This window comes from Natrinema salsiterrestre, assembly GCF_029502005.1.
In the GTDB taxonomy this organism is placed as follows: Archaea; Halobacteriota; Halobacteria; order Halobacteriales; family Natrialbaceae; genus Natrinema; species Natrinema salsiterrestre.
Genome location: NZ_JAMQOT010000013.1, coordinates 57365 through 102002 on the forward strand (window position 1 = coordinate 57365; position 44638 = coordinate 102002).

General features: G+C 57.9%; 46 protein-coding genes and 3 pseudogenes (1 of these 49 only partly in view). 29 read left to right on the forward strand and 20 right to left on the reverse strand.

The features are described from left to right. Positions 1-33: the 3' portion of an ABC transporter substrate-binding protein gene (locus NDI89_RS22180; protein WP_277524820.1), read on the forward strand. 1152 nt of this gene lie to the left of the window's left edge; 33 of the gene's 1185 nt are visible here — the last part of the coding sequence; its start codon lies off the left edge, out of view; the stop codon is at positions 31-33. 241 nt (positions 34-274) lie between these two features. Here the strand turns inward: NDI89_RS22180 and NDI89_RS22185 are convergent, their stop codons facing one another. From NDI89_RS22185 to NDI89_RS22190, 3 genes and pseudogenes are all read right to left on the reverse strand, one after another. Beyond that, positions 275-865, reverse strand: coding sequence for a primase-associated protein (locus NDI89_RS22185; RefSeq protein ID WP_277524821.1), 591 nt, complete (start codon positions 863-865; stop codon positions 275-277). A 28-nt stretch (positions 866-893) separates the two neighbouring features. Further along, positions 894-1314: pseudogene (locus NDI89_RS23895) on the reverse strand (DUF7985 family protein). Positions 1315-1320: 6 nt separating this feature from the next. Then, positions 1321-1599: a hypothetical protein gene (locus NDI89_RS22190; protein WP_277524822.1), complete on the reverse strand. Its 279-nt coding sequence runs from the start codon at positions 1597-1599 to the stop codon at positions 1321-1323. 203 nt (positions 1600-1802) lie between these two features. Here NDI89_RS22190 and NDI89_RS22195 point away from each other — a divergent pair, with 203 nt between their 5' ends. From NDI89_RS22195 to NDI89_RS24170, 6 genes are all read left to right on the forward strand, one after another. Further along, on the forward strand, positions 1803-2921 hold the full coding sequence (locus NDI89_RS22195; RefSeq protein ID WP_277524823.1) for a M48 family metalloprotease: 1119 nt from the start codon (positions 1803-1805) through the stop codon (positions 2919-2921). A gap of 213 nt (positions 2922-3134) precedes the next feature. Then, the gene (locus NDI89_RS22200) at positions 3135-4016 is read left to right on the forward strand and encodes a DUF8172 family protein (protein ID WP_277524824.1); all 882 of its coding nucleotides are present in this window, start codon (positions 3135-3137) and stop codon (positions 4014-4016) included. 695 nt (positions 4017-4711) lie between these two features. Continuing rightward, complete coding sequence (locus NDI89_RS22205; RefSeq protein WP_277524825.1) at positions 4712-5182, forward strand: hypothetical protein; 471 nt, start codon at positions 4712-4714, stop codon at positions 5180-5182. 245 nt (positions 5183-5427) lie between these two features. Beyond that, the gene (locus tag NDI89_RS22210; protein ID WP_277524826.1) at positions 5428-6867 is read left to right on the forward strand and encodes a lamin tail domain-containing protein; all 1440 of its coding nucleotides are present in this window, start codon (positions 5428-5430) and stop codon (positions 6865-6867) included. A 2-nt stretch (positions 6868-6869) separates the two neighbouring features. Continuing rightward, complete coding sequence (locus tag NDI89_RS22215; RefSeq protein ID WP_277524827.1) at positions 6870-7163, forward strand: DUF3006 domain-containing protein; 294 nt, start codon at positions 6870-6872, stop codon at positions 7161-7163. A 261-nt stretch (positions 7164-7424) separates the two neighbouring features. Then, on the forward strand, positions 7425-7739 hold the full coding sequence (locus NDI89_RS24170) for a DUF7845 domain-containing protein (protein WP_486641880.1): 315 nt from the start codon (positions 7425-7427) through the stop codon (positions 7737-7739). Here the strand turns inward: NDI89_RS24170 and NDI89_RS22220 are convergent. After that, complete coding sequence (locus NDI89_RS22220; RefSeq protein ID WP_277524828.1) at positions 7646-8032, reverse strand: FAS1-like dehydratase domain-containing protein; 387 nt, start codon at positions 8030-8032, stop codon at positions 7646-7648. The two genes, NDI89_RS24170 and NDI89_RS22220, sit on opposite strands and share 94 nt — an antisense overlap. Positions 8033-8768: 736 nt before the next feature. Between NDI89_RS22220 and NDI89_RS22225 the strand changes: the two genes are divergently transcribed. Both NDI89_RS22225 and NDI89_RS24125 read left to right on the forward strand, forming a co-directional pair. After that, on the forward strand, positions 8769-9257 hold the full coding sequence (locus NDI89_RS22225) for an Lrp/AsnC family transcriptional regulator (protein ID WP_277524829.1): 489 nt from the start codon (positions 8769-8771) through the stop codon (positions 9255-9257). 146 nt (positions 9258-9403) lie between these two features. Further along, positions 9404-9757 (forward strand): DUF7344 domain-containing protein, encoded by a 354-nt coding sequence (locus NDI89_RS24125; RefSeq protein WP_425607776.1) that lies wholly within the window; start codon positions 9404-9406, stop codon positions 9755-9757. A 131-nt stretch (positions 9758-9888) separates the two neighbouring features. On the opposite strand, the gene NDI89_RS22230 is transcribed toward NDI89_RS24125, so the two are convergent. Both NDI89_RS22230 and NDI89_RS22235 read right to left on the reverse strand, forming a co-directional pair. Continuing rightward, positions 9889-10140, reverse strand: a complete 252-nt coding sequence (locus tag NDI89_RS22230) for a hypothetical protein (protein WP_277524830.1) — start codon at positions 10138-10140, stop codon at positions 9889-9891. A 155-nt stretch (positions 10141-10295) separates the two neighbouring features. Beyond that, positions 10296-10460, reverse strand: a complete 165-nt coding sequence (locus tag NDI89_RS22235) for a hypothetical protein (protein WP_277524831.1) — start codon at positions 10458-10460, stop codon at positions 10296-10298. A 455-nt stretch (positions 10461-10915) separates the two neighbouring features. On the opposite strand from NDI89_RS22235, the gene NDI89_RS22240 reads away from it, so the two are divergent. Both NDI89_RS22240 and NDI89_RS22245 read left to right on the forward strand, forming a co-directional pair. Beyond that, complete coding sequence (locus NDI89_RS22240; protein WP_277524832.1) at positions 10916-12094, forward strand: Fic family protein; 1179 nt, start codon at positions 10916-10918, stop codon at positions 12092-12094. Positions 12095-12576: 482 nt separating this feature from the next. After that, entirely contained in the window at positions 12577-13179 is a 603-nt protein-coding gene (locus tag NDI89_RS22245) for an LURP-one-related/scramblase family protein (RefSeq protein WP_277524833.1), read from the forward strand. Between the two features lie 406 nt (positions 13180-13585). On the opposite strand, the gene NDI89_RS22250 is transcribed toward NDI89_RS22245, so the two are convergent. Beyond that, entirely contained in the window at positions 13586-14131 is a 546-nt protein-coding gene (locus tag NDI89_RS22250; protein ID WP_277524834.1) for a hypothetical protein, read from the reverse strand. Between the two features lie 434 nt (positions 14132-14565). Beyond that, positions 14566-15819, reverse strand: a complete 1254-nt coding sequence (locus NDI89_RS22255) for an RNA-guided endonuclease InsQ/TnpB family protein (protein ID WP_277524835.1) — start codon at positions 15817-15819, stop codon at positions 14566-14568. Between the two features lie 246 nt (positions 15820-16065). On the opposite strand from NDI89_RS22255, the gene NDI89_RS22260 reads away from it, so the two are divergent. Further along, complete coding sequence (locus tag NDI89_RS22260; RefSeq protein WP_277524836.1) at positions 16066-16920, forward strand: hypothetical protein; 855 nt, start codon at positions 16066-16068, stop codon at positions 16918-16920. A gap of 484 nt (positions 16921-17404) precedes the next feature. On the opposite strand, the gene NDI89_RS22265 is transcribed toward NDI89_RS22260, so the two are convergent. Further along, positions 17405-17677 (reverse strand): PadR family transcriptional regulator, encoded by a 273-nt coding sequence (locus NDI89_RS22265; RefSeq protein WP_277524837.1) that lies wholly within the window; start codon positions 17675-17677, stop codon positions 17405-17407. A gap of 272 nt (positions 17678-17949) precedes the next feature. Continuing rightward, positions 17950-18243, reverse strand: coding sequence for a PadR family transcriptional regulator (locus NDI89_RS22270; RefSeq protein ID WP_277524838.1), 294 nt, complete (start codon positions 18241-18243; stop codon positions 17950-17952). Between the two features lie 255 nt (positions 18244-18498). Here NDI89_RS22270 and NDI89_RS22275 point away from each other — a divergent pair, with 255 nt between their 5' ends. Beyond that, positions 18499-19734 carry a serine hydrolase domain-containing protein gene (locus NDI89_RS22275; RefSeq protein WP_277524839.1) on the forward strand — a complete coding sequence of 412 codons (1236 nt, stop codon included), beginning with the start codon at positions 18499-18501 and terminating at the stop codon, positions 19732-19734. A gap of 69 nt (positions 19735-19803) precedes the next feature. On the opposite strand, the gene NDI89_RS22280 is transcribed toward NDI89_RS22275, so the two are convergent. Then, the gene (locus tag NDI89_RS22280; RefSeq protein ID WP_277524840.1) at positions 19804-21393 is read right to left on the reverse strand and encodes an acetolactate synthase large subunit; all 1590 of its coding nucleotides are present in this window, start codon (positions 21391-21393) and stop codon (positions 19804-19806) included. A gap of 1 nt (position 21394) precedes the next feature. Next, positions 21395-22756, reverse strand: a complete 1362-nt coding sequence (locus NDI89_RS22285) for an NAD-dependent succinate-semialdehyde dehydrogenase (protein WP_277524841.1) — start codon at positions 22754-22756, stop codon at positions 21395-21397. A gap of 519 nt (positions 22757-23275) precedes the next feature. Here NDI89_RS22285 and NDI89_RS22290 point away from each other — a divergent pair. From NDI89_RS22290 to NDI89_RS22300, 3 genes are all read left to right on the forward strand, one after another. After that, a complete protein-coding gene (locus NDI89_RS22290; RefSeq protein WP_277524842.1) occupies positions 23276-23638 on the forward strand; it encodes a helix-turn-helix domain-containing protein in 363 nt (120 codons plus the stop codon). 141 nt (positions 23639-23779) lie between these two features. Further along, entirely contained in the window at positions 23780-24130 is a 351-nt protein-coding gene (locus tag NDI89_RS22295) for a hypothetical protein (RefSeq protein ID WP_277524843.1), read from the forward strand. A gap of 189 nt (positions 24131-24319) precedes the next feature. Further along, positions 24320-24532, forward strand: coding sequence for a CbaC protein (locus NDI89_RS22300; RefSeq protein WP_277524844.1), 213 nt, complete (start codon positions 24320-24322; stop codon positions 24530-24532). Here NDI89_RS22300 and NDI89_RS22305 read toward each other — a convergent pair. After that, on the reverse strand, positions 24522-25424 hold the full coding sequence (locus NDI89_RS22305; RefSeq protein WP_277524845.1) for a hypothetical protein: 903 nt from the start codon (positions 25422-25424) through the stop codon (positions 24522-24524). The genes NDI89_RS22300 and NDI89_RS22305 overlap by 11 nt on opposite strands. 15 nt (positions 25425-25439) lie before the next feature. Beyond that, entirely contained in the window at positions 25440-26033 is a 594-nt protein-coding gene (locus tag NDI89_RS22310) for a DUF7998 family protein (protein WP_277524847.1), read from the reverse strand. A gap of 218 nt (positions 26034-26251) precedes the next feature. On the opposite strand from NDI89_RS22310, the gene NDI89_RS22315 reads away from it, so the two are divergent. After that, on the forward strand, positions 26252-27259 hold the full coding sequence (locus NDI89_RS22315) for a hypothetical protein (protein WP_277524848.1): 1008 nt from the start codon (positions 26252-26254) through the stop codon (positions 27257-27259). Continuing rightward, on the forward strand, positions 27252-27536 hold the full coding sequence (locus tag NDI89_RS22320) for a sulfurtransferase TusA family protein (RefSeq protein ID WP_277524849.1): 285 nt from the start codon (positions 27252-27254) through the stop codon (positions 27534-27536). The genes NDI89_RS22315 and NDI89_RS22320 overlap by 8 nt, the downstream gene beginning before the upstream one ends. Positions 27537-27659: 123 nt before the next feature. Here the strand turns inward: NDI89_RS22320 and NDI89_RS22325 are convergent, their stop codons facing one another. The 3 genes from NDI89_RS22325 to NDI89_RS22335 all read right to left on the reverse strand — a co-directional run bounded on the left by NDI89_RS22325 (position 27660) and on the right by NDI89_RS22335 (position 29590). Continuing rightward, positions 27660-28133 (reverse strand): redoxin domain-containing protein, encoded by a 474-nt coding sequence (locus tag NDI89_RS22325; RefSeq protein WP_277524851.1) that lies wholly within the window; start codon positions 28131-28133, stop codon positions 27660-27662. A gap of 93 nt (positions 28134-28226) precedes the next feature. Beyond that, a complete protein-coding gene (locus tag NDI89_RS22330) occupies positions 28227-28520 on the reverse strand; it encodes a hypothetical protein (protein WP_277524853.1) in 294 nt (97 codons plus the stop codon). Between the two features lie 8 nt (positions 28521-28528). Beyond that, positions 28529-29590 carry a DUF2249 domain-containing protein gene (locus NDI89_RS22335; RefSeq protein ID WP_277524855.1) on the reverse strand — a complete coding sequence of 354 codons (1062 nt, stop codon included), beginning with the start codon at positions 29588-29590 and terminating at the stop codon, positions 28529-28531. Between the two features lie 426 nt (positions 29591-30016). Between NDI89_RS22335 and NDI89_RS22340 the strand changes: the two genes are divergently transcribed. The 8 genes from NDI89_RS22340 to NDI89_RS22375 all read left to right on the forward strand — a co-directional run bounded on the left by NDI89_RS22340 (position 30017) and on the right by NDI89_RS22375 (position 40060). Continuing rightward, positions 30017-30670, forward strand: a complete 654-nt coding sequence (locus tag NDI89_RS22340) for an SRPBCC family protein (protein ID WP_277524857.1) — start codon at positions 30017-30019, stop codon at positions 30668-30670. Between the two features lie 3 nt (positions 30671-30673). Beyond that, positions 30674-31258, forward strand: coding sequence for a (2Fe-2S)-binding protein (locus NDI89_RS22345; RefSeq protein ID WP_277524859.1), 585 nt, complete (start codon positions 30674-30676; stop codon positions 31256-31258). Further along, positions 31255-33741, forward strand: coding sequence for a xanthine dehydrogenase family protein molybdopterin-binding subunit (locus NDI89_RS22350; RefSeq protein ID WP_277524860.1), 2487 nt, complete (start codon positions 31255-31257; stop codon positions 33739-33741). Before NDI89_RS22345 ends, NDI89_RS22350 begins: the two co-directional genes overlap by 4 nt. Further along, positions 33741-34631 (forward strand): FAD binding domain-containing protein, encoded by an 891-nt coding sequence (locus NDI89_RS22355; RefSeq protein WP_277524865.1) that lies wholly within the window; start codon positions 33741-33743, stop codon positions 34629-34631. Before NDI89_RS22350 ends, NDI89_RS22355 begins: the two co-directional genes overlap by 1 nt. A gap of 77 nt (positions 34632-34708) precedes the next feature. After that, positions 34709-35623, forward strand: a complete 915-nt coding sequence (locus NDI89_RS22360; RefSeq protein WP_277524867.1) for an AAA family ATPase — start codon at positions 34709-34711, stop codon at positions 35621-35623. Continuing rightward, a complete protein-coding gene (locus NDI89_RS23965) occupies positions 35620-36930 on the forward strand; it encodes a VWA domain-containing protein (RefSeq protein ID WP_277524869.1) in 1311 nt (436 codons plus the stop codon). Before NDI89_RS22360 ends, NDI89_RS23965 begins: the two co-directional genes overlap by 4 nt. Further along, a complete protein-coding gene (locus NDI89_RS22370) occupies positions 36927-38078 on the forward strand; it encodes an XdhC family protein (RefSeq protein ID WP_277524871.1) in 1152 nt (383 codons plus the stop codon). The genes NDI89_RS23965 and NDI89_RS22370 overlap by 4 nt, the downstream gene beginning before the upstream one ends. A 533-nt stretch (positions 38079-38611) precedes the next feature. After that, positions 38612-40060 (forward strand): aldehyde dehydrogenase family protein, encoded by a 1449-nt coding sequence (locus NDI89_RS22375; protein ID WP_277524874.1) that lies wholly within the window; start codon positions 38612-38614, stop codon positions 40058-40060. A 238-nt stretch (positions 40061-40298) separates the two neighbouring features. Here the strand turns inward: NDI89_RS22375 and NDI89_RS22380 are convergent, their stop codons facing one another. Further along, positions 40299-42110 (reverse strand): serine hydrolase domain-containing protein, encoded by a 1812-nt coding sequence (locus NDI89_RS22380; protein ID WP_277524876.1) that lies wholly within the window; start codon positions 42108-42110, stop codon positions 40299-40301. A 284-nt stretch (positions 42111-42394) separates the two neighbouring features. Continuing rightward, a pseudogene (locus tag NDI89_RS22385) lies at positions 42395-43072 on the reverse strand (IS6 family transposase). Positions 43073-43441: 369 nt separating this feature from the next. On the opposite strand from NDI89_RS22385, the pseudogene NDI89_RS22390 reads away from it, so the two are divergent. From NDI89_RS22390 to NDI89_RS22400, 3 genes and pseudogenes are all read left to right on the forward strand, one after another. Next, positions 43442-43696, forward strand: a pseudogene (locus NDI89_RS22390) (DUF7692 domain-containing protein). Between the two features lie 171 nt (positions 43697-43867). Beyond that, entirely contained in the window at positions 43868-44041 is a 174-nt protein-coding gene (locus NDI89_RS22395) for a DUF7331 family protein (RefSeq protein ID WP_277524878.1), read from the forward strand. A 34-nt stretch (positions 44042-44075) separates the two neighbouring features. Then, positions 44076-44324 carry a hypothetical protein gene (locus NDI89_RS22400; RefSeq protein WP_277524880.1) on the forward strand — a complete coding sequence of 83 codons (249 nt, stop codon included), beginning with the start codon at positions 44076-44078 and terminating at the stop codon, positions 44322-44324. A 197-nt stretch (positions 44325-44521) separates the two neighbouring features. On the opposite strand, the gene NDI89_RS22405 is transcribed toward NDI89_RS22400, so the two are convergent. Next, a partial coding sequence (locus NDI89_RS22405) for an integrase core domain-containing protein (RefSeq protein ID WP_277523737.1) occupies positions 44522-44638 on the reverse strand: 117 nt, incomplete at its 5' end.

A 44638-nucleotide genomic window follows, 5' to 3' on the forward strand; every position in this document is an offset into this window, starting at 1 on the left:
GCGCTTGCTGAGATCATCACAGGGGACAACTGACCGCCAGACCGCTACGCGCGTATTTAGTATAACTCTTTGAAGAGATACGCTGATTGGTGGGAATCGCACCGGTCAATACGCATATCTACGGAACGGCTGATCCAGTAGATTGGGCATGAAACAAACGAGATTATCGTGCTGAACTTATCCTCTGTATTCAGCACGCTGTTTATATCTGATTTGAGGATTGCCACGAAACCCCTTCAGCTCAATACTCGAAAACTGAGGCAAAATCGGTCACTCAGAATTGCTCAGTAAGACCAGCGGACTCCTCCTCAACCTGCTCGTACATCTCATCAGGGAACGGGAGGCTTCCCCAGATCGAGTAGGGACACTGGTCTTGGCCGATACAGTAGCGCTGCAGATCATCGTTATCACAGTTCATCGGCAACGGCGTGTCGCCGTCTATCGTGTTCGAGAACTCGTAGCGGACTTGGTACTCGGTCTCCTGCTCGTCGTACCATGGCCACCGGGAGAAGACGTCCTCGAGGTCCGCGAGTGGCGGATGCACGGAGGTGTCTGCTCCACCAGCGTCGAGGTCCTCGAAGTCGTTTCGCGTCCACGTTGTAGCGGTCGCGGGCGGCCGTTTGAACGTAATATCTGTTCCATTGGCGACTTGGTGAGCGGCGGAACGATTCTCGCCGTATCGCTGGCGGTACTCCTCCTGGGAGATGTAGGTGTCCGCATCGTGTGACCACAGCGATGCAGACTCGTTTTCAGTGAGCCCGTTCCCCTCCGTGCCGGGCCGCGGTGGATCAGCTGCGACGATACCCGTTACTATGCTTGTCACGAGTACAGCGGCCACGAACACGGAGAGTTTTCGGTGGAACATGGGACTCACGATGGGGGGAGCAGAGTGACTACCAAGGGACGAGGTCGACACACTCCGCCAGCGGAAGGCTCATCATCGACCCGGCGACGGTGTACAGTGGGCCAAGAACGACGAGGATGACTGCGGACTTCATCGCCGAGCGCTTGTGACGTTTGAGTCCCCCTCTTCTGCTCCGGATTGAGGGTAAACATCTCGATAAGGGAGTCTGCCTGCCAGACGATGGCGAGGCCGACGATTCCCAGTGCAGTGGTTAGCTGAAAGAAGCCCTCGATCATACTGGGAAGGTTGTCCGCACTACAGACTGCGTTACTCTGTGCCGCGACAGGCTGTACGACAAACAGACTTAGGAGGACGATGGTGAATGCAGCCTGTTTTGGGATTCTACTGGTCCTCGATGGCTCCGTTTCGGTGCTAGGTTCGGGTTCGGAGGAGTTGATATCCTGGGACATAGCGAGTTACTCATCAGTGGCATCTCCAGCCGTAGGCTGGCGTTGCTGGTCCTCCACGAGCGACTGGAGATCGGCGAATCGATTAGTGTTTTCAGCGATCTCCTCGAGTGTGTAGCCCTGCTCACGGGCCCGCTCGAAGAGGTCACGAAGTTCATCAGGATCGACACCTCGAACGTCCATCTCCTCGCGGAGTGCGCGGCGATAGAGGGCAGAGGCGTTGATATGGTCGTTCCATATCAGGAACAAGTCATCGATCTCTTCGATAGTGACTGACCGTGTAATCATACATGCGAATCTGGATATGCACCGGCTCAGTCCCGGTACATACTGTCCCATCCATGAGATAGCAGATATATTTTTGATTAGACTAATATAAAATAATATAATAATGGTTACAATAGAACAAATTATACTGGCCTTTTAGATGGTAATTATTGAGCTGCGAGGAAACGAACATGTTAAAGTACCTGATTTTATGAGCGTTACATATGCTCCTCGCTCTTCAGATTAGTCTGGTACTTGCGTTTCTTTTCGTGACGCTGCCCACATACTGGGTACTTTCCCGCTTAGCGCTCCGAACATCTGCCCCGACCGTGTGGATTCGTCGGCTGTTGATCACTCTCGTTCCATTCGCTGGAGGCGCATATCTTCTATTCATGTTTGCTTCCGTCGACGACCTCGCTCGGGGTCTCGTCGCCACCCTCCTCTCAGGATTTGTTCCACGATCGGTGCGATCAATGGCCGCTGACGTTGCAGCACAGGTCACGCTCTTTTTCTTCACGGGCGGTGTGATACTGGCCGCATACGCTGTAGTTGTTCCCGCAATCCGAGACGCGAGAGAAATCGAGGTGTCGACGTGGACTGCCGTTCGTCGAATGGGCAGGTACATCGCCGTCTTAGCGGTCCTTTTGACTATCTTTTTCGTTCCGTTCGTCCGCGTTGTGACGGGTGAAGATCTGGGGTTGGCTCCACTGACACTCATACTAATCCTGCTTGTGCTTCCGTTCGTAAGCCCAGTTCTCCCGCGTCTCTTCCGATCAGTCCGTGACCCTGGGAAGAACGACCATGACAGGTTCGACTCCCTGTGTGAACGAGCCGGGCTCCAAATAGATGACATCTGGATACTCACCGATGCTGATGAGACGGTCGAGATCTATATTCGCGGACTGCCCGGGCGGCGATATCTGTATATTTCCGAGTTCGCATTGAAGAAATTCGATGACGAGACACTAGGTGCGCTACTGGCTGCGAATGCTGGTAGCATTAAGTATCACTACAGAGCGATCAAGACCTATCCGTTATTCACATTCCTTATCGCTGGCGTGGCGACGCTCGCGTGGGGATCTCCACTGGGGTATACAGTCTTGATCGCACTTGCACTGCTGTTACCACTACCGATACTGTGGGCTGCGCGACGAGCGGTTCATCGCGCGGACGACTATGCGGCCGCTCAAGTCGGATATGAAACAGTTGCGGACGCATTGGAGGAGATGGCGACCGAACAGAATCTCGATATGCCATCGAAAGGGATGACGACGATTGTAAAGAGTCGCCCACCGTTACAAGAGCGAATCAACCGACTCCGGGACGGAAATCGACTTCGGTAACTCCAGTTTCGGACCTGTCGACGGTCACTAAGCGATGACTAAACCAGCACTACCAATATCTTCCCAACAAACACCCAGTCTACCGATGGTCCCCGATTTTAATCCGAGAGGTAGTCCGCAGCACTTCTCTACTCTCGTTTTCTCTTCAGACGATTGGCAGCGAAGACATATCGGTGTGATTACTATGAATGGGGGTGTACAGCCGAGAACGAGATGGTAAACCGGGTTCCCTACCACCACGAACTGGACAAGCAGTTCTCGGTGGACTTTGTCAGCCCTGAGCTGGAGGACGTAGGGGAGCGCATTGTCGGTTACGAAAGCCACAAATCGGTCAAGGTCGAGTCCTTCGAGTTGGACCGAACCGTCTACGTCGTCTATACAATGTCCGGAGCGAGCGGGGCCGCAGACGATATCGACTACGACCTCGTCGAATATATCGACTCAATGGAGCCAGCGAACGGCGTCATCGCGACCAGATTAGTCGACGTCTTCAACAGTATTCTTGAAGAGAACTACGAGGAGGAAGGGAAGCGAGTCCAGGCGTACAAGGACATCGCGGCCGAAGAGATCGAACCCGCGCTCAATCAGATCGACTGGAACGGAACAGCGGTCGAGGTGGCGGGTCGCCTGGTCTCGAACTTGATCCTTAAGCACGCGCTTCCCAACGCGAACCATCGAACGGCTATCGGGATGTGCCAGCTCTATCTCAGACGAGTGAATCCAGATTTCTCGATGCCAGAGACGGCGACACAGTTCGATGAGGCCGACGAGTATGATTGGATGGAGTGGGTCAACGACTACATCAACGAGTCAAAGAGACTACTGACAGTTCGACGAAAAGGTGGCCGGTTCAAGTATCTCGAGGAGTTCGGATGCGACGTGCTCGTGCGAAAGCACGATATCGAGATCGCGCTCGAGGAGTACGAGCTAGATCTGCAGCGAAGTGAGCGGTGGAGACGGTACGCAGAACGGCACGAAGAGTTGTGGATCGAATTTATTGAGGAGGCCGTTCGACGTGCGGGAATGACCGAGTTGCTCGATACTGGCGGACTCACAAAGCACGAATTCGCGGACGAACTCAAAGAGCTCGAGTGAGAATTAGTCCTGAAGACGAGCGACGGTCCGGCCGGCCTCTTCCACTTCTTCGCTCCGGCTCATTCCGAGACGTTCCTCTAATTCTCGGATGTTGTCCTCTAGGGTCATATCTCTAGGTCGCTCACTAGGAGGCATAAATCCACCGGTGAAAACAGGGTCTGAAATAGCAGAAAGGACGGGTGTGTTGGAGAGTCAATTTTCGGACGAATTTTCACCAAACCACAGGATTCAGATCCTTCGTTATAGAGACTGCAAGGTGAATACACCCGACTTTAGGCGGGTGATGAAACCGATAGGGTGTTGACTTTCACCAATAGTTACACGGCTGAGTTTCCATTACATACTTTCAAGTACGAAGAACCGCTATACAGTGGTAATTGATTATGACAATTAATTTATAGATGAGTGAAATCTCGAGAGATACCCAGCCTTGTTCTCTCGCCATCAGAACTCGCGGAGTTCTGGTTGGCTCGAAAATCGAGACACGGTTTTCGAACGCAACCAGACTGGGGGCGACGGAGGCGAACCTTGGGCGTGCGCTTGAAAAGTGAGACGCTGAACGTGAACGGAGATTCTCTCGCTCATCTGGTGCCAGAACGGGACTCCACACTGAATTCCACCGCTTTAGCGGTAGGTATCTCGATGTCCGTGAGAAGATCCAAAAGAGGTTTCCTAATAGGTTAGAATTTTGTTGTATGCCCTCCAGACGAAGATTGCTAGCCACCGTCGGCAGTGCGGCCATTACTGGCTTGGCCGGCTGCAGCGGATCAGAGTCGGGTGGTTCCGATACAGTCGATTGTCAAACGAGCGCGTCCGATCACGGTGACGGGGATATTCTAAACACCGGCGCACGCGGGATAGTCGAAGACGGCGACGTGCGGCTCACAGTTCCACTATCCGTCGAGGACGTTCGAGAAAGCGACATCGACAGACTCGAAGTGTATGACTCAGCAGACACGCTGACGTATACGATTCCAGTGTCAGCGGACGACGCCGAACTGATGGCGAACAAGGGAGGCGTCAACGAGGGACAGCTTCTGTACGAGCAATCTCTGGGCCACCGACCGTTCCACGGTCGGTACCGGGTCGTCGCAGTGAACACAGGCGGGGAAGCCGTCGACTTCGTCACCGTTGAGCTCAACTGCTTCCCAGACGTGACCGACTGACTGGTCGGTCCCGTGCATCGCGGTATGCCATCCCTCCGCGATAGATGCACTGAGAAATTCACAGTTCGTGACGCCGATATCGACTCTTCTTACTGGAAGACGGTCACGGACCTGATCGAAGAAATTAATTGGTTATTTTATGTTTCGACTTCCGGCTTAGAGCAACATACTAGGGCCTATAAACAACGAACTTGGCATATCGAAAGACAGTATCTCTATGTGCCTACATATCGTTAGTGGCCGTAATGCGGAGTCAGATCCTCAGTGTACTTGCCGTGGTCGTCCTCGTCACCCTCGCAGGGTGTGGCGGTGCTATTACTGACGAAACGACCACTTCGAACGGAACGAACGAACCGACACCCGAATCTCCGGGTGACACGCCAGACGAACCAACGGCGAGTTCGAATGGGACGCTGTCGGTCAATTTCATCAACGTTGGCCAGGGCTCGAGCACGTTGATCGTCGGGCCGACGAACGAGACGATGCTCATCGATACGGGAGACTGGTCCGACGATGGTGAAGACGTCCTCGCCTATCTCGACGAACACGACATCGATCGAATCGACTACCTCGTGACGACACACGCCGATGCGGATCATATCGGTGGCCACGACGCCGTCATCGACTACCTCGAGACAGAAGGCGACGGGGTTGGTGCAGTGTACGACCCTGGAGTCACGTCGACGTCCCAGACCTATCAGGGATATCTGGATGCGATCGAGGAACACGACGTGACGTTGTACGAGACGCGAGCCGGTGACCAGATTCCGTTCGAGGATGTTGAAACGCAAGTGCTTGCGCCACCCGAGGGCTATCTCGCGAACGGCGATCGAAACGAGAACAGTATCGTCCTTCATCTCGGCTTCGGTCAATCGACCTTTCTCCTTCCAGGGGATGGCGAGACGGCCAGTGAACAGTACCTCGTCGACGAATACGAGGCCGGTCTCAATGCGACTGTCTTGAGTGCTGGCCATCATGGAAGCCAATCGAGTTCAGGGGACGAGTTCCTCGACGTCACTGATCCACGCATCGCTGTCATCTCGAGTGGATACGACTCCCAGTACGGGCATCCACACGAAGAGGTCCTCGAGCGGTTTTCCCAGCGGTCCATTCGGACCTACTGGACGGCAACGCATGGGAACATACAGTTGACGAGCAACGGCTCTGCGATCACGGTCGCAACGCAACAGGACGCACCGACTGCGCCGCTTGAACTTCGAGATGGAGACCCGGTCGAACCTGGTTCTGACACCGGACTTCAGAAGCGTCTGGTCGTTCCAATAGATGGGTCGGCAGCATCGCCGATCATGACTGACGGTGGAACGAACGAATCACCAGAACCGACGGACCAGGAGGGAACGATATCGATTGCGACGATCCACGAGGAGGCCTCGGGTGATGAACGGGACAATCTGAATGACGAGTATATCGTCTTCGAGAACACGGGCGACCAACCGCTCGATCTCACTGGCTGGTCCGTTGCGGATGCTGCAGATCACACGTACACCTTCCCGAGTGGATTTACGCTCGATCCGGGCACACAGGTTACCCTTCACACCGGCAGCGGAACGGATTCCTCGAGTGATCTCTACTGGGGATCTGGCAGCCCAATCTGGAACAATGCCGGTGATACTGTTATCGTGCGAAACGACAGCGGGACTACCGTGCTTCAGGAGGACTACTGATCATGCTTGATGGACGATACACGGCGGTCGTAGACCGGTTCGAGGAGGACCTTGCTGTGGTACTGCTCGAGGACGACGGCGAAACAGTCGATGAAACAGTCCTCGATCGCGAGAGACTCCCCGAAGACGGTCGTCACGCCGGTGCGGTACTGACGCTCGAGCTATCGGACGAGGAAGTAGTCGACATCACGTACGATGAGGGTGAGACTGTGGACCGATCAGAGCGGGCTCAACGACGTTTTGACGAGCTTTCCCAGCGGCCACCATCGAGAGAGGACGATTCGGATACGTCCTAACTGTCGGCAGAATGTGATAGCTACTTGAAATCCAGATCGATATTGAATCTGGGAGTTTTTGTTCTCGTTCCCTTCTATCTCCTATTCGTATGACTATTCTTCGACCGGAACGGGCTTATCGCCAGCGCTGCTACGTGCTATTGGTATCACTAGGATCGTGATACCACGAAGGCGCTTATTCAGCGTCTTCTTCCGAGACTAACACACTTCCAGCCGTGGCTGTGCGCAACGACTGACTCATACCGTCTGTGCGCTCTCGCGATCCCGACTAGAACCGAGTTCCGACTTGAGGAGATGTACGAATTCGGACACAGCATGGAGAGTGGTAACGATGTCGTCGGTGAGCGATCGTTCCATACTCATATCGCTCCGCGTTGGCAGGGAATGCGGAGCAAGGGTGGCAGGAAGATTTCCATGCCCGACGATCTCGAGGAAGGGGTGAATCTCCACGTCCAGGTCTCGAATATCGAATTCGGTCGGTATTACTCATCTTTCCAAATAATACCCTCAGTCGCTGAGGTCAACACAGTCTCACCGTCTGCATTCTCACAAACGACATCCGACACGAACTCGTAGCGGTCATCTCGTTCTACGACTGTGTCATACGTTGATCGACACGTGATCGGTTCGCCAGTGTAGACCGGCTGATGGAAGTTAAATTCCATCGTACTGGCCAACACTTCGTTATCGCCACCCAGTTTCGTCGGGAGAGTCGCGGTCAACAACCCCTGTACCATCACTCGTCCATCTTCATCCGGCTCAGTATGACGAGGTTGGTCGTCACCAGAGAGTTCCGCAAACTGCTGCACATCTTCAACCGTAAATGTTCGCTCAAAAGTGCTCGTCTCGCCTTCGATCGGCTTTGTCATCAGAATCGATTTTTACAGTGAGTATACAACAACATTGCGGTGACGGGACAGCCGTGTGATTTGTACTGGACACTACTCCATGGTTGCTTGTCCGATGTTGCCCCCATTCTCGGACACTATTTTGACCGGGGATTGCTCGAAAGCACCGTTCAATATAGGGAACTTCATTATCACTCTACCTTCGTACGTCACGCCATTCTCCGCCTGATCTGGCGGATAATTACAACTCCAATTCCTGCAATGATAGCCGTATAGATGGGGAGTACGACCATAACCCACGAGATACAATGCCAACCATTGCAGCCCAAGACAGCTATTGTTCGAAGTGAAAGGATCCATAGGAGTCTACCTTCGGCTAATAATCCATTCCGTGATACGAATGCAAAACCGACTGAATACATCAGTAGGAGACCGGACAGTATCACAAATGTCCCTATATCAACAATAGAGATATTAAAGGGCCTCTTTTGATCCATGAGAAGAACCGATTGTATAGAAGTAAATGTCTTCTGGTAATCGTGTTCGATGCGCACTCTGTACTTAGCAGACCAGAGTGTCCTCTGTCTGCATATTCATCCCTACAGAACGTGAAGAATCGCGCTATCAGCACGAAAATCAGCTTGAATCTCTGCTCACACGTCCTCGAGGACCAGCTTCGCGGACACGGTACTCGCGGTAAGTACGTATGCCAACTGAACGGACAACACTCTTTGATGAACCAGCACTACGACGGACGATGGTTGGAATTGACCTTGATGAGGTTGATCGGACAATCCTTCACGAACTCCAAGAGGAAGCACGCAGAACGACTGCTGAGGAGATGAGTGAAGCGGCAGGCGTCTCTGCCAGCACTGTCCGAAACAGGATTGAAAGATTAGAGGAAGAAGGGGTGATTGAGGGATACTACCCACACATAGACTACGAACAAGGGGGCTATCAACTCCACCTGTTCATTATTTGCCGAGCACCACCAGCCGAGCGTGCAGAACTCGCTGAACAAGCATTGGGTATCGTCGGTACAGTAACTGTCCGAGAGATGCTCAGTGGAGCAAACAACCTTCATATCGAAGCTATTGCTGAGAATTCCGATGCGGTCGATACTGTTACGGGGCAAATAGATGATCTTGGGCTTGAAATCGTGAGTACCGAGATTGTAAAGGAAGAGCATATTCAGCCCTTCAATCATTTTGGGCCTGCTCCAAGTACCGATACAGACGAGAAGTAATTCCGCTCCGTCTGAAATGCTGTCTCAAACGGGTGCTGGCTAAACTGTTGAAACCCCCTCGATTTTCCGTATCGCCTGCGGAATCCTCAGCATATGAGGTGACGGTATCCCCAATACGCTTGTCCATATGAGCCGTTAGTATATATGTGACTACGAATTCCCCAACTGAATCTCAACAATCGGGGGCCGAGTTAGAAGATCTGTCGCACGACACGGTCTTCACTTTACTCTCCGATCACCGTCGTCGGAGAGTCTTGGAGTTACTCCTCAGTCACGACCGTCCGTTAACCATCACTGATCTTCGGAACGAAGTCGTAGAACAAGAGCAGAACAGAGAAATCACAAACATCCCCAGGGAAGATGTGAAAGAGGTTCATGCTGCACTCCACCACAACCATATCCCAAAACTGGCCGAGGCCGGAGTCGTTATATATGACCAAGAAAGGAGCATTGTGGAACCAACAGGGAAAATCAGCCAAGTCGATCCATTTCTTCCATAGGAACCCAGGAACTGCTGGCGAACAGTGTATCACCTGTACTTCTCCCTGTCCTCGAGGACCGGCTTCGCGGACACAGTACTCGCGGTAAGTACGTATGCAGATTGGTCGCTACTCCAAAGGAATGGTGAGAGTCAGACGGTGTTATGCCAGTAATCGGTGGCGCGGTACAGGAGATACAGGACAGCGTTAAGCACACCAGTTACAGCAAAGACCTGCCCGAGTTGGAGCCAGAGTTGCTCGAAGGGCAGTCCAAGATCACTTACTCCGTATGTGAACACCGCAGAGATAACTCCCCAAATGATCAGGATTGCCGCAATACGCGCGCCGTCTTCGATATATGACGATACCGCTTGTGGCTGAGGAATGGAGGCCTTATCAGACATATTGGCACGATTCTAACTTCACTGGCAAATATTTCACGGATTTGATAGACTAGTACGGTGCCTGTTCCCCGTCGATAAGTGCTCCTCCTGTACTTATCCCTGTCCTCGAGGACCGGTTCACGGACACGGTACTCGCGATAAGTAGGTGTATCCACCTATCGATGCTCGAGTGCTTCTCGCAAAGCCTGTACGGGATCGTCATCAGCTAAATGAGCAGCGACCCTTTCTTCAACAGATTCAGAAACCATTCCTTTGTCGATAAGCTTCAGTACTAATTCTTCTGCCTCTTTTGCATACGGCTCACTGTTGGGCCCAACCATTGTCAAATATTTTAAATTATGGCACGTATTTAGTTTTGCTGGCTATTCACTGATGGAGAACTGGAGTATAGTGGGGAAGTGAACGCCCCTCTGCATAACAATTTAGTGACTATACTCGGACCCCAACGATATGGAACCAAAGGAGTACACGATTCTGTTCGCACTGGATGTGATTGCAACCGTCGTTGGAATCTTTGTCTACATTGGTATTGGCGGCTCGTTCTGACGAGCAGCTCACCCGTCCTCGAGGACCGGATTCGCGGACACGGCATACTGCAAGGATCCACACTAGATCGTGGCTGCATACAATCCACTGCTACACAACAAGACCCTCTTCTAAGACCATTGTGTGCATTCGGTGGCGTTAGATTCACTCGTGACAGATTAGCTGGGTTATTGTTTGCATTTAGTGCCGCCAGATTCAACTTTACTGGCTCAATAGAGCAAGTACGTGCATGAAGGGGATCGAAATTCAAGACACGGCACCTGGCGAACTCATTTCCTACGGGAAGAAGTCGTACTACAAGCCGGATCCACTACCGCCCTCACGCGACCTCGCGTTAGATTCGGACTTTTACGACCTGCTCGCCGACGCCACGTTTTGGCTCGGCAAACTCAGCGGTGTCAGTCTCGAGCTCGACTTACCGCCCGTCCTCTACACGTCGCTTCTACGGAAAGAAGCGATGGAATCGGCCGAGATCGAGGGAGCGGATGTCGACTATAACGCTCTCTATAGCCTCGAGACGCGAAGTTTCGAGGAAGCTGAGGACGAATATTCTATCGAATCAACGAGTAAAGCAGATACCAAGGACACCCAAGAAGTCCTCAACTACGAGCAGGCTGTCGAAGACGGTATCGAGATACTCGACAGCGAGGGAGAGATTTCTGTTTCGCTTCTTCACGATCTTCACGAAACGCTACTCACGGACGTTCCGGACGACCGCGTCGATACCGACACGATTGGCGACTACAAGGCGATACCAAACCATCTCGGAGACTTTCTGCCACCAGTTCCGGGCGAAGTCGACGGGCTGATGGACGCCCTGGTGACGTACTACCGAACCGGCGGTAGCTATCACACGCTCGTCGACATCGCGCTCTTCCACTACCAGTTCGAAACGATCCATCCGTATGGTGACGGGAATGGACGGCTCGGTCGTCTGCTCATCACACTCCAACTGTACGATAGCGGTCTTCTCGAGCGTCCGAACCTCTATCTCAGCGAATACTTCAATCGGAACAAAGCCCCGTATGTCGACCGCATGGACGCTGTCCGATCCCGCGGCGACTGGGAAGCATGGATCTCGTTTTTCGTGAAAGGGGTTGCCCAGCAGGCAGAGGAATCCGTTACTCGAACGGTGGCACTAGACGAACTACGACGCAGTTACGAGGAGGAGTACGGTGGCGTCCAGTACGCGAAGAATCGCTTAGCGTGCAGTCTCTTCGAACAGCCGTACGTAACGACCAAAACAGTCGCGAAGAGGCTCGATATTGAGCGATCGACTGCGTACCGTGCGATTGACACCCTGGAAGACGAAGGCGTCTTAGAGGAAGTGACGGGCAAAGATCGCAACAAGGAGTACCGGGCGAAGGAAATATTCGAAATCCTCGAGCGGCCGCCCCAAACGTACTGAGCTTTCAGCGGACAAATCGGGAACCGCTATCGCTCGAAGCTCTCGTCGTCGCGTTTGAGGCGATTGAGTTTCGTTGTGTCTCGTCCGAGACGCGAATGAACGCGCTCATTCGTCTGTCTCATACCTCCGCTTTCGGGTAATCGTTCGGGTTGATCACTGACACTTCCCACGTCCTGGCTGACGTGCATCGTGGACCGAGGCAGTTCCGGCTCGTCCGTGATCTTCTCCCACCGTTGCTCGAGGAGTTGCAGTTCCTCAGCGACGTCGGTATTCGATTCCATCGATTTCGGATAGTACTGTCATTCTCCTCGAGGATGTTAGTGACTTCGTCCCTAACGGATGGCTTGACTCAACAGAGAACTCCGATCCGGTCGTTTTCAACATCGGTATCGCTATCTTCCTCGGCAAGGCGTTCTTCTCTATCCAGTGCTCGACTAGAGACAACCGAAGTTTTTTCGTGGAACATGATCTATTCTGTACATATGGTTGAGCCCTCCGCATTTGATTCACCGTCGGATAACTACGACATCTCCACAGTTGATCTCGATGACAACCGCTACGAGGTCAAGCAGTCAGCGATCAGAAACAAGTATGTAGTTCGTGACAGCACTGGCGAGGTCGTCCTGCGCGGGAAACAGAAGATGTTCAAGATGAAAGAGGAGTTCCCGTTCGTCACCGGTGACGATGAGGACGCGTTCACTGTGAAGGCTGGCGGTATCATGGACGTTGCAGGGAACTACACCATCACGGACGCAGGCACCGGCGAGGAAGTCGTCGTCCTCGACGAGGATTACTCGTTGTTCGTGGAGAACTGGACGATTCGAGACCCCGACACGGGGGAGGCGTTGGCGACTATTCAATCGAAGAGCAAGCCTCTCTCCGCACTTCGTCACCTCGTCTCCGTTGCGAACTTCATCCCGAACAAGTACGAGATATTCGATGCCGGCGGCGACCATGTCGGCGACATCGAAGGGAAATTCTCACTGCGAGATTCCTACACAGTCAGTATCGACGACGCCAGCGACATTCCGAAAGAGGCTGTGATCGCTTCCGCGTGTATCCTTGACGCTCTCGAAAACCAGTAATCTTGAATCAGCCGGAGTCAGTGAGAGAGAACAGGCCACTATCAGACTATAGTTGCATACGACCTATTAATACACAACGATACTACCCATTACAGATCGTTGTTTGCATTTAGGGTCGTTAGATTCATTTGCTCGAGTGGAGTAGAGCGGTTACAGGTAGAACAGTCGCAATGCCACGGCATTCAGGCCGTGGATACGCGCCGTCACTTTCTGCCGATAGCGTTGTATTCCGCGTTCACTTCGTAGGCGGACTTCTGGCAAGAGAACTGTTCGCCGTGGCTGTTGTCCTCGTTCATGAGCGTCCAATCCGTCCGAGAACAGTGTTAGTTTGTTCGCTCAATTTTCTCCACGGACACACCTCTTCCGGGGGCTTTGTACTCCACGTATCTGAACAGGAACTGAGGGTTTAGAACCCCCAGCGAAGGCCAGACATGGTGGCGACGATCGCGACCATAAGGAGGAGTTCGATCATACTCAGCATCCCGTACTTCTTATTTAAGGCGGAGAGTCGTTCGTGATCGGTTTCTTCGGCGGCGATTTCATCGAACATACCGGCTGTGAATTTGTGGAGTGGTCCAAACCCGAGGACAAGCAGCGCGATAGCGAGGACAAGTGCCGCCCACAGTGACGGTGTCGGGGATGCTAAGAGCCCCATCATGCTGGCGAGGCCGATTCCAGAGCCGATAACGCCGACTGAGACAGGTTCCATGAGAAGGTTCATCTTCGGGACGAACCCCTCGGCGAACTCGGCATTCGCTTCCTCGGAGAGACTCCCCATCACAGGACCGAGGACGACCGCACCGAGCACCGCAGTACCGAACCAGAACGCACCAAGGAGGAGGTGAACGGTAAACATGACCCGGACATCAGCGGATAAATAGCCCACGATCGGGAGTATCAGAGGAATGGCGACAGAACCGACCGCAAATGGTTGGCTAGCGGCATCAGCCATCAACCGGTACCGTTCGCGTCGATTCGCTGGTCTTTGTGCCCCAGTCAGTGACATACTGTATCACTCCCCATGACAAGACAATCATAATTATCATACAAAAAAGTGGTTGGGATGACATAGGGTTGTGAAGGTAGTTTCACAGGGAGGTGTATCCCAAATTTTCTAAACTGGCAGAGATCATCGATCAATAGAACGATCGTACGTTATTGTTATATTTACATAATTGAACAATTCAGACCGTTCTCCGGCTTTAGAGCGACTGAACACGACCACCACTCCTTCAGTCTCCAGCACTTCACAAAGCGGACTGAAAAAATACTTTGAAGTACGATACTCCAGAGTACGATTATCTGGAATATTATTATCTAACCGGTGGAACGTTATGTCCGCCTAATTTCGTGAACAGGGCAGAGGAAATCGCCCGCCTCCTTGAGCTACCCACGACTGAAGTCGTGGGATTCAGCGTGGACTCGCGTTCTGGCCGATTCCTCGGCAGGAGAATAGCCACCATTCACGTTCAACATCCCGCTGTTCAAGCGCACGCCCAAGGGTGCGCCTCCGCCAGACCCAGTTTGGTTCCGACGGAGATACCGTAAGCCGATGTTCTTCGCAGCGTTGTAGTCTGCGTGATTCTCGTACCCGCACTTCAGACACTCGAACTCCTCACCGGTGCGGTTGTCAGGGTGCGTGAACCCGCAGTGCGAGCAACGGCGTGACGTGTTCTCGGGGTCAACCTGCTCAACTGTGATGCCGTGTTCTTCGGCTTTGTACTCGACGTACTCGTATAGGCGGTCGAACGCCCACTTGTGCCCCCATGACGCTCCAGTGCGCTCGCGGATGTCGGTTAAATCCTCGAAGGCAATGACCGAACATCCGTTCCCACGGGCTTCATCGACGAGTTCGTTGCTGATACGGTGAAGCAGTAGCGTGAACCGACCGTCTTCCTTCCGTCCGACTGACTGGATGTTCTCGTGCGCCCAACGCGTCCCGCACTGCTGGAGTGAACCACGGCGTTTCTCGTACTCGCGCCGCCAGTGGTCGAACTCGTTGCCCGTCCAGAACGTGCCCGTCGATGTGACGGCGAGGGTGTTCACGCCGAGGTCAACCCCGAGAACCGTTCCGTTCTCAGGTGTTGCCTGTTTCGACGTGTCGGACTCCACGTCCTTCTTGCAGTGGATGTGAAGTACCCAGTCGCCGTCGTGGTAGTGTAGTTCCGCACCCGTGATTTCGTATTCGTCTGCAAACAGGTACTTCGAGTGCGGCGTGTCACTATCCTCGCCGGGCAGTACGTAGTCGGCTTCGATGCGACCGTCTATGGTGGCGAGAGACACGTAGTCGTCGTGGAATGTGGCGGTTCGGTGGTCGTAGACGACGTGTGGGCTGGTGAACGTCGGCTTCGAGGCTTTCTTGTCGTTTTTCCAGCGTGCGACGACGCTTTTGCAGGCTTCCGCGGCCTTGTTCCTCGCTGCTTGGACGAGTCCACCGTTGAACCCGTCTGTGTTCTCTCGCACATCGTCGTATGTTTCGTCGTCGAGCGTCGTCTTGCTCGTGGTGACGTACTCGCCTGTGAAAGCGTGGTCTACGACGTACTGTGCTGACCAGAGGAAGGTGTCTACGGTGTCTTCGAGGAGTACGGCGTCGTCGCTGTCCACGTCGAGTGCAACGGGGACGGTACGCCGCACCTCCATATCTTATATGGAGCACTGGTTTTTCTTAAACGCTGGGGAGTCGACCTGCCACTGTAGCGTGGTTTGATTCAGCAGTGACGGATTCATCCCACGGCTAAAGCCGTGGGTTTTCTCCTGTATTTCGTATAACTCCCGATCCGCGGCTCGAGCAATGTCGCCCCCACGCGAACCAGCCCGCCGAAGGTACGGAAGTGCAGTGTCAATTAAATCGGAACTCTTTCCTTCTAACTGACTATCATGAACGGTATGCGACGTCGTCAGTTCCTGAAGACCGGAACAGCCCTCCTCACCGTCGCTATCGCTGGATGTGCCCATCCACCGGTCGTCCTCGATATGGACGAGGCGACGGCAGACGACATCACCGGGGCAGTTTCGACGACGATCGATCCCGGTTCGGAGGAATATACTGTCGTCTCCTCAGTCCTCGAGAACGGGTCGGCCACACGGAGCGGGCGCCACGAACTATTCGACCGTACCGACACCGTCCGAGTCGAGGATTCCTTCTACGACGTCTCGGAGACGCGACTCGAGAGTAGCGAGGTGACCGTCTACGACGTCCGCATCGATTTCGACCCGGCCGACTCGACGCCGGAACTCGGTGAGATCGAATACGACGACCTACCCGAGACGGATCGGCAGCGCCTCGATCGAATCATTTCGGAAGACGAGCCCGGCCAGGATGGATACGAAATCGGCGTCGATTACGGAACTACTAGAGAAGTCGGGAACGAGTCGGTGTTCGTTCCGGAGCAGGAGTATGATATCATCGTCTACGAAGGGAATCGGTATCGGGTGGCAGTCGATTCACGAACTACGTCCGAGGCCGAGTATCGGTACGAAGTGACGGAGGTCGCGTCCAGCGTCGACGCATTCGCCGACCAGGTTCGAGAGCAGTATCTGTTCACACTTACTGGCCTTTCCGACGCCGAAAGCGAAGTCGTCGAAGAGGCGATCGACGGCGGATACTTCGAAGACGACGATGCCTTTCAGTCGGTGACCGACCGCATTCGGAAACACGAGGGAATTACTGTCGACGACTTCTACGGAACGTGGCTTCTCGAGTACGAGAGTGTTGAGTATCTCACTTACGCTGAATGGTAGCTGATGCGGGAGGAGAAGTAAGGAAATCGTCGCGATGATGCTTACGGGACACTAGTTGTAGGGGTTTGTTTGAAAGGTGATAGAATTTGCACATTACACAGAAACGCTGACCGAGAGGGACAGCGTTGGAGCCCCCTGTCAATGGGTGTTCGACTGGGGACAGTGGTCCGAAATCGGTGGCAATATGGCAATTGACTTTGGCGGAACGATTTCGGAAGGCGAGGTTCTGGTGATGTCTCGAAGTGGATCTGATAGTGACGATACGATCGGATCGTCCATACCTCGCCAACAGTATACAAATTCTATTTATACGTAACCTTATTGCCCACATGATTTGGTAACACCACTGTTATCGAGTGAAACCAAACAGCAAGAAATTCCGGGTCGTCTTCGTGAGTACAGAAGCAGGTCGGCAATCGAGCTCGCGTTCCTCAATGAAGCATTCGCAACTTGAGGTTGAAGGAGATCACACGGGTATCAGTAGCTAGTCGATGTATTGTGACTGCCACTCTTGTCGCTCTTCGACAGCTTGTTCGCCAGCCTCTGTAATCGCATAATAGTTCGTTCTTCTGTCGATTTGCCCTTTTTCGACGAGATCTTTGTTAACAACTGTATCGAGATTCGGATACAGCCGCCCGTGATTGATTTCACTGCTATAGTACTGCTCAATCTCTTCTTTGACATCTTGTCCTGATGGGTGGGCAGCGCCAGCGATTACGTACAAGAGGTCTCGTTGAAACCCTGTGAGGTCGTCCATGTCACGGATATCCAATTGCAGTGATGTTTGTTATTCACTTGGAAAGAGTCGTAGGCTCACGCAACTGGCAGTTCCGCTATAGTACCGTGTGTTAACCAACAGAGAACCGTGATTTCGAAACTGTTGGTTAAGGATCGACGCTGGTAGTCCGTACTTCAAAATAGAAGTCGGAAGCAAACAACGCTGAGATTTCATTGGTGCGTAGAAGACGATCGGTTTACGACCGATAGACGAAGTACTCGAGCGTATCGATTACTCCACGATCACTTTCGTCACTCCGCTTTCGAGAGTAACTCGTGGACGTATTGATCTTCCCACTCTCGTCGAGCCTCGAGTTCACGCCGGCCGCGAGCGGTGATTTTGTAGAAATTCGTCCGCTGATCGAGCTCGCCTTTCTCGACCAGACCCTTGTCGACGACTTCGTCGAGATTCGGGTAGAGGCGCCCGTGATGGATTTCTTTCTCGTAGTAGTCCTCGAGTTCCTCTTTGATCGCAAGCCCGTGGGGATTGTCTTGTCCGGCAATCGTGTATAGCAGGTCACGCTGGAAACCAGTGAGATCGTGCATGCGGTAATTACTATTTATTGGCAAATAAGGATTTCGAGAGCGACTGTGAGAGAAAGTGTATGCAATATGTAGAGGACGTGATTAGTCGCGTTCAGGGGTGCACCGTTAGACATGACAGTTTCCACCTGTTCGATTGTAGGTTGCCGAAGACGATTCACCGTACTGAACTATCCGACTCGGAGTGGACAAACAGTATCTTTCAGAATATGATTCTTAACCTATTATTATTTAGATCCAGACAATGGGCTTGTATCTATGCAGCGCCGCACACTCCTGGGCAGTATTGCTGCTGCGGCAGTCGGATCGACAGTACCAGCAACTGCGTCGTCGGGTCCAAAGAAAGGAGGGAACCGTCCGAGTCCGCCGTCGAGTTCGAATTCGGCTCGGAACTCGGATATCCTTCCAACTGGAACGGAGCGAATTGCGGAGACGTTCTACAATCAGGTCGAGCAAGAACTCCATCACGGCGCACAGCTCGCCGTCTATCACGAGGACGAACTCGTCCTGAACATCGCTGGTGGAACGACTGGACCTGACGGAGCGGAAGAGACGACGGATACGCGTCACGTTCTCTTCTCGACGACGAAACCATACACAGCAGGGACGGTTCACTACCTCGTCGACGAGGGACTCGTCGATTACGACGACTACGTTGTCGATCACTGGCCTGACTTCGCCCGTGGCGACGAGCGGAAGGCAGAAGTGACGATTCGGCATGTCCTCTCGCACCAATCCGGACTGTACTCGATCCCTGCAATCGATGATTATCCAGAGATCTGGGGCGATCCCGACGAGAAGGAGGTCCTTGTAGAAAAAGCTGAGACCGCATATGAACCGGGTACGCGCACTGACTACCACCTCCTGAGCTATGGGTGGATCATCGATGGTCTCACCCGGAACGTCGTGGGGAAACAGATCGACGAGCTCGCGGAGGAGTCGATTTTCGACCCACTCGGGATGGACAACACGAGTATCGGTGTTGCGGACGCCTCCGAAGTCGATGTTGCAACGCTGGTCGGATTCGAACCGTACAACCAGATCACCGAACCCGACTCACCGGGGTACACGTCCTACGTAGCCGACCTCTTCAATTGGGACCGCGTCCAGGAGAGCGTCGTCGGTGCCGCAACTGGGATCGGAACTGCACGCGATCTCGCCCGGTACTACAACTGCCTCCTGAACAACGGCGAAGACGTCTTCAGTAATCGGGTGGCTCGTGCCTTTACCTCTGTTGAGGTCGAACAGGAGGAGAACGGAGAATACTCCCGCCGTGGACTCGGCGTCCGGTTCGGTGGTGAACCCGGCGACGACTTCGGCATGACTGCCTCACACGGTGTCTATGGACACGGTGGTCTCGGTAGTATCATGTCGTGGGCCGACCCCGACAACGACATCGCATTCGCCTACGTCACGAACGGAATTCGTGATGGGTACGAACACAGCCAGCGTGTCGCCCGCCTTGGTGACACGGTCCGTCACGAACTGTCCTGACAACGAACCCACCTAGCCGTTCTTCCGTCCGTTTGTTCTCGATCTGGAAATCGAGATCGATAGGAGGCGTTAGGCGATCGGAATCTCGATCAGGGACATTCCGTCTCCGATCGCATCCCCGAGCGCCTCATCGAGTTCGGCTCGAGTGGTCGGTCGATAGCCGTCGATCCCGAAGCTGTCGGCGAACGTGACGAAATCGGGATTCGTCAACTCGGTTCCGACGGAATTTCCGGTGTGTGAGCGTTGTTTCTCCGAGATCAGGCCGTAGTCGTCGTCGTCGAAAACGATGATAGTAAACGCACAGCCGAGTCGAGTGGCCGTCTCGATTTCGGCGGCGTTCATCAGAAATCCACCGTCTCCAGTCGCGGCGACGACGTTCGCGTCGACTGCCAGATCTGCCGCGACGCCGCCCGGAACCGCGATCCCCATCGTCGCCAGCCCGTTCGAGATCACGCAGGTGTTGGGCTCGTACGTCGGGAAGTGCCGGGCGATAGCCATCTTGTGACTGCCGACGTCCGAAACGAGGACGTCGTCGGGTTCCATTGCTTCTCGGAGGACAGGGAGGACATTACGGACGGTGAATGGTGCCTCGGGTGAGGGCGTTCGCTCGAGGTCGTCGACGATCGCGTTTCGCAGTGGTTCGTACCAGTCCGCGTCGAACCTCAGATCCTCGGCCCGGCACCGCTCAGTCACGTCCCGGAGCGTTCGGCCGATATTCGCGACGATCTCGACCGCCGGATTGTACGCCTCGTAGACCTCTGCGGGTTCGGTGTCGATGTGAACGAGCGGTGTCTCCGTCAGGTCCCACGCTGCTGGATCGTGTTCGGCGATATCGAACCCGACGGAAACGACGAGATCCGCCCTGTGGATCGCCTCGAGCGACTCGTTGTCGGGACCGGAGTCCAATGTGAACAACGACTGTGGCATCGCATCGGAGACGGCACCTTTCCCCATATACGTCGAGACAGCTGGGATTCCCGTTTCCTCGATGAACGTTCGAAGGGCCTGTGCTGCATGCGTCCTGACCGCACCGTTGCCCGTGATGACGACCGGGCGGCTCGCCCCGGCGAGTTCAGTCGACAATCGATCGACCGACGGCGCATCCGGCGGCACGGTTCGGACGCGTTCGCGCATCGGGAGCGGCTCGACGGCCGTTTCCTTTCCCGCAATGTCTTCTGGCAACTCGAGGTGTGTCGCACCCGGTTTCTCGTACTCGGCCGTTTTGAACGCTTTCCGAACCGATTCGTGAACGATACTCGGATTCGTGAGCTGGGCGTTCCACTTCGTGATCGGTTCGAACATGCCGACGACGTCGAGCGCCTGGTGACTCTCCTTGTGCAGTCGCTCGAGTCCCCCCTGTGCAGTGATCGCCACGACGGGGCTCTTATCGAGATGAGCGTCGGCGACGCCGGTCAACAGGTTCGTCGCACCCGGTCCGAGCGTCGCGAGACAGACCCCCGCCTCGCCCGTGAGCCGACCGTGAACGTCGGCCATAAATGCAGCTCCCTGCTCGTGGCGAGTCGGAACGAACGTGACATCCGACTCCTCGAGAGTGAACAGGAGCGCTTCCATCTCCTCGCCAGGAAGGCCGAAGACGTACTCGACACCCTCCTGCTCGAGGCAGGCCGCCAGGAGTTCGGCTGCGGTCGTTTCGCTCATCTCATTCCACCCAGACCGTCTTCCGATTGACGAATTCCTTGATTCCCGCTTCCGAGAGCTCTCGGCCGAATCCCGAGTCTTTGATCCCGCCGAACGGAACGCGAGGATCCGACTTCACCAGTTGGTTGACGTAGACGCATCCCGCATCGATTTCGCGAGCGAGCCGGCGTCCGCGATCTCGATCGTCGGTCCAGATACTGGCACCGAGCCCGAACTCCGTCTCGTTTGCCTTCTCGAGTGCATCGGTCTCATCCTCGACTTCGAACACCGCTGCGACGGGACCGAACGTCTCTTGGCTATCGACCGGACAGCCCGCGGGGACGTCGACGAGGACGGTCGGCGGGTAGTATGCGCCCTCTCGATCGAGCGGTTCACCGCCGGTCACCGCACGTCCGCCCGCCTCGAGGCTCGCTTCGACCTGCGTGTCGAGTTCCTCGAGAAACGTACTGCTCGCCAGTGGACCGACGTCCGTGTCCGGATTCGTGGGATCGCCGACTGTGAGCGCCTCGACGTCGTCGACGAACTGCTCGAGAAATGCGTCGTAGACGTCCGTGTGTACGAGAAAGCGTTTCGCAGCGATACACGACTGCCCGCTGTTGAGCATTCGCGCTGAAGCGCCGGTTTCGGCGGCGGCTTCGACATCCGCATCGTCGAGAACGATGAACGGATCGCTCCCCCCTAGTTCGAGGACGCTCTTTTTGAGTTGGTGTCCCGCCGTCGATGCGACTGCACGTCCTGCGGGACCGCTCCCGGTGAGCGTCACACCCCGAACCCGCTCGTCTTCGAGTACGTCATCGACGAGAGTCGATTCGATCAACAGCGTCTGGAAGGCGTTTTCTGGATAACCTGCCCGTCGAAACACGTTTTCGATGGCCTGGGCACACCCCGGCACGTTCGAGGCGTGTTTCAGCACCACGACGTTCCCGGCGGTCAGCGCCGGTGCGGCGAACCGAAACACCTGCCAGAACGGGAAGTTCCACGGCATGACGGCGAGTTGCGGCCCGAGCGGTTCGTAGGCCGTTTTCGCAACGGCACCCGGCGGGCTCGGGTGGCCATCGGGGTTGAGATACGTACTGGCGTGTTCAGCGTAGTGATCACAGACCCACGCACACTTCTCGATTTCATCGAGCGCCTGGGAAATCGGTTTTCCCATCTCGCGGGTAATATTTTCGGCGTACGATCGGTCGTTCGCCCGCAATTCCTCACCCGTCGCTGCGAGGAGTCGCTCCCGCTCACGAAGCGGCCGAGTCTGCCATCGATCGAACGTTTCGGTCGCGTCGTCGAGTGCATCGTCGACGTCGGCCGCAGTCTCCGTGTCGTACGTTTCCTCGAGTTCGCCGGTTGCAGGGTTGATTACGTCCATCTACCACATCGTTCGGTTCGCGTGTTGGTCAGCGCTCCCACGAATATCGCCGGCAAAATATACTTAAGGAGGTCGATAGACCCGTCGTATCACAGTAGTATTTAAGCTGGAGACGAACATATCCGTGCCAATCTATTCTTAGGTGGGCCTAAAACGCTGTAGTAGAACTGACCCTGCCAGTATCGCTACTGACGATCGGTTCCCGATCACTCCACGACCATGCCTTACGTTGAACTCACCATTACGATTCCGGCGGACGTCTGGATCGGCCGAATATCTCGTGACTACCCCGACACTCGGTTTCGGGTCCTCGCAGCGACAGCAACCGATGGAACGGGTGCTGCCCGGCTCGAAATCCTCGGAACGAACGCTGAACGTGTCTGTGAGGAAATTAGTTCGTACAACTCGGTCACGGATCTGACGATATTCGAGACGGCCTGCCATCGGCGGCGTGTCCAACTCGAGACCACGTCCCCACTGTTGTTGACTGCAATTCAGGCATCGGGCGTCCCGCTCAGTATGCCATTCGAGATTAGTGACGGCACGATGGCGCTGAACGCGACGATTCCACAACACCAACTCTCGAAACTCGGTGAGAGCTTGACGGAATTCGATATCACGTTTTCGATCGAACGCATCCAGCCGGAGGTCGACTCCGAGTCGCTACTCACCGATCGACAACAGTGGCTCCTCTACGAGGCGATCGATCGAGGATACTACGATACACCACGGCGTATAACGCTCGTCGAGCTCGCAGACGAGCTCGATATCGCCAAATCGACGTGTAGCGAGACGCTCCACCGGCTCGAAGAACGGGTCCTGAAACAGTTCGTCTCCGGCGATTGTGAACACCAGCCGGATATCTCGATCCGCGCTGATTGACTGATCCCCGTCTGAATCCGTGCGGGGATGTTTTCCCTCGATTTCGAGCCACTGTTCAGGTTTTTCGATCCCGTATAGTCACTCCGGGGAAGATATTTGGGACGAACGCTATTGACGGGGCGTTCGTTCTCCAAGGCGATCATGGCAAAACACGCGTTCATACTCCTCTCCCATCCAGAACGGCCCGGCAAGTTCGCGAATCCCCTCACCTACGCTGTTCAACTGAACGAGGCAGGCCACGAAGCCGCGGTCTATTTCGATGGAGCCGCGACGTACTGGTTCGAAGATCTCGAGGATCGGCCTGCTCCCGCGCGGGACGCTTACGAACGAGCGAAAGAACTGGACCTCATCGCGGGCGTCTGTGACCACTGTGCGACGTTCAAGGGTGTTGCAGACGCCGTCGAGGCAGAGGGGTTCGAAATCGAGGGGAGCAAACACGCTCCGGACGTTGCGAGCCTCGTCGACGATGGGTACGAGATCCATACGGTTTGAACGATCACTATCAGATACAGATCTCTAGCTCTGTTGCAATTCCGTTCTACAGATTTTCTTTCGCCGTCCTTGTTCACACGGGGAGCAATCGACAGTTTGGTGACCATACTCACTGGAGTTCGATCTGACGAACATATTCGGCGCTACCTTCGGGGTACTCGACGACGTTTTCTGAGCCGGGATTGAATAATGCGTATCTCGAAAGGAGCGTTTCTCGTCGTCGTAGCTATCCTCGTCCCGATCATCGTCGAGTTTCGGACGGCTCTCTCGTGGTTCGGTATCACGCTCTCCGTCTTCGAGACGATCGGGCTCGGACTGGTAGTTGTCCTCACCGTGCTGGTCTGGGCAGTGTGGCCACCGACCGATGATACCGGAACGGAGTCGGTCCGGTCTAGCCGATAGAACTCTCTTTCAGTTTTTCGTCTCGGTCGACTGCGAGGAGTCCGGATGGGAACTGAGCGAGACGCGGGCGGCCGTCTCGGTGTGGATCGAACACGTCGAAGGCGAACGCTCGCCAGAGCACGCGTTCGGGGTACGGTCGACTTTCGAGATCAACGTCGAGAGTATCCGCGAGAGCAATCGGCTCGAGTTCCTCGTGATTCGTCGGGATCGTAACCGGGTTCGCCATCGCATTCAGGTCGAGATTGAACGAGGGGAACAGTCGATAGTCGGAAGCCGGATCGGGGTGATAGATCGTTTGCTGGCCGGGATATCGAACGGACAGCCGCGGCGAGATCGTCGTCTTCGATTCGTCTGCCTCGAGAGTGACCTGCCTTTCCGGAAGAGAAATTGATTCCCTGTCCCCGACAGGGATCTCGTAGCTGCCGATCGCCGTCTCGACCGTGACAGCCTCCGCGAAGATGTCGGTGATCGTGACGGCTGGCGGTTCGTAGCTACGTACACGCGCCGACGTCGAGTCGCCCGCGACCGTCCCGTCGACCACCACGTCGAACTGACCCCCGTCCCGCCCGTAGAGCGCCGGCGAGTGAGCGTTCTCCCGTGGGATCGCCGCCAGTTGGTGCGTCGTCGCACAGACGCCGCGCCAATCGGACGGTCCTGAATCGATCGGAGAAAGCGTGTTCCGCCAGTAGAACACCCGTTGTTCGCCGTCGAGGGCGTAGGGAATCGCGTCGGGGAAGAACGACTCGCCGAGCTCCGTCGGTTCCAGGCCGGGATGCTCGAGCGTCAGTTCGAGGTACGGGACTTCGACCGTGATCGGGTCTCGGAACGAGCCGGCCGGCGCCCGCTCCCACCGGACCGCTTCGGGCGATTGTGTCGATGGTTCGTCAGACATGATCGTGAAAACGTATCAGAACGGTGCTTCCGGGTCACCGCGACTCGGTCTTTCACGTTGCTTGGCGCGCTCCATCGGGTTCGAGCCGATCTCTCCCCCTGGTTCATGCTTCACCGAACCAGTTTCGATGTACGCCTCCTCGACCTCTCCGAGTTGCTCGTTGATCGCTTCGCTCTGGTGGTGCATCGGCGCGGCACGAACCCGGACGAGGTCGTATTCGTGACGTTCGGAGAGTCCGTTCCACGCGCGGAACGAGCCGATCGTGAGCGTGTGGGTCTGTGGGCAGAACGGCGTCGTCGGCGTGAACTCTGCGCGGAGAACGGACGGGTCGTTCGTCTCTTCGGCGTAACGATACCCTGCGTTCGAATGACGCGTGTCAAGGTTGAGCCGCGCGAGGTTGTAGTTGAACGTCATGTCGTACACTTTCCGTTCCTCGAAGCGATCCCGAGTGATTTCGTGGAATTCGACGTGATCGTCGTCCGTAAGTACGCGGTGTTCCTCGAGGAACGGCCCTGGTTCGGGGAGGGTTTCCGGGACGAACTGTTCGTAGTCGTCAAAGAGTCCTCCGTCGTCGCTATCACCGCCGAACGGTGAGGGGAACCCGACCATGCGAGTGGATACGAACGGCGTTGTACTATGCGTGATCCCGGATATATTCGTGGAAAGAAACATTTTCCGTTCGGTTCCGAACGGCGGCTGGAGGAATACCCTCCGCCATGGGCGGATTCGGGCTGCATCGAACCCGTTCAAAAACGGGTGAGGCGAATATATCCGCGCACACTCCTTAGTTTAGGCCGGCCGAAGACTATGATAGGTGAGTCCCTCGAATGCCCGAGACGTCACGACGAACGCTCGATTCGGTCGGCGACGACCTCTTTGATAAGTACCTCCTCCCGAAGGTCGCGCTCGCTATCATTCTCCTCGCATCGCTCATTGGAACCGCCGTCTCGTTTCAGATTGCGAGCCGCTGGGCGCCGGTTGCGGTGATCGCGAAGTGGCTATACTTTGTGGGCTTGGGCGTCCTCACCGGTGGACTGCTCTGGAAGCACGGCTTCGTCCGACCGGCCGACCTCAAGTCGGGTGCGAACGAGTACTGCGAGCGGATGTACGCCCGGTTCGATCGGATCGCGCTCCTCGCTCTGCTCGCGATTATTCCGGGGACGTACGTCGTTCTCACCCAGTATACTGCGACGCTCGACGACTCGCTGTTCGTGGCCGGCCTCGCGGTGACCGTCGGTGGACTCGTCTTGTTCACCGCGGTCGATGCACTGCGCAGCAGGTCCGTCGACGAGTCGTTTCGATCACCGATCGGTCTCCTCGCGTTCGGTCTCGCGATCGGTGCAGTGACGCTCACCGCCATAGCGGAGGTCGGCCTTCGGTCCACCGACACGATGGCGATGGCCGTTCGAATCCTCCACCTGCTCGCGTTTACGGTCTGGATCGGCGGCGCAGTCTGGAACATCTTCGTCGCGGTTCCGACTGGCCAGGAACGGCCCACGACGGCCGTGATCAGCGCCGCCGGCGAGCAACTCGAGCGCTTCCGGTGGACGGTGCAGTTCATCATTCCGACGCTCTTGGCGACCGGTCTCGTACAGTCGATCTATCTCTTCGGTACGTCAGTCTCGCCGTACGTGACCTCCACAATCGGACTCGCGATTCTCGCGAAGCTCGGCTTCGTCGCCCTTCTGTTCGTCATCTTCAAAACCTGTCCGATGTGGCGGGCCTGTTCGCCCATCGACGGTGTCTGTGACCTCGAGGATCTCGATCGGGGATCGAGCGGCGGATCACCGGAGTCGGCAGACGAACCGCCGGCAGAGGGGGTTGCCGATGACTGACCTCGAGGTCCCGGATCACGTATCGAACGTTGAGCCCGACGAGACGATCGACAACCGCGGGCGCGGGTGTGCGAACGGTATCGCGCGCGTCCAGCGGGCACTCACCGACCTGCCCGAGGACGCCGTTCTAATGATCCGTAGTACCGACCGTCGAGCGAAGACCGAGTATCCACAGCTCGCCGCGCAGACCCCCCACGAACTGCTCGGGATCGAATCCGAACGAAGCGGACTCCTGCGAAAGGAGTACACGACCTATCTCCGAATCCACCACGAGTGACGTCTCTCCCTCGAACGGACGGCTGAACGAGGCATAGGCCTCACACTCGGCTCCCTGAGAACGATTCGCTGCGACTGACCGATCTCATCGATATCTTTTCACGGGACCGAATGCGAGTGTTCTCTACGCCGATTCGACGGCTTCGAGCACCTCGTCGTAAGCCGGTTCGTTCGTCGGATCATCCGCGGTCCACTCGTATTCGATCGTTCCATTCTCGTCGAGGACGAACACCGCACGGTTGGCGATATCGTAGAGGCCGAGTTCGGGAATGTCGATCTCGAGATCGTAGGCCTCGATCGCGTCACCGTTCATGTCACTGACGAGGTCGAACTCGATATTGTGTTCGTCACGGAACGCCCCCAGTGAGAACGGGGAATCCGCGCTCACGCCGAGGACCGTCGCATCGGCATCGCGGAACTTGTCCAGTTTCTCCTGTAGCGCGACCATTTCGTTCGTACACGGTGGCGTGAACGCTCCTGGGAAGAACGCGACCACGACTGGACCGTTCCCCAAGTGATTCTCGAGGTCGAAGCTCTCGTGGTCGCTCGTTCCGATCGTGGCTGTGAACGTCGGCGCAGTGTCGCCTGTTGTGGGCATACGAATTCTTGTTCGTTCCATATCAGGTTAAAAGTGGACACGAACATGGCTGGATTCTCCTCGCGCAAAAAATAGAGAGCTAGGAACCGAGTATTAGCTTTCCGTCTCGGGCTCCAGCTCAGTCCTGACATAGTACGGCCCGTCCCACTCGCGAACCCAGTCAGGAGCGTCAGCGTGAGCCTGCAACTGATTCGCCTCGTACGATTCGTCCGGGTAACCGTCCCCGTCCTCGTCGGTCCCGTCCTCCCGTGGGACGACGAACGTGACCGGCTCTCGCTCTTCGGCGGGGATCAGCTGTTTCCTGTCCCAGTCGTGTGCTTGCCCCGACGAATCAGTCCACTCCTGTGGATGAAACGTGACGGTGACCTCGGACTCATTTTGCGTCATAATTTGAACTAGAACGGTGAATTGACCGATTCGTTTGCGTCGGGTTCGCGGGTCCTGTTCTCGGATTTCCCGATCAGTACCCTGAACTCCCCGGGTTCCTTCTTTTGATACTCCCACTGGAACTCGGGTCCTGCTTCCGCTTCGAACTGGTGGTACAGCGGTTTCGGGTCGTGATCGTTGACGAGAACGAACGCCTGTTCTCCCTCGAGGTCCGCGTACGCCTCGAAAATCAGTTCGTGACGTTCTGCGGGGGGACGATCCCGAACGTCCAGCTCTTCCGTGACCGTTATCGAGTCGGACTCGTCGGGAGCGGAACTCGACTCCATCTCGCCAGCAGCGTCCGTATCGGTCGACTCTTCTCCCTTGGTTATCTGGACGCGACAGCGCCCTGGTTCCGATTCGGCCACGTCCCAGCTGAACGAACCGCCGTACCGTTGCGTGAACTCCTGTCGGAGCGGTCGCGGCTCGTGTGGTGCAACGATCTCCATCGTCGCTCCGTCCGGCAACATCCCGTACCGGTGATGGATGGTCGGATGTCGCTCCTGTTTCGGGATCTTTCGAACGTCGAACTTGGTGAAGACACCGTCAGTTGCCCCCTCGGAAGCGTCCGTTTTGACGACCTCGACTGCCCACTCCCGAGACTCTCGACTTCGATACTCCCAGTCGAAGGTCTCTCCCCGAGTCGAACGGATCTCGTGGGAGAGCGGTTTTGGATCGTGATCGTTGAGGAAGACGAATCCCTCCCCCGGCTCGAGGTCGTCGAACGTCTCGAGCAAGACGCGGTGGCGTTTCTGTGGCGGCATCGATCGAACGTCGAACGACGCGCGTTCGTCTTCGTCCAGATCACGGACCTTCGTGACTCGAGTCGCGGAATCGTCCGAATCTGTCGGGTCGTCTTCCCGCTCTAGGACGACGCCGCGCTTGATCTGGTAGCTGTACAGGAAGGCAGTTATATCTCGATCGGCCGTGATCGATATCGAGGACCCGTCCTCGAGCTCGTCGAGACCGTCGAAGAGATGATCTCGCTGCTCTTCCTCCCGGAGATTCCGGAGGTCAATGGATGTCGTCATCGTAGGATTATCTCGTTCACGTCGACAGATAGGGACTGTGACGAACCGTTTCGGATCTTTGTTTAAATAGACTGCAGGACTGTATCGGACGCGAACTCAGCGCCGAGACGCTCGAGCACTACCAGCAGACGAAGACCATCGATCTCGCGCTCGATTGAGCACCGGGCGCTCCGCACTGCTGGTTCCTGCAGGAGAAAATCGTCGCTCCGCGTCGAGTGACGGGCGATAAGTGCGCAGGTGCCTCTTGTCATTTCTGACAACGTGCCCAACAGCCGTCGGTAGCGATTCCCGGACCGGTTAAATCCTCTCCATGAGTTAACCTGATATGGTTTCAAAATGCCCCTATTACCGCTTATATGCAAAGTATTATAGTTATGTGCGTTGCCATACCACGCTAACGACTGGCACACACCAGTCGGTGTCAACATGGAATTCAGTGGGACCTTCGAACTCGAGGAGACAACGGTCGACGAGGTGTGGCTCGCGCTATCGGATCCGGTGTTGGTCGAGCAGTCGCTACCGGGATGTGAGTTCCTGATCCGCGTCGATGATACGGACGTCGACTTCGACGAGTTGCGCGACGAAACGACCGATCGGGAGGTCGAACCGACCGCCGACCCGGAGGTGATCGCCGAACGCGCGTTCGAGGAGGGCGGTCACTACGCAGCGCTGATGCAGATCAGCGTCGGGCCGGTGAACCCGACGTTCGAGACGGTGGTGACGATCGATCACCGCGAGTACCCGGAGATGTCCGCCGTCGGCGAGGGGTCGTCGAGCAACAGTTCCTTCGAGATGTCGTCGGGGATGTCCCTCTCCGAGACCGACGACGGCGTCGCCGTTGAGTGGGAGACCGAAGCCGACGTGTTCGGGAAGATCGCCCAGATGGGCCAACGCGTCGTCAATCCGGTCGCGAACCGCGTGGTCAAGCGGTTCTTCTCGTCGGTCCAGGACCAACTCCGCGAGCGGCAGCTCGCCGCCGAGGGGGACGCGACCGCCGACGAATCGGACCCGACAGAAAGCGATCGAGGACTGGTCGACAGGGTACTCGGCCGGTCGGGAAGCGACTCGAGCGACTCGTAAGCTATGACTGAACACGACATCACGCTGACGGTCAACGGAACAGATCACGAACTCACGGTCGAGCCGCGGACGCTCCTGGTTCACGCGCTCCGGGACGAGCTCGGCTACACCGGAACGAACGTCGGTTGCGAGAGCAGCCTCTGTGGCGCATGTACGGTCCACCTCGACGACGACGCGGTCAAGTCCTGTACCGTTCTCGCGGTACAGGCAGACGGCGCGACGATCGAGACGGTCGAGGGACTGGCCGAGGACGGCGAGTTCCACCCCGTTCAGTCCGGGTTTCAGGAGGAGCACGGACTCCAGTGTGGGTACTGCACCCCCGGAATGATGATGGCAGCGACCGATCTCCTCGAGGAGAACCCCGATCCCAGTCGCGAGGAGATCCGCGAGGGACTGGAGGGGAACCTCTGTCGGTGTACTGGCTACCAGAACATCGTCAACGCAGTCGAGAACGCGGCCGACGAGATGCATGCTGGGGCCGTCGCCGACGGGGGCTGTCCGGCCGACGCCGCGGACGGATCGGGATCGTGCTGCGGCTCCGATGCCGGTGACGTGCGCTGGCCCGAGGACGGAGGTGAGTCCGAATGAGCATCGAATCGATCGACCCGGACGAGGTCGACGCCGCCGATATCCTCGGCTCGGCGATCGAACGCCGGGAGGATCCCGCGCTGATCACCGGCGATGCCGAGTACACCGACGATATTCAACGTCAGGACATGGTCCACATGGCGATCTGTCGGAGCCAGCACGGCCACGCGAAGCTCGAGGATGTCGATACGAGCGCAGCCGAGGCGATGGACGGGGTCGTCACCGTCTACACTCACGACGACCTCCACCGTGAGGACACGCCGGGCGGCGGTTCGTACTCGCTGCCCGTCGGCTGGCTGCTCGACAGCCTCCGCGAGGTCGATCACCCGATACTGGCGGACGACAGGGTCAGATATCAGGGCGACGCGATCGCGGTCGTCGTCGCCGAGGATCGGTACCTCGCTCACGACGCGGTCGACGCCATCGACGTCGACTACGAGCGACTCGACGCCGTAACCGATCCGGTCGACGCCCTCGAGGACGACACAGCCGAACTCCACGACGACGCCGAGGACAACGTCGCGTTCGACTGGGAGATCGGCGACGCCGAGCGGACCGACGAGGCGTTCGAATCGGCCGCACACACCGCGAGCATCGACCTCGAGAACCAGTTGCTCATCCCGAACGCGATGGAACCGCGGGCCGCCGTCGCCGAGTACAGCCCCGGAACGGACGAGCTCGACGTGTTCATGACTTCCCAGAACCCGCACCTGCACCGCCTGCTCATGTCGGGGGTGATCGGGCATCCGGAACACAAACTGCGGATCAAGGCCCCGGAGGTCGGCGGCGGGTTCGGGAGCAAGATCCACCACTACGCCGACGAGGCCCTGGTCGCGTGGATCGCCAAGCACCTCGAGCGCCCGGTCAAGTGGACCGCCACTCGCACGGAGACGTACAAGACCGACGCACAGGGCCGCGGCCATCGGACGACGGCCGACCTCGCGATGAACGAGTACGGCGACATCGTCGGTCTCCGCGTCGACACGACGGCGAACCTCGGCGCGTATCTCTCGACGTTCGCGCCCGCCGTTCCAACGTACCTCTACGGGACGTTGCTCTCGGGCCAGTACGACATCCCGGCCATCCACTGCTCGGTGACCGGCGCGTTCACGAACGTCCCGCCGGTCGACGCCTATCGGGGTGCCGGCCGTCCGGAGGCGTCGTTCGTGATCGAGCGACTGGCGAAGCTCGGTGCCGAAGAGATGGGGATGGATCCCGCAGCATTCCGGCGGCGGAACTTCGTCCCCGAGGACGCGTTCCCCTACGAAACCCAGGTCGCCGTCGTCTACGATAGCGGCGATTACGAGAAGACGCTCGATAAGGCCCTCGAGATGGCCGACTACGAGTCGTTCCGTGAGCGGCAGGAGCAGGCCCGCGAAGACGGCCGATACCTCGGCGTCGGCTTCTCCTGTTACATCGAGGCCTGTGGGTTAGCGCCGTCGGAACTCGCCGGCCAGCTCGGCGCACAGGCCGGGCTCTGGGAGTCGAGTCTCGTCCGCTTCCACCCCTCCGGGACGGTGACGGCCTTCTGTGGCACGTCGGGTCACGGACAGGGGCACGCGACGACGTACGCACAGATCGTCGCGAACGAACTCGGCATCCCCTACGAGGACGTCGAGGTCGTCGAGGGCGACACGGACGAAATCCCGCACGGAATGGGGACGTACGGCTCCCGATCGGCGGCGGTCGGCGGGAGCTCGCTGGTCAAGAGTTCGCAGAAGCTCGTCGACAAGGCCCGGGAGATTGCGGCCCACCAGCTCGAGGCCGATCCGGCAGACATCGAGTTCGAAGGCGGCGAGTTCCGGGTCACGGGTGCGCCCGACCGATCGATCGGGATCAAAGCGGTCGCCCAGCAGTCCTACCTCGCTCACGATATGCCCGAGGACATGGAACCCGGTCTCGAGGCAACGTCGTTCTACGATCCGGACAACTTCGTGTTCCCGTTCGGGACCCACGTCGCGGTCGTCGAGGTCGATCCGAAGTCGGGGGAGATCGAGTTCGATCAGTACGTCGCCGTCGACGACGTCGGCAACCAGATCAACCCCAAGATCGTCGAGGGGCAGGTCCACGGCGGCGTCGCCCAAGGTGTCGGCCAGGCGCTCTACGAGGGCGCGGAGTACGACTCGAACGCACAGCTCCTGACGGGATCGATGCAGGACTACGCCGTCCCCAAGGCGATGCACATCCCGGAGATGGAAACGGGTTCGACCGTCACCGAGAGTCCGCACAATCCGCTCGGCGTCAAAGGAGTCGGCGAGGCCGGGACGATCGCGGCCCCGCAGGCCGTCGTGAACGCGGTCGTGGACGCCCTCGAGCCGTTCGACGTCGACCACGTCGAGATGCCGATGACGGCCGAACGGATCTGGAACGCCGTCGACGGACGAACCGAACCCGACGCCGAAACCGAGACGCCGGCCGCTGCCGCGGACGGCGGGACGGACGACCCCGACACCGCTGCCGACGGCACCGGAGGTGATTCGTAATGTACCCCGACGAGTTCGACTACTACGAGGCGACGACGATCGAGGAAGCGATCGACCTGCTCGAGGACAACGCGATGGAAGAGACGGAGCTGCTGGCCGGCGGTCACAGTCTGCTCCCGGCGATGAAGACCGGGCTCTCGAGCCCGGACGTGCTGATCGACATCGGCGAGGTCGACGCGCTCCACGGGGTTGCCGTCGACGACGAGACGCTCGAGATCGGCGCGATGAATCGCTACAGTGACGTCCTCGGATCCGAGGACGCCCGTGAACACGCGCCGGCGCTGACCGCGGCGATCGAGCGGGTTGGCGATCGACAGGTTCGCAACCGGGGCACGATCGGCGGTAATCTCGCGCACGCGGATCCGGCCTCTGATCTTCCCGGCGCCGCGCTGGTCTCCGATGCGACGTTGGTCGTGCAGGGCCCCGACGGCGAGCGGTCTATCCCCGCTGACGAGTTCTATTACGGGATGTACGCCACGGATCTCGGCCCCGCCGAGATACTCACCAAAATCGAAGTTCCCTCGGCGGCTGACGCCGTCGGGACCTACGCGAAGAAGCCGAGTCCGTCTTCGGGGTACGCGATGGTCGGCGTCGCGGCCCTGCTGACGGTCGACGACGGAACCGTCGAGTCGGCCAGAATCGGCGCGAACGGCGCGATGGATCACGGAGTCCGGCTCGATCCGGTCGAAGAGGCCTTGGTCGGCGAATCGCTCGACGAGGAGACGATCGCGACGGCTGCGGGCCACGCGACCGACGAGCTCGATACGGCGCTCATGATGGACGATCTGCAGGCGTCGGGCGAGTTCCGCGCACAGCTGCTCGAGGTGTACACCGAGCGCGCCCTCGAAGCGGCGGTCGATCGGGCCGCTGCGCCCGCGGCTGCGGACTGACCGAGCGTGAACGGAAACGAGAACGTGCTTCGCAACGGATCGAACGTCGAACGAACCGGCGAATCCACCCTATCTACATGACGGACGAACCGCCTGCGACGTTCGCGGACCTGACGGAGTCCGACGTCCGCTCCGCTCTCGAGGCGGAGGACTACGTCGCCGAGGACGAAATCGTGACCACCCTACTCCTGGCGTTGCGGCTGGGAAAGCCGCTACTGATCGAGGGGGAGCCGGGCGCCGGGAAGACGGAACTCGCCAAGGTGCTTGCGTCGAGCCTCGGGAGCGAACTGATGCGGCTGCAGTGTTACGAGGGCCTGACCGCCGAACACGCGCTCTACGAGTGGAACTACACGAAGCAGTTACTCGCGGTTCAGAGCGGTGACGATCCCGAATCGTCGGTATTTGCCGAGGAGTACCTGCTGGAACGACCGCTGCTAAGAGCGCTCCGCAGCGACGACGATCGGCCACCGGTCCTGCTGATCGACGAGGTCGACCGCGCCGACGACGAGTTCGAGGCGCTGTTGCTCGAAGTGCTCTCTGACTTTCAGGTGTCGGTCCCGGAACTGGGGACGATCTCGGCCGACCGGCCGCCGATCGTGATCGTCACGTCCAACCAGACGCGAGCGTTGAGCGACGCTCTCAAGCGCCGCTGTCTGTACCTGTACGTCGAACCACCGTCCCTCGAGAAGGAGACTGCCATTCTCCGCCGGAAGGTGCCCCAACTGGACGATACCGTCGCGGCGGACCTCTGCGCGATCGCCGCTCGACTCCGCGAGGAACCGCTGCGAAAACCGCCCGGCGCGGCCGAAACCATCGACTGGGCTCGAGCGATCGCCTCGCTGCGCGACGACGGCGACGGAGCGCTCGAGCCGAAAACGATCCGAAACACGCTCGGCTGTCTGCTGAAAGCGGGTGAGGACGTCAAACGAGTCGACGACGCCCTCATGACGGAACTGCTCGAGGCCGCCGAGCGAGCGGGGGGTGAAGCGTGAGCGATCGTGGGGACGACGCCGGCGCGGACGTCCACGACCACGTCCGGACGGAGCTCGTCAGATTCGTCCGTGAACTCCGCCGCAGCGGTGCGGCCGTCCCGGCCAACGCCGGAACGACCGCCGCCAGATCGATCGCCGAGATCGGACTCGAGGATCGCAGCCGCGTTCGAACGGCGTTGCGAGCCAGTCTCCTCACCGACAGCGGGGATTTCGAAGTGTTCGACCGGTTGTTCGAGATATTCTGGCGTCGGCTCACGGCGGGTTCCCAGGACGGACGACCGTCCGCTCCGATCGACGACGGACTCGAACCGGCTCTCGATTCGCCTGATGCCCCCGACCCGGACGACAACGGCGAGAACGCATCCGGCGATCCCGAGGACGGTGATCGCGTTACGGGACGTTCGCTCGCAGAATCGTTTGCAGCGGCGGTTTCCGACGCCGCAGAAGTCGGCGGGAGCGGGGCAGCGACGGCACTGTACAGCCCGTCGGGATCGGCCGAGACGGTCGACGGACGACTCCCGACCGATTCGAGCGGTCTCGCAACGCCGTTTCGCGACCTGACTCGAGCGCTCGGGCAGTTGCAGGGGCGACGGTTCCAGTCGGGTACCGACCGCGCCGACATCCGGCGGGCGCTCCGCGCGAGCGTGAGTACCGGTGGAACTGTCCTCTCGGTCCCGAAACGCGATCGCCGACGGACCGCAGTCCGCGCGGTACTGTTGGTCGACGTGAGCCGGTCCGTTCTCGACACCGTCGATCGCGGATTCCTGATAGAGTTCCTCCGCCGGGCCCGTCGCGACTGGCGGGACGCTCGGGTGTTCTTTTTCGACGAAGCACTCAGGGAGGTGACTGACTCCCTCGACGCGGAGTCGGCGACGACGGCGTTCGAAGCGCTCGAGGCCGCTGAAGCCGCCTGGGGCGGCGGAACACGAATCGGACGCTCGTTCGAGCAGCTTCGCGAGACGGCACCGGAGACCGTCGATCGACGCACGGTCGTGTTCGTCGTCAGCGACGGCCTCGAGCGGGGTGACATCGACGTCCTCGAACGCGGACTCTCGTGGATCGATCGCCGGGCCGAGCGGGTGCTGTGGTTAAATCCGCTGGCGACGGCCCCGTCCTACGAACCGACCGCTCGAGGAATGGCCACAGCGGTTCCGTATCTCGACGGCCTGTTCCCGTTCGCTGGCCCGGACGACGTCGCCGAACTGGCGCGACAACTCCGACAGCATGGGGCGAGCAGACGGATCGGCTACGAATTCGACGCGCGGTCGAATCGGCAGACGACTACCCGAACGACGAATCAACCATGAGTACGAGCGACTGGAGTCTCCCGGAAACGGACGTGTTCGATCGAATACGAACGACACTCGACGACGAGACGGCAGCCGTCTTGGCGACGGTGATCGCTGTCGACGAGAGCGCGTACCGTCGCCCGGGTGCAAAGATGCTCATCCGTCCCGACGGCGGCGGAGCGGGAAGCATTACGGCGGGGTGTCTGGAAGACGAAGTCCGCGCTCTGGCTGCCGACGTACTGGCCGACGGTTCCCCGCGCGTCGAGACGTGGGATCTGACCGGCGATGACGACGTCTGGGGTCTCGGAATCGGCTGTAACGGCGTGATAACGGTCCTGCTGGAGCGGCTCGACGAGTCGTATCGACCGGTCGTCGACGCTCGACGCGCCAGTAACCCGATCGGTGTCGCCACCGTCGTCAGCGACGAGACCGAGATCGACATCGCGGTCGGTAATCGGACGTACTACGCACCGGACGACGGATTCGCCGACGACACTGATTTCCCAGCGGCGGTGATCGACGAACTCGAGGATCCGACGCGAACGCTCGTCGCGACCGGGAAGAGCGAGACGCTGACCGTCGAGACGGACGCCGGACGCGTCGAGGTATTCGTGGACGGGGTGCGGCCGCCGCCGGAGCTCGTCGTATTCGGATCCGGTCACGACGTCGAACCAGTCGTCGAGCTGGCGAACCGCGTCGACTTCCGCGTAACGGTCGTCTCGTTTCGCGGCGGCCGCGCGGACGACGATCGGTTCCCCCGGGCTGACGGCGTCGTTTCGGCGTCGCCGCGGGAGATACCGGATCTCCGAGAGTGGGATACGGACACGTACGCGGTAGTGATGAGCCACAACTTCCTCGACGATCGCCTCGCTCTGGAACAGTTGCTGGAGACTCCGACCGAGTACATCGGACTAATGGGGCCACAGAAGCGGTTCGAAGAAATGTGCGAGGATTTCGCCGAAGAGAACCGCCCGATCACCGACGCGGAACTCGAGCGGATCTACACGCCGATCGGTTTGAGCCTCGGCGGAGACGCGCCGTACCAGATCGCGCTCAGTATCGTCGCGGAGGTCCTCGCGGTCGCTAACGAGCGAACACCGCAACACCTCAGCCGACGAGGGGGTCCGATCCACGACCGCGCGGAAACGGAAACGAAAACGGACTGATATGGATCGAAACGATTCTGGAGACGCCGACGAATCTGACGATCGAACGGGAACCATGCTCGCTCGAGCGTGGGTTATCGCCGCGAACTTTCGGACTCCCGTCGACTATGGCATTCCGACTGCGCCATCATTCCCCGCGGAACGTCGCACTGACGGTACGCTGGCGTTGATCGAGCCCGATGACTCGAGACTGGTGATGACCGTCGGGGAGACGGTCTCTGTTCGACGGTAGCCTCATGCGTCGGAGCGAGACGCTTCGTATCATTTCGCATCGTTCGTTTTCGCGGCCGATCAGATAGATCCCGCCCCCATTCTCCTCTGATCGAATTCGTTTCTCTCGATCTCTGATACCGTCTACTAGCGATAGATAGTTACCTCTATTTCAGGATTGTCCGCACTGCGCGACTTTCGAAACCGATTTCGGTTACTTCGGACGAGCAAGTATGGATAGCATTATTGGAGGTTTATTCATTGGTCTACGTACAGCGGTGCCGTTCGGATACCGTACGAATTAGTCCGCTGTGAGTATACTCATGACTATCGAAACGAAAGAACGCTATCGGCTGTTTATCGACGGCGAGTTCGTAGCGGCATCGACTGGCGAATCGAGCACGACCACGGATCCGGCGACTGGTGACTCCATCGCTCAGTTCGCGGCGGCGACCAGCACGGACGTCGATCGGGCGGTCGAGGCCGCTCGTGACTCGCTTTCCGGTTGGCAAGCGAAATCTCCCGTCGAACGCGGGCGAATCATCCATCAGGTCGCGGACGTCCTTCGAGACCACGCCGAGGACCTCGCCCGAATCGAAAGTCTCGATCAGGGGAAGCCCCTCAGTCAGGCGCGCAGCGACGTCGACGACGCGGTCCGTTACTTCGAGTATTACGCGGGCGTCGCCGACAAGCTCGAGGGAAAGAGCGTCCCGAGAGGGGCGGAGACGCTCGACATGACCACCCGCGAACCCTACGGAGTCAGCGGGCAGATCGTCCCGTGGAACTTTCCGCTGAGTATCGCCGCTCGCGGAGTAGCACCCGCACTCGTGGCCGGGAACACGGTCGTGGTGAAACCGGCACCGACGACGCCGCTGTCGGCACTCCACTTCGCCGAACTCTGTCGGGAAGCGGGCGTTCCGGACGGCGTCGTTAACGTCGTGACCGGCGGCGCGGAACCGGGCGCAGCACTGTCGTCGCACGACGACATCGACCAGCTCACGTTCACGGGAAGCGTCCCCACGGGCGAGGCGGTGATGAAATCCGCTGCCGAAACGATCACGCCCGTAACGCTCGAGTTGGGCGGCAAGAACCCTGCGATCGTAATGCCCGATGCCGATCTCGACGAAGCAGCGTTCTGGGTCGCAACCGGGATCTTCACGAACGCCGGGCAGATCTGTTCGGCGGCCGATCGAGCCCTCGTTCACGAGTCGATCTACGACGAGTTCGTCGACCGGCTCGTCGACCGAGCGGAATCGTACGCAATCGGCTCCGGAACAGAGGATCCGGATATGGGACCGCTCAACCACGACGACCACTTCGAGACCGTACTGGAATACATCGATACCGGCGTGACCGAAGGGGCTACCCTCGAGACCGGCGGCGAACCGCTCGATCGAGACGGCTATTTCCTTCCGCCGACGGTCTTCACCGACGTCGAACCCGAGATGCGGATCGCTCAGGAGGAAATCTTCGGTCCCGTTCTTACGGTGATTCCGTTCTCCGATCGCGAGGAGGCGATCGACATCGCAAACGACGTCGAGTACGGACTCACCGGTGGGGTATTCTCTCGAGACATCAAGCAGGCGTTGCGACTGGCTCGTGATATCGACGCGGGGAGCGTCTACGTGAACGAGTGGTTCGGCGGTTCGATCGAAACGCCGTTCGGCGGGATGAAACAGAGCGGAATCGGTCGTGAGAAGGGACTCGAAGCGCTCGAATCGTACCTACAGACGAAAAACATCTCGGTGAATTTAGACGAGAAGCCGCGGTGAACGGCGTCATCGCGTCCACTCGTCGTGGATTCCCTCGTTGATGCACCGGCCACACCACGCAGAGATATAGCGGTAGGTGGGTTTTGTACGGTCTTTCACTTGAGTCCGGAGGAAAAGACCGGCATTCAGTGGGAGATCTCCTCGATTTCCTCGTGTCCCTCTCAGACGGGTAACTCACAGGTCATGCGAGAGATCGCTCCGGACGCGAGAACAAGTGTTGAGCGAGCACCGAACGACGTTAACCCGTCCGGATCCACAGCAGGTTCCAGTACTGGAGGAGCCAGTAGAGGACCGTCGCTCCGGCGACGACCGCCGAGTAGTGGACCCGCGCAGCGAGCGTCCAGTCGTGCCGAAGCCACGCACGGGCGGCGTACCCGACTGCACCGACGGTGGCGACGGCTCCCAGCGTCGGTACGACGAATACGACCTCAAACCACGCGGGCGGGCGGTTGAACAGCGTCGGCCCGTCCATCGACGCCGTGGCGATGGCGACGCCGACGAGAACGAGACCGAACAACGGGATCCCGGCGACGCCCGAACCAGCGACCCACCGAGCGCGCGTGGCAGACGATGGTGGCGACTCGCCGCCGCGATATCGACGCCACCCGACGGCCGCCGGCCAGCCCAGGAGACCGGTGAGCGCGGTCACCGCAGCGACGACTGCTACCCACCCCTGTACAGACAACCGCTCGAGGTAGCCGATCCGTTCGTAGGCTCCGAGTCCGTCCAGCAAGTGCGTCACTTCGCCGTTTTCCTCGCGGAACAGAAGCGTCGCGTCCTCCTCGAGGTGCTCGAAGACGAGCGGTTCGATCTCGACCCATTCGTCCGTGCTCCCACCTTGCTCGGTTATCAGCCGGCCGTCGGCGGCGACTCGGACGTCGATCGGCTGGCCCGTGAGGAGACCGAAGACCAACTTCTCGGCGGTGGCGTTGTCGGTCGTGTTCACCGATCGATACCGGCCGGCGAGTTCGTCCGCGCGCTCGGGTGTGCCGTCGGGCGTGCGTCGAGCCCCGCTCGAATCGACGGGAGCGAACCGTTCGAGCAGCGCATCCACGACCTCCTGCTTGGCGCCGGACGCCTCGTCGCCGTGAGCGACGACGAATAGGCCGGCACCATCTTCGGGAAGTAGTGCGAACTCACAGGCGAACTGCGGAACACCGCCACCGTGACGGACCAATCGGGCGTCGCCGCGGGACTCCTCGAAGAGACCGAACGCCATTCCATCGATCCGCTCGTGTGGCGTGTACCACTGTCGATGCATCTCGTCGACCGCACGCTCGGAGAGCAGTCGTTCGCCGTCGACGACGCCGCCGTTCAGGTGGGCCCGGAGCAGTCGTGCCATGTCCGCACTCGTCGTGTGGAGACCGGACGCCGGTGCGACGTCGGAATGAAAGTTCACGACGTCTTCGACGGCCGTCCCCTCGGCCGGAACGAGTTCCGATGGGGCCGGGCGGAACGTACTGTTCGACATATCTAGCGGCTCGAAAACGTTCTCTGCAACGAACGATCCGAATCGCTGTCCAGTGACGTCCGCGATCAACTGACCGGTCAGCGCGGCGGCGTAGTTGGTGTACTGGGGGAGTTCGCCCGGCGGACGGACGCGCGTCGGTACGTCCGTAGACACCGACTCGGCCAGCGGGCGGACGTACTCGGGATTTCGAACCGAGTCACCCCGCGCTCGGGCCTCGAACCCGGGCGTGTGGGTGGCGAGGTGTTCGAGCGTGATGGGGTCGTCGAACGTCTCTGGGAAGTCCACGGCTGTGAGGTGGTCGTCGACGGGCGCGTCCGGTACGACGCGATCACGGTCGACGATCTGCATCGCGGCCGTCCACGTGACGACCTTCGACACGGAACCGACGCGAAAGAGCGTCTCGTTCACTCGAACCGGAACGTCTTCGCTCCGAAACGCGTGGCCGTAGCCGCTCGTGAGAACGTCGTCACCGTCGACGACGGCGACCGTCAGTCCACCGGCATCGTACTCCGTCAACGCGCGATCGGCAGCGTCGTCGACGAGCGTTTCCAAATCGGTCTCCTGAGTCGTCGCTGCCACACTGTCACCGAAACCACTGACCGTAACGGCGGTTCCGGAACCTGCGGCCGCGGAGTACGACAGGAATTGGCGTCGTGAGAGTCGGGATATCATCGGTTGGTGGCGTATGCGTTAGGCGTCTCACACCTCAAGAGCGGATATTGGATCAGCTGTTCAGGAGGAGCGGGACTCCTCCGCGCAGTTACTAGACGAGACGTGGGAACGGCGATCTCGCTTGGATATCCACACCCGAACAATGTCTCTGATATCACATAAAATTGACTCGTTGCATCGGCGGGCACTGTCTAGTTTAGCACCTCCGCTGGTATATATCCGTTAAGTGATTGGTGCGGTCGTTGTGTGTCGTAGTAGTGTAGGAACTGTTCAAGCCGTTCTCTGACGTTCGCTCGATTGCCCACCCATGAATTATGGAAGCGGTCAACTCGCATCTTGAAGGTGTGAAACCACTTTTCGATGAGGTTTCGATCAACGTAGTCGAGTTAACCGCTCAACCCTAACCGGGAGAGGGCAGTCAGATATCCGTAGCCATCGACGAGAAACACCGCCTCAGAGGGGTCGTGTTTCTCGGTCAATTTATGCAGGAACGCAGCGGCTGGATCGGTTCCTCGTCGTCCGAACACTGCGACATCAAGACTCAACCGCGAATCTAGGTCGATTGCAGTATAGACCCAAGATCAGTAGCCATTGATCTTGACATCAGTCTGACCAATGGCAACTCGCGACGGCTTCGCCGTCGGCGGGTTTGGAACGCTGTCAGCCAGCCGATGTACCCAGTGCCAGATTGCTTGATGAGACCGTTCAACGCCGAGCAAGCGAAGAATCGCTTGTGTTTCTCGAAGCGAACAACCGGTTGCGTGGAGTTGGACGGCGAACGCCCTGACGGGCGTCGCCGTCCGCTCCCGCTCCCAAGATTCATCAAATTCCGCCGCGTAACACTCGCTGCGTAGGTCTGCGAGTGACATAGCCAATCTACCTCTACGACCTGCTCATTCCTCAAACTGGCCTAACTAGACACTACCCTTCGCAGACGATTGTCAGTAGAGCGATCAACGGTCAATAAGCACATATAGTTATCGCGGGTTCAGCAACCATCTAGTGAATAGAAGATGTCAAGTACCATTTCGACTCAACTGGCACAGGTTGCACGTCAAGGAATCCGGTTTTCCGAATATGAACACGAGCTGCGAAACCTCGTGTGCATATTGAGTGACGATCGTCCCAATCGGGTCGGCAACGAGTCTAATTGGCTGATAAGATACCACCGTTTCGTGGGCTATGGGCCGCTCAAGATAGACGAAAAAACTAGGATCCAGAGGATCGTGTGTATGAATATGCGGATCCGAACCGACGGCGATTACGCATACCGGAACGACGCGATCGACCGAACAGCGGACTTCTACAGCTGTAACAAAACGAAAGCTATCGTCTCAGCGTGTGACGATGTGCCGAAACTGGTTGCCACCGCACGCTAGGTCCTTGAGCGGGACAATCTCACGCTCGAGCAGCGCCGGAAGATTGCCGAGACACTCTCTACTCGAGCAGTGACTTTCGAGGTCAACACAGAGACCGTCATTAATACCGATTGAGGGGATCATAGAGCAGTTCGAATACCACTCTGTGTCTGCCCGACGAACAGTAAGTAGTGTTCAGTGCGGGATCTTCAGCTATCAATAATTAATCACTGAGACGAGACCCCATTTTAAACCCGTAGACAGTGACCAGCGAACTTCACAAGTGTGTAGCGCTTACGAAGAAGTATGCCAACGGATAAGGCAAATTCAAATACCAACGGATACGCTGATGCGAGCGACCCAGCGGATTATGTTGTCGCGTTCAACACAGCGGACGAACAGCTTGTCCTCTACGACGAACACCAGCCGACTGCCTGGATCCAGTCGACACGCGCCATCCCTATCACCGATGCTAAGTGAAGGTTATACTGATGGTACTGGGGACGACCATCCGATGGCCAGACGGCCCGGATTCGGAATGTCGTCAATTGACTGGTCCCCTGTAAAAGCAGACGAAATAACCCAGGAGACCCATGCTACGCGTGTGTCCAACACTGAGCAGGTGGAGGCCGTATTAACCAATATTATAGAGGACGCAACAGCGGCAACCGATATTGCCGGGTACATCCGATCAGTAGACGTCGAAGCCGACGATGAGAAGCTCGTGGCTGTCACGCTTCACTTCCAGGAAGTGGATCAATAAGCGGTATTGAGTTTGGCGGCGTAGAACGGTTGTATCTTACTGAACTGTCCGACTAATGAACGACAAGTATGCACGTCTATTGAACAGATCGTTCTATTCTGTTCGTATGAGTGATCCAGTCATCTGCTACAACAGATATTGGCAATACCCGTCTCTATTGAATCACTAGATCTACAAAACGAATTTAGGGGCACTGTCTAGTTTAGCACCTCCGCTGGCGTCTGTCCGTTGAGTGACTGGTGCGGTCGCTGTGTGTTATAGTAGTGTACGAACTGTTCAATCCATCCTCTGACGCTCGCCCGACTGCCGACCCA

Excerpts from the sequence above, each read along its gene's own strand:
- NDI89_RS22185 (WP_277524821.1), bottom strand. The coding sequence starts at position 865 with ATGTTCCACCGAAAACTCTCCGTGTTCGTGGCCGCTGTACTCGTGACA.
- NDI89_RS22190 (WP_277524822.1), bottom strand. The coding sequence starts at position 1,599 with ATGATTACACGGTCAGTCACTATCGAAGAGATCGATGACTTGTTCCTG.
- NDI89_RS22195 (WP_277524823.1), top strand. The coding sequence starts at position 1,803 with ATGCTCCTCGCTCTTCAGATTAGTCTGGTACTTGCGTTTCTTTTCGTG.
- NDI89_RS22200 (WP_277524824.1), top strand. The coding sequence starts at position 3,135 with ATGGTAAACCGGGTTCCCTACCACCACGAACTGGACAAGCAGTTCTCG.
- NDI89_RS22205 (WP_277524825.1), top strand. The coding sequence starts at position 4,712 with ATGCCCTCCAGACGAAGATTGCTAGCCACCGTCGGCAGTGCGGCCATT.
- NDI89_RS22210 (WP_277524826.1), top strand. The coding sequence starts at position 5,428 with ATGCGGAGTCAGATCCTCAGTGTACTTGCCGTGGTCGTCCTCGTCACC.
- NDI89_RS22215 (WP_277524827.1), top strand. The coding sequence starts at position 6,870 with ATGCTTGATGGACGATACACGGCGGTCGTAGACCGGTTCGAGGAGGAC.
- NDI89_RS22220 (WP_277524828.1), bottom strand. The coding sequence starts at position 8,032 with ATGACAAAGCCGATCGAAGGCGAGACGAGCACTTTTGAGCGAACATTT.
- NDI89_RS22225 (WP_277524829.1), top strand. The coding sequence starts at position 8,769 with ATGGTTGGAATTGACCTTGATGAGGTTGATCGGACAATCCTTCACGAA.
- NDI89_RS22230 (WP_277524830.1), bottom strand. The coding sequence starts at position 10,140 with ATGTCTGATAAGGCCTCCATTCCTCAGCCACAAGCGGTATCGTCATAT.
- NDI89_RS22235 (WP_277524831.1), bottom strand. The coding sequence starts at position 10,460 with ATGGTTGGGCCCAACAGTGAGCCGTATGCAAAAGAGGCAGAAGAATTA.
- NDI89_RS22240 (WP_277524832.1), top strand. The coding sequence starts at position 10,916 with ATGAAGGGGATCGAAATTCAAGACACGGCACCTGGCGAACTCATTTCC.
- NDI89_RS22245 (WP_277524833.1), top strand. The coding sequence starts at position 12,577 with ATGGTTGAGCCCTCCGCATTTGATTCACCGTCGGATAACTACGACATC.
- NDI89_RS22250 (WP_277524834.1), bottom strand. The coding sequence starts at position 14,131 with ATGGCTGATGCCGCTAGCCAACCATTTGCGGTCGGTTCTGTCGCCATT.
- NDI89_RS22255 (WP_277524835.1), bottom strand. The coding sequence starts at position 15,819 with ATGGAGGTGCGGCGTACCGTCCCCGTTGCACTCGACGTGGACAGCGAC.
- NDI89_RS22260 (WP_277524836.1), top strand. The coding sequence starts at position 16,066 with ATGCGACGTCGTCAGTTCCTGAAGACCGGAACAGCCCTCCTCACCGTC.
- NDI89_RS22265 (WP_277524837.1), bottom strand. The coding sequence starts at position 17,677 with ATGGACGACCTCACAGGGTTTCAACGAGACCTCTTGTACGTAATCGCT.
- NDI89_RS22270 (WP_277524838.1), bottom strand. The coding sequence starts at position 18,243 with ATGCACGATCTCACTGGTTTCCAGCGTGACCTGCTATACACGATTGCC.
- NDI89_RS22275 (WP_277524839.1), top strand. The coding sequence starts at position 18,499 with ATGCAGCGCCGCACACTCCTGGGCAGTATTGCTGCTGCGGCAGTCGGA.
- NDI89_RS22280 (WP_277524840.1), bottom strand. The coding sequence starts at position 21,393 with ATGAGCGAAACGACCGCAGCCGAACTCCTGGCGGCCTGCCTCGAGCAG.
- NDI89_RS22285 (WP_277524841.1), bottom strand. The coding sequence starts at position 22,756 with ATGGACGTAATCAACCCTGCAACCGGCGAACTCGAGGAAACGTACGAC.
- NDI89_RS22290 (WP_277524842.1), top strand. The coding sequence starts at position 23,276 with ATGCCATTCGAGATTAGTGACGGCACGATGGCGCTGAACGCGACGATT.
- NDI89_RS22295 (WP_277524843.1), top strand. The coding sequence starts at position 23,780 with ATGGCAAAACACGCGTTCATACTCCTCTCCCATCCAGAACGGCCCGGC.
- NDI89_RS22300 (WP_277524844.1), top strand. The coding sequence starts at position 24,320 with ATGCGTATCTCGAAAGGAGCGTTTCTCGTCGTCGTAGCTATCCTCGTC.
- NDI89_RS22305 (WP_277524845.1), bottom strand. The coding sequence starts at position 25,424 with ATGTCTGACGAACCATCGACACAATCGCCCGAAGCGGTCCGGTGGGAG.
- NDI89_RS22310 (WP_277524847.1), bottom strand. The coding sequence starts at position 26,033 with ATGGTCGGGTTCCCCTCACCGTTCGGCGGTGATAGCGACGACGGAGGA.
- NDI89_RS22315 (WP_277524848.1), top strand. The coding sequence starts at position 26,252 with ATGCCCGAGACGTCACGACGAACGCTCGATTCGGTCGGCGACGACCTC.
- NDI89_RS22320 (WP_277524849.1), top strand. The coding sequence starts at position 27,252 with ATGACTGACCTCGAGGTCCCGGATCACGTATCGAACGTTGAGCCCGAC.
- NDI89_RS22325 (WP_277524851.1), bottom strand. The coding sequence starts at position 28,133 with ATGCCCACAACAGGCGACACTGCGCCGACGTTCACAGCCACGATCGGA.
- NDI89_RS22330 (WP_277524853.1), bottom strand. The coding sequence starts at position 28,520 with ATGACGCAAAATGAGTCCGAGGTCACCGTCACGTTTCATCCACAGGAG.
- NDI89_RS22335 (WP_277524855.1), bottom strand. The coding sequence starts at position 29,590 with ATGACGACATCCATTGACCTCCGGAATCTCCGGGAGGAAGAGCAGCGA.
- NDI89_RS22340 (WP_277524857.1), top strand. The coding sequence starts at position 30,017 with ATGGAATTCAGTGGGACCTTCGAACTCGAGGAGACAACGGTCGACGAG.
- NDI89_RS22345 (WP_277524859.1), top strand. The coding sequence starts at position 30,674 with ATGACTGAACACGACATCACGCTGACGGTCAACGGAACAGATCACGAA.
- NDI89_RS22350 (WP_277524860.1), top strand. The coding sequence starts at position 31,255 with ATGAGCATCGAATCGATCGACCCGGACGAGGTCGACGCCGCCGATATC.
- NDI89_RS22355 (WP_277524865.1), top strand. The coding sequence starts at position 33,741 with ATGTACCCCGACGAGTTCGACTACTACGAGGCGACGACGATCGAGGAA.
- NDI89_RS22360 (WP_277524867.1), top strand. The coding sequence starts at position 34,709 with ATGACGGACGAACCGCCTGCGACGTTCGCGGACCTGACGGAGTCCGAC.
- NDI89_RS22370 (WP_277524871.1), top strand. The coding sequence starts at position 36,927 with ATGAGTACGAGCGACTGGAGTCTCCCGGAAACGGACGTGTTCGATCGA.
- NDI89_RS22375 (WP_277524874.1), top strand. The coding sequence starts at position 38,612 with ATGACTATCGAAACGAAAGAACGCTATCGGCTGTTTATCGACGGCGAG.
- NDI89_RS22395 (WP_277524878.1), top strand. The coding sequence starts at position 43,868 with ATGCCAACGGATAAGGCAAATTCAAATACCAACGGATACGCTGATGCG.
- NDI89_RS22400 (WP_277524880.1), top strand. The coding sequence starts at position 44,076 with ATGGCCAGACGGCCCGGATTCGGAATGTCGTCAATTGACTGGTCCCCT.